57 protein-coding genes and 1 pseudogene (1 of these 58 cut by a window edge) are annotated in these 55,735 nt (G+C 72.5%); 37 read left to right on the forward strand and 21 right to left on the reverse strand.

Annotated features, from left to right (window positions below):
- The first annotated feature begins 122 nt into the window (after positions 1 to 122).
- From mshD to pstB, 8 genes and pseudogenes are all read left to right on the forward strand, one after another.
- Positions 123 to 1,139, forward strand: a complete 1,017-nt coding sequence (gene mshD, locus IF01_RS0134275) for a mycothiol synthase (protein WP_051743059.1) — start codon at positions 123 to 125, stop codon at positions 1,137 to 1,139.
- A gap of 343 nt (positions 1,140 to 1,482) precedes the next feature.
- Positions 1,483 to 3,636 (forward strand): annotated as a pseudogene (locus IF01_RS0134280) (RNA degradosome polyphosphate kinase); the annotation flags it as partial.
- 240 nt (positions 3,637 to 3,876) lie between these two features.
- Positions 3,877 to 4,962, forward strand: coding sequence for a CHAD domain-containing protein (locus IF01_RS0134285; RefSeq protein ID WP_051743060.1), 1,086 nt, complete (start codon positions 3,877 to 3,879; stop codon positions 4,960 to 4,962).
- A gap of 1 nt (position 4,963) precedes the next feature.
- The gene (locus IF01_RS0134290; RefSeq protein WP_233290559.1) at positions 4,964 to 5,458 is read left to right on the forward strand and encodes an NUDIX hydrolase; all 495 of its coding nucleotides are present in this window, start codon (positions 4,964 to 4,966) and stop codon (positions 5,456 to 5,458) included.
- A 243-nt stretch (positions 5,459 to 5,701) separates the two neighbouring features.
- Positions 5,702 to 6,835, forward strand: a complete 1,134-nt coding sequence (gene pstS, locus IF01_RS0134295) for a phosphate ABC transporter substrate-binding protein PstS (RefSeq protein WP_030397517.1) — start codon at positions 5,702 to 5,704, stop codon at positions 6,833 to 6,835.
- Between the two features lie 149 nt (positions 6,836 to 6,984).
- Complete coding sequence (gene pstC, locus IF01_RS0134300; RefSeq protein ID WP_030397518.1) at positions 6,985 to 7,962, forward strand: phosphate ABC transporter permease subunit PstC; 978 nt, start codon at positions 6,985 to 6,987, stop codon at positions 7,960 to 7,962.
- Positions 7,959 to 9,035 (forward strand): phosphate ABC transporter permease PstA, encoded by a 1,077-nt coding sequence (gene pstA, locus IF01_RS0134305; RefSeq protein ID WP_030397519.1) that lies wholly within the window; start codon positions 7,959 to 7,961, stop codon positions 9,033 to 9,035. Before pstC ends, pstA begins: the two co-directional genes overlap by 4 nt.
- Positions 9,036 to 9,079: 44 nt before the next feature.
- Positions 9,080 to 9,856: a phosphate ABC transporter ATP-binding protein PstB gene (gene pstB, locus IF01_RS0134310; protein WP_030397520.1), complete on the forward strand. Its 777-nt coding sequence runs from the start codon at positions 9,080 to 9,082 to the stop codon at positions 9,854 to 9,856.
- A gap of 174 nt (positions 9,857 to 10,030) precedes the next feature.
- Here the strand turns inward: pstB and IF01_RS0134315 are convergent, their stop codons facing one another.
- Both IF01_RS0134315 and IF01_RS0134320 read right to left on the reverse strand, forming a co-directional pair.
- Positions 10,031 to 11,029 carry an inorganic phosphate transporter gene (locus IF01_RS0134315; protein ID WP_030397521.1) on the reverse strand — a complete coding sequence of 333 codons (999 nt, stop codon included), beginning with the start codon at positions 11,027 to 11,029 and terminating at the stop codon, positions 10,031 to 10,033.
- Between the two features lie 5 nt (positions 11,030 to 11,034).
- Positions 11,035 to 11,655 (reverse strand): DUF47 domain-containing protein, encoded by a 621-nt coding sequence (locus IF01_RS0134320; RefSeq protein WP_030312623.1) that lies wholly within the window; start codon positions 11,653 to 11,655, stop codon positions 11,035 to 11,037.
- A 356-nt stretch (positions 11,656 to 12,011) separates the two neighbouring features.
- Here IF01_RS0134320 and IF01_RS0134325 point away from each other — a divergent pair, with 356 nt between their 5' ends.
- A complete protein-coding gene (locus IF01_RS0134325; RefSeq protein WP_030397522.1) occupies positions 12,012 to 12,404 on the forward strand; it encodes a metal-sensitive transcriptional regulator in 393 nt (130 codons plus the stop codon).
- Positions 12,405 to 12,448: 44 nt separating this feature from the next.
- Here IF01_RS0134325 and IF01_RS0134330 read toward each other — a convergent pair whose 3' ends face one another.
- Positions 12,449 to 12,676: a hypothetical protein gene (locus IF01_RS0134330; protein WP_375341014.1), complete on the reverse strand. Its 228-nt coding sequence runs from the start codon at positions 12,674 to 12,676 to the stop codon at positions 12,449 to 12,451.
- A gap of 169 nt (positions 12,677 to 12,845) precedes the next feature.
- A complete protein-coding gene (locus tag IF01_RS0134335; protein ID WP_055731183.1) occupies positions 12,846 to 13,757 on the reverse strand; it encodes an SCO4651 family lipoprotein in 912 nt (303 codons plus the stop codon).
- Positions 13,758 to 13,919: 162 nt separating this feature from the next.
- On the opposite strand from IF01_RS0134335, the gene IF01_RS0134340 reads away from it, so the two are divergent.
- Positions 13,920 to 14,114: a hypothetical protein gene (locus tag IF01_RS0134340; protein ID WP_030397525.1), complete on the forward strand. Its 195-nt coding sequence runs from the start codon at positions 13,920 to 13,922 to the stop codon at positions 14,112 to 14,114.
- Positions 14,115 to 14,129: 15 nt separating this feature from the next.
- Here the strand turns inward: IF01_RS0134340 and IF01_RS0134345 are convergent, their stop codons facing one another.
- Both IF01_RS0134345 and IF01_RS0134350 read right to left on the reverse strand, forming a co-directional pair.
- Positions 14,130 to 14,870 carry a phosphatase PAP2 family protein gene (locus IF01_RS0134345; protein WP_030397526.1) on the reverse strand — a complete coding sequence of 247 codons (741 nt, stop codon included), beginning with the start codon at positions 14,868 to 14,870 and terminating at the stop codon, positions 14,130 to 14,132.
- A gap of 196 nt (positions 14,871 to 15,066) precedes the next feature.
- Entirely contained in the window at positions 15,067 to 16,272 is a 1,206-nt protein-coding gene (locus IF01_RS0134350) for a C40 family peptidase (RefSeq protein WP_375341015.1), read from the reverse strand.
- A 239-nt stretch (positions 16,273 to 16,511) separates the two neighbouring features.
- Between IF01_RS0134350 and IF01_RS0134355 the strand changes: the two genes are divergently transcribed.
- The 6 genes from IF01_RS0134355 (at position 16,512) to IF01_RS0134380 (ending at position 24,336) form a co-directional block, all read left to right on the forward strand.
- On the forward strand, positions 16,512 to 16,862 hold the full coding sequence (locus tag IF01_RS0134355) for a DUF8827 family protein (RefSeq protein ID WP_045941228.1): 351 nt from the start codon (positions 16,512 to 16,514) through the stop codon (positions 16,860 to 16,862).
- Positions 16,863 to 17,142: 280 nt separating this feature from the next.
- The gene (locus tag IF01_RS0134360) at positions 17,143 to 17,964 is read left to right on the forward strand and encodes a DUF8175 domain-containg protein (RefSeq protein ID WP_030397528.1); all 822 of its coding nucleotides are present in this window, start codon (positions 17,143 to 17,145) and stop codon (positions 17,962 to 17,964) included.
- Between the two features lie 364 nt (positions 17,965 to 18,328).
- Positions 18,329 to 19,315, forward strand: a complete 987-nt coding sequence (locus IF01_RS0134365; protein WP_375341016.1) for a hypothetical protein — start codon at positions 18,329 to 18,331, stop codon at positions 19,313 to 19,315.
- 7 nt (positions 19,316 to 19,322) lie between these two features.
- Positions 19,323 to 20,897 carry an SCO6880 family protein gene (locus IF01_RS0134370; RefSeq protein WP_051756782.1) on the forward strand — a complete coding sequence of 525 codons (1,575 nt, stop codon included), beginning with the start codon at positions 19,323 to 19,325 and terminating at the stop codon, positions 20,895 to 20,897.
- 38 nt (positions 20,898 to 20,935) lie between these two features.
- Positions 20,936 to 22,285 carry an ATP-binding protein gene (locus IF01_RS0134375; protein ID WP_037782249.1) on the forward strand — a complete coding sequence of 450 codons (1,350 nt, stop codon included), beginning with the start codon at positions 20,936 to 20,938 and terminating at the stop codon, positions 22,283 to 22,285.
- A gap of 257 nt (positions 22,286 to 22,542) precedes the next feature.
- A complete protein-coding gene (locus IF01_RS0134380) occupies positions 22,543 to 24,336 on the forward strand; it encodes a bifunctional metallophosphatase/5'-nucleotidase (protein ID WP_051756784.1) in 1,794 nt (597 codons plus the stop codon).
- 108 nt (positions 24,337 to 24,444) lie between these two features.
- Here IF01_RS0134380 and IF01_RS0134385 read toward each other — a convergent pair whose 3' ends face one another.
- The 5 genes from IF01_RS0134385 to IF01_RS0134405 all read right to left on the reverse strand — a co-directional run bounded on the left by IF01_RS0134385 (position 24,445) and on the right by IF01_RS0134405 (position 30,000).
- On the reverse strand, positions 24,445 to 25,944 hold the full coding sequence (locus IF01_RS0134385; protein WP_375341017.1) for a sensor histidine kinase: 1,500 nt from the start codon (positions 25,942 to 25,944) through the stop codon (positions 24,445 to 24,447).
- Entirely contained in the window at positions 25,941 to 26,717 is a 777-nt protein-coding gene (locus IF01_RS0134390; protein WP_030397534.1) for a response regulator transcription factor, read from the reverse strand. Before IF01_RS0134390 ends, IF01_RS0134385 begins: the two co-directional genes overlap by 4 nt.
- A gap of 57 nt (positions 26,718 to 26,774) precedes the next feature.
- Entirely contained in the window at positions 26,775 to 27,965 is a 1,191-nt protein-coding gene (locus IF01_RS51225; protein WP_078880550.1) for a S1C family serine protease, read from the reverse strand.
- Positions 27,966 to 28,071: 106 nt separating this feature from the next.
- Complete coding sequence (locus IF01_RS0134400; RefSeq protein WP_030397536.1) at positions 28,072 to 29,118, reverse strand: LacI family DNA-binding transcriptional regulator; 1,047 nt, start codon at positions 29,116 to 29,118, stop codon at positions 28,072 to 28,074.
- A gap of 147 nt (positions 29,119 to 29,265) precedes the next feature.
- Positions 29,266 to 30,000, reverse strand: a complete 735-nt coding sequence (locus tag IF01_RS0134405; protein WP_037782252.1) for a winged helix-turn-helix domain-containing protein — start codon at positions 29,998 to 30,000, stop codon at positions 29,266 to 29,268.
- Positions 30,001 to 30,684: 684 nt separating this feature from the next.
- Here IF01_RS0134405 and IF01_RS0134410 point away from each other — a divergent pair.
- From IF01_RS0134410 to IF01_RS0134435, 7 genes are all read left to right on the forward strand, one after another.
- On the forward strand, positions 30,685 to 30,984 hold the full coding sequence (locus IF01_RS0134410; protein WP_051743093.1) for a MoaD/ThiS family protein: 300 nt from the start codon (positions 30,685 to 30,687) through the stop codon (positions 30,982 to 30,984).
- Positions 30,985 to 30,989: 5 nt separating this feature from the next.
- The gene (locus IF01_RS0134415) at positions 30,990 to 32,597 is read left to right on the forward strand and encodes a hypothetical protein (protein WP_063764376.1); all 1,608 of its coding nucleotides are present in this window, start codon (positions 30,990 to 30,992) and stop codon (positions 32,595 to 32,597) included.
- A gap of 203 nt (positions 32,598 to 32,800) precedes the next feature.
- Entirely contained in the window at positions 32,801 to 33,517 is a 717-nt protein-coding gene (locus tag IF01_RS0134420) for an LmeA family phospholipid-binding protein (RefSeq protein ID WP_030397540.1), read from the forward strand.
- Between the two features lie 236 nt (positions 33,518 to 33,753).
- The gene (locus IF01_RS51630; protein WP_350517234.1) at positions 33,754 to 33,834 is read left to right on the forward strand and encodes an Ms5788A family Cys-rich leader peptide; all 81 of its coding nucleotides are present in this window, start codon (positions 33,754 to 33,756) and stop codon (positions 33,832 to 33,834) included.
- A gap of 257 nt (positions 33,835 to 34,091) precedes the next feature.
- Positions 34,092 to 34,925, forward strand: a complete 834-nt coding sequence (locus IF01_RS0134425) for a sulfurtransferase (protein ID WP_030397541.1) — start codon at positions 34,092 to 34,094, stop codon at positions 34,923 to 34,925.
- A 40-nt stretch (positions 34,926 to 34,965) separates the two neighbouring features.
- On the forward strand, positions 34,966 to 35,256 hold the full coding sequence (locus tag IF01_RS0134430; RefSeq protein WP_030397542.1) for a DUF1416 domain-containing protein: 291 nt from the start codon (positions 34,966 to 34,968) through the stop codon (positions 35,254 to 35,256).
- Positions 35,257 to 35,325: 69 nt separating this feature from the next.
- The gene (locus IF01_RS0134435) at positions 35,326 to 35,604 is read left to right on the forward strand and encodes a DUF3099 domain-containing protein (protein WP_030397543.1); all 279 of its coding nucleotides are present in this window, start codon (positions 35,326 to 35,328) and stop codon (positions 35,602 to 35,604) included.
- Here IF01_RS0134435 and IF01_RS0134440 read toward each other — a convergent pair.
- Positions 35,598 to 35,966, reverse strand: a complete 369-nt coding sequence (locus tag IF01_RS0134440) for a DsrE family protein (RefSeq protein ID WP_030397544.1) — start codon at positions 35,964 to 35,966, stop codon at positions 35,598 to 35,600. The genes IF01_RS0134435 and IF01_RS0134440 overlap by 7 nt on opposite strands.
- 272 nt (positions 35,967 to 36,238) lie before the next feature.
- Here IF01_RS0134440 and IF01_RS0134450 point away from each other — a divergent pair, with 272 nt between their 5' ends.
- The 3 genes from IF01_RS0134450 (at position 36,239) to ygfZ (ending at position 38,391) form a co-directional block, all read left to right on the forward strand.
- Entirely contained in the window at positions 36,239 to 36,841 is a 603-nt protein-coding gene (locus IF01_RS0134450) for a heme-binding beta-barrel domain-containing protein (RefSeq protein ID WP_030397545.1), read from the forward strand.
- A gap of 103 nt (positions 36,842 to 36,944) precedes the next feature.
- Positions 36,945 to 37,409 carry a Fur family transcriptional regulator gene (locus IF01_RS0134455; RefSeq protein ID WP_030397546.1) on the forward strand — a complete coding sequence of 155 codons (465 nt, stop codon included), beginning with the start codon at positions 36,945 to 36,947 and terminating at the stop codon, positions 37,407 to 37,409.
- A 19-nt stretch (positions 37,410 to 37,428) separates the two neighbouring features.
- Entirely contained in the window at positions 37,429 to 38,391 is a 963-nt protein-coding gene (gene ygfZ / locus IF01_RS0134460; RefSeq protein WP_030397547.1) for a CAF17-like 4Fe-4S cluster assembly/insertion protein YgfZ, read from the forward strand.
- A gap of 33 nt (positions 38,392 to 38,424) precedes the next feature.
- Here ygfZ and dtd read toward each other — a convergent pair whose 3' ends face one another.
- Positions 38,425 to 38,865, reverse strand: a complete 441-nt coding sequence (dtd, locus tag IF01_RS0134465) for a D-aminoacyl-tRNA deacylase (protein WP_030397548.1) — start codon at positions 38,863 to 38,865, stop codon at positions 38,425 to 38,427.
- 525 nt (positions 38,866 to 39,390) lie between these two features.
- Between dtd and IF01_RS0134470 the strand changes: the two genes are divergently transcribed.
- From IF01_RS0134470 to IF01_RS0134480, 3 genes are all read left to right on the forward strand, one after another.
- A complete protein-coding gene (locus IF01_RS0134470; protein ID WP_051741685.1) occupies positions 39,391 to 39,972 on the forward strand; it encodes an RsiG family protein in 582 nt (193 codons plus the stop codon).
- Between the two features lie 75 nt (positions 39,973 to 40,047).
- Positions 40,048 to 41,004, forward strand: a complete 957-nt coding sequence (locus tag IF01_RS0134475; protein WP_030397550.1) for an asparaginase — start codon at positions 40,048 to 40,050, stop codon at positions 41,002 to 41,004.
- A gap of 175 nt (positions 41,005 to 41,179) precedes the next feature.
- The gene (locus IF01_RS0134480) at positions 41,180 to 41,395 is read left to right on the forward strand and encodes a dodecin (protein ID WP_030397551.1); all 216 of its coding nucleotides are present in this window, start codon (positions 41,180 to 41,182) and stop codon (positions 41,393 to 41,395) included.
- A gap of 13 nt (positions 41,396 to 41,408) precedes the next feature.
- Here IF01_RS0134480 and IF01_RS0134485 read toward each other — a convergent pair whose 3' ends face one another.
- The 3 genes from IF01_RS0134485 to IF01_RS0134495 are packed head-to-tail and all read right to left on the reverse strand — an operon-like array spanning position 41,409 to position 44,328.
- Positions 41,409 to 42,233, reverse strand: coding sequence for a heme ABC transporter ATP-binding protein (locus IF01_RS0134485; RefSeq protein ID WP_030397552.1), 825 nt, complete (start codon positions 42,231 to 42,233; stop codon positions 41,409 to 41,411).
- Positions 42,230 to 43,303, reverse strand: a complete 1,074-nt coding sequence (locus IF01_RS0134490; RefSeq protein WP_030397553.1) for a FecCD family ABC transporter permease — start codon at positions 43,301 to 43,303, stop codon at positions 42,230 to 42,232. Before IF01_RS0134490 ends, IF01_RS0134485 begins: the two co-directional genes overlap by 4 nt.
- Positions 43,300 to 44,328, reverse strand: coding sequence for a heme/hemin ABC transporter substrate-binding protein (locus tag IF01_RS0134495; RefSeq protein WP_043471265.1), 1,029 nt, complete (start codon positions 44,326 to 44,328; stop codon positions 43,300 to 43,302). Before IF01_RS0134495 ends, IF01_RS0134490 begins: the two co-directional genes overlap by 4 nt.
- A gap of 171 nt (positions 44,329 to 44,499) precedes the next feature.
- Between IF01_RS0134495 and IF01_RS0134500 the strand changes: the two genes are divergently transcribed.
- Positions 44,500 to 46,047 (forward strand): HtaA domain-containing protein, encoded by a 1,548-nt coding sequence (locus IF01_RS0134500; protein ID WP_244215719.1) that lies wholly within the window; start codon positions 44,500 to 44,502, stop codon positions 46,045 to 46,047.
- Between the two features lie 38 nt (positions 46,048 to 46,085).
- On the forward strand, positions 46,086 to 47,774 hold the full coding sequence (locus IF01_RS0134505; RefSeq protein ID WP_030397556.1) for an HtaA domain-containing protein: 1,689 nt from the start codon (positions 46,086 to 46,088) through the stop codon (positions 47,772 to 47,774).
- A gap of 70 nt (positions 47,775 to 47,844) precedes the next feature.
- Here IF01_RS0134505 and IF01_RS0134510 read toward each other — a convergent pair whose 3' ends face one another.
- Together IF01_RS0134510 and IF01_RS0134515 are read right to left on the reverse strand one after the other, a co-directional pair.
- Positions 47,845 to 48,036, reverse strand: a complete 192-nt coding sequence (locus IF01_RS0134510) for a DUF397 domain-containing protein (RefSeq protein ID WP_030397557.1) — start codon at positions 48,034 to 48,036, stop codon at positions 47,845 to 47,847.
- Complete coding sequence (locus IF01_RS0134515; RefSeq protein WP_030397558.1) at positions 48,029 to 48,880, reverse strand: helix-turn-helix domain-containing protein; 852 nt, start codon at positions 48,878 to 48,880, stop codon at positions 48,029 to 48,031. The genes IF01_RS0134510 and IF01_RS0134515 overlap by 8 nt, the downstream gene beginning before the upstream one ends.
- Before the next feature lie 251 nt (positions 48,881 to 49,131).
- Between IF01_RS0134515 and IF01_RS0134520 the strand changes: the two genes are divergently transcribed.
- The 4 genes from IF01_RS0134520 (at position 49,132) to IF01_RS0134535 (ending at position 51,075) form a co-directional block, all read left to right on the forward strand.
- On the forward strand, positions 49,132 to 49,497 hold the full coding sequence (locus IF01_RS0134520) for an ATP-binding protein (protein WP_051756789.1): 366 nt from the start codon (positions 49,132 to 49,134) through the stop codon (positions 49,495 to 49,497).
- The gene (locus IF01_RS0134525; protein WP_030397560.1) at positions 49,494 to 49,727 is read left to right on the forward strand and encodes a hypothetical protein; all 234 of its coding nucleotides are present in this window, start codon (positions 49,494 to 49,496) and stop codon (positions 49,725 to 49,727) included. The genes IF01_RS0134520 and IF01_RS0134525 overlap by 4 nt, the downstream gene beginning before the upstream one ends.
- The gene (locus IF01_RS48675) at positions 49,724 to 49,900 is read left to right on the forward strand and encodes a hypothetical protein (protein ID WP_157855431.1); all 177 of its coding nucleotides are present in this window, start codon (positions 49,724 to 49,726) and stop codon (positions 49,898 to 49,900) included. Before IF01_RS0134525 ends, IF01_RS48675 begins: the two co-directional genes overlap by 4 nt.
- 239 nt (positions 49,901 to 50,139) lie before the next feature.
- Entirely contained in the window at positions 50,140 to 51,075 is a 936-nt protein-coding gene (locus tag IF01_RS0134535) for a TolB family protein (protein ID WP_157855432.1), read from the forward strand.
- Between the two features lie 39 nt (positions 51,076 to 51,114).
- Here IF01_RS0134535 and IF01_RS0134540 read toward each other — a convergent pair whose 3' ends face one another.
- The 3 genes from IF01_RS0134540 to IF01_RS0134550 form a co-directional block, all read right to left on the reverse strand.
- Positions 51,115 to 51,702 carry a hypothetical protein gene (locus IF01_RS0134540; RefSeq protein ID WP_030397562.1) on the reverse strand — a complete coding sequence of 196 codons (588 nt, stop codon included), beginning with the start codon at positions 51,700 to 51,702 and terminating at the stop codon, positions 51,115 to 51,117.
- Positions 51,703 to 51,832: 130 nt separating this feature from the next.
- Positions 51,833 to 52,507, reverse strand: coding sequence for a biliverdin-producing heme oxygenase (locus tag IF01_RS0134545; RefSeq protein ID WP_030397563.1), 675 nt, complete (start codon positions 52,505 to 52,507; stop codon positions 51,833 to 51,835).
- A 222-nt stretch (positions 52,508 to 52,729) separates the two neighbouring features.
- Positions 52,730 to 53,221, reverse strand: a complete 492-nt coding sequence (locus tag IF01_RS0134550) for an inorganic diphosphatase (protein ID WP_030397564.1) — start codon at positions 53,219 to 53,221, stop codon at positions 52,730 to 52,732.
- 77 nt (positions 53,222 to 53,298) lie between these two features.
- On the opposite strand from IF01_RS0134550, the gene dacB reads away from it, so the two are divergent.
- Positions 53,299 to 55,005: a D-alanyl-D-alanine carboxypeptidase/D-alanyl-D-alanine endopeptidase gene (dacB, locus tag IF01_RS0134555; protein WP_167349792.1), complete on the forward strand. Its 1,707-nt coding sequence runs from the start codon at positions 53,299 to 53,301 to the stop codon at positions 55,003 to 55,005.
- Between the two features lie 83 nt (positions 55,006 to 55,088).
- On the forward strand, positions 55,089 to 55,735 hold the 5' portion of the coding sequence (locus IF01_RS0134560; protein ID WP_030397566.1) for an Rv3626c family coenzyme F420 biosynthesis-associated protein. It continues 532 nt past the right edge of the window; 647 of the gene's 1,179 nt are visible here — the first part of the coding sequence; its start codon is at positions 55,089 to 55,091; the stop codon falls past the right edge of the window.

The following is a 55,735-nucleotide window of genomic DNA, read 5'->3' on the forward strand; positions in this document are numbered from 1 at the left end:
CGATGGTACTGCAGGGGGGACCCTGTGGGAGAGTAGGACGCCGCCGAACAATCATTGTGAAGAACCCCCGTCGGGAAACCGACGGGGGTTCTTTGCGTTGACCGTTGACGTATCGTCAGGGCATGGACGATCGAACGGCAACAACGGGCGACGCGACCACGGTCCTCGCCTCCGACGTACTGCGGCCGGCCCAGCGGGACGCGGCCCTGCGGGTCTTGGCGGAGGCCCAGGCCGTGGACGGCCGGGCGGCCGTGTCCGAGCAGGGACGGCTCCGCCTGCGCTCCCCGGAGACGGCCCGGCCCGGGGTGACCCACTTCCTCGCGCTCACCGGTCGGGACGCGGACGCGGCGGGCATCGTCGGGTACGGCCAGCTGGAGGTGCCGGACAACGGCGGGGCGAACCCGGCCGCCGAGCTCCTGGTCGCTCCGACCGACCGGGGCCGGGGCTTCGCCCGTCCGCTGGTGGACGCGGTGCTGGCCGAGGCCGGGAAGGCCGGCCGGGACCATGTCGACTTCTGGGTGCACGGCGGCCACCCGGCGGCCCGGCACCTGGCCGACGCGTACGGTGCCGAGCTGGTCCGCGAACTGCGGCAGATGCGCCGGACCGGGCCGCAGACCGAGGAGGCCCCGCTCCCGGCCGGCATCGAGCTGCGGACCTTCCGCCCCGGCGAGGACGACGCCGAGTGGCTCCGGCTGAACGCGCTCGCCTTCGCCCACCACCCGGAGCAGGGCTCCTGGACCGAGCGGGACCTCGCCGACCGGCTGGCCGAGCCCTGGTTCGACCCGGCCGGCTTCTTCCTCGCCACCCGGGACGGCAGGCCGGTCGGCTTCCACTGGACCAAGGTGCACCCGGCCACCGTCACCGAGCCCGAGCTCGGCGAGGTGTACGTGGTCGGCGTCGATCCGGCGGAGCAGGGCAGCGGCCTGGGCCGGGCGCTGACCGCGGCGGGCCTGCGTCATCTGACGGGTCGCGCCGCCGGTGAGCGGGGGCTCGACACCGTGCTGCTGTACGTCGACGCGGACAATCCGGCGGCGGTGCGGGTGTACGAACGGCTCGGGTTCACCGTCCACGAAATCGACCTGATGTACCGCGCCGGGGTCGGGCCGGTCGGGGCCGTTCCGCCGACCCTTTCCGCGTAACGGAGAGTGACGGTCGGAAAAGCGCGCCCCGGCGCCGCCTAGCGGAGAGAACGAGGCCGCGGCAACGGTTGTGCACCCGGTGCCGCGGCACCGACCGCCTCAGCTTTCCTCCTGGCCATGCGGTGTTTACCGTGGATTCAATTAATGCCGCGAAGATCACAGGATGAAGTCCGTAGTGTCTCGCTCGTGCAGCATCGGTCAACACGTGGCCGGTGCTGTGGCGGCCGCGCCGGGTGGGTGGGCGTGGGCGACGGGCGAGGGCGACGGCTCGAAGAGCATTTCGTGTCCGGACGCCGTCCTGCTGGAGGAGCTGGAGCCCATGAGCATCCCCCGCCCCGTCCCTGCCCCGCCCTCCCCACCCGCGCGGATGTCCAGCGCCCTGGGGATACCGCCGGAGCCGACCGTCACCGACGAGCAGGACGCCGAGGAACTGCCCCAGGGCCGCTTCCTCGACCGTGAGCGCAGCTGGCTCGCGTTCAACGAGCGGGTCCTGGAACTGGCCGAGGACCCGGGGATCCCGCTGCTGGAGCGCACCAAGTTCCTGGCGATCTTCGCGAGCAACCTCGACGAGTTCTTCATGGTCCGGGTGGCCGGCCTCAAGCGCAGGATCGCCACCGGCGTGGCCCAGCGCAGTGCCTCCGGCCTCCAGCCGCGCGAGGTGCTGGACCTCATCTGGACCCGGTCTCGCGAGCTGATGGCCCGCCATGCCGCCGCGTTCCAGCAGGAGGTGCTGCCGGACCTCGCGGCCCAGGGCATCGAGGTGGTCCGCTGGTCGGAGCTGGCCGAGAAGGAGCAGGCGAGGCTGCACTCGCTGTTCCGGCAGAAGATCTTCCCGGTCCTCACCCCGCTGGCGGTGGACCCGGCGCACCCCTTCCCCTACATATCGGGGCTCTCCCTCAACCTGGCCGTCGTCGTGCGCAACCCGGTGTCCGGGCACAAGCACTTCGCCCGGGTGAAGGTGCCGCAGTCGCTCGCGCGCTTCCTGGAGGCCTCCCCGCAGCGGTACGTGCCGCTGGAGGACGTCATGGGGGCGCATCTGGAGGAGCTCTTCCCGGGGATGGAGGTGCTCGCCCACCACGCCTTCCGGGTCACTCGCAACGAGGACCTGGAGGTGGAGGAGGACGACACCGAGAACATCCTCAAGGCCCTGGAGAAGGAGCTGATGCGGCGGCGCTTCGGCCCGCCGGTGCGGCTGGAGGTCGAGGAGTCGATCGACCCCTACATCCTGGACCTGCTGGTGCGGGAGCTGAACATCACCGAGGCGGAGGTCTTCCCGCTGCCCGGCCCGCTGGACCTGACCGGGCTGTTCGGCATCGCCGGGCTGGACCGGCCGGAGCTGAACTACCCGAAGTTCGTGGCGGGCACCGCGCGCGGCCTGACCGATGTCGAGTCGGCCTCGCAGCCGGACATCTTCGCCGCGATGCGCGAGCGGGACGTGCTGCTGCACCACCCGTTCGACAGCTTCTCCACCTCGGTGCAGGCCTTCCTGGAGCAGGCCGCCGCCGACCCGGACGTGCTGGCGATCAAGCAGACGCTGTACCGGACCTCCGGGGACTCGCCGATCGTCGACGCGCTGATCGACGCGGCGGAGTCCGGCAAGCAGGTGCTGGTCCTGGTCGAGATCAAGGCGCGCTTCGACGAGCAGGCCAACATCAAGTGGGCCCGCAAGCTGGAGGAGGCCGGCTGCCACGTGGTCTACGGCCTGGTCGGGCTGAAGACGCACTGCAAGCTGTCGCTGGTGGTCCGGCAGGAGGGTGACACCCTGCGCCGTTACTCGCACGTCGGCACCGGCAACTACCACCCGAAGACCGCCCGGCTCTACGAGGACCTCGGTCTGCTGACCTCGGACCCGCAGGTCGGCGCGGACCTCTCGGACCTCTTCAACCGGCTCTCGGGCTATTCGCGCCGCGAGTCCTACCGCCGGCTGCTGACCGCGCCGCGGGGGCTGCGGGACGGTCTGGTGGGGCGGATCCACAACGAGATCGCCAACCACCGGGCCGGGCGTCCGGCGCACGTGAAGCTCAAGGTCAACTCGATCGTCGACGAGGCCGTGATCGACGCGCTGTACCGGGCCTCGCAGGCCGGGGTGCCGGTGGACGTGTGGGTGCGCGGCATCTGCGCGATCCGGCCCGGCGTGCCGGGGCTGAGCGAGAACATCCGGGTGCGCAGCATCCTGGGGCGGTTCCTGGAGCACTCGCGGGTCTTCGTGTTCGGCAACAACGGCGATCCGGAGGTGTGGATCGGCAGCGCCGACATGATGCACCGCAATCTGGACCGCCGGATCGAGGCGCTGCTGCGGATCACCGACCCGGCGCACCGGGCCGAGCTGTCCGGGCTGCTCGACCTCGGGATGTCGGACGAGACGGAGTCCTGGCACCTCGGGGCGGACGGGTCCTGGACCCGGCACGCCCAGGACGCCGAGGGCAAACAGCTGCGGCACGTCCAGGACCTCCTCATCGACTCGCGTCAGCGCCGTCGGGCCGTCGCGGCCAGATGAGTGCCGGTCGCCGCCACGACCCCGCTGACGCCGGATGCGACGACGTGAGCCGCGACACCGCGCGGCGTGCCCGTACCGGACCGAACGGTGCGGGCCACGCCGCCGGGGGACACGACGGCACGAGATTCGACGACGCGACCGCGCGACCCACCGACGCGAGCCGCTGAGCGGCAGGGACCCGCTGAGCGGTCGGCCACCAGCCCCGGGGACGGCCCCGGGGGAACGGGGATCTACCTAGCCATGACCGAAGCGCCGATGACGGCCCAGGCGGCCTCCACCGCGACCGCCGGGGACATCCTCTCCAGCCATCTCACCGGCCTGGCGGGCGCGTTCCTGCGCGCCCTGCCGCTGGCGGTGGGCGAGGTCGGCGCGAGACCGGGTGCGGCGGCGGTCCCGGCCGCGGGCACGGGGGACCTGCTGCGGGCGGTGCGGCGGATCGGCGGGCTGCTGCACACCTTCGGCGCGTCCTTCGAGCCGGGCTGGGTGCAGGAGTCCCGCACCGAGCTGTCCTGGCTGCTGAACCTGCTGGCGCTGGAGCCGGGTCTGGTGCGGCGGGCGGCCCGGCTGCTGGGCGCGTTGGACGGGCTGAGCGGCAGCGAGGCGGAGGGGCCCGGCATGCTGGCCGGCCACGCGGGGGCGCCGAAGGCGCGGGCGCTGCTGGACCGGCAGCTGACCCTGGCCCGGACCAGGGCGCACTCGACGGTGCTGCAGGAGCTGCGGTCGGCGCGGCTGCACGCGCTGGCGGACCGGATGACGCTGCTGGTGGCGGACGCGCCGCTGGCGAAGCCGGCCGAGGGCCGGGCCGGGGCGGTGCTGATGCCGCAGGCGGCGGCGGCGTTCGGGGCGCTGGCGGCGAGCACCCAGCTGCTGCCGTTGCAGCGGGCGGCGACGCCGTACGGCGGGGACGGGCTGCGTCGGCTGGGCTCGGTGCCCAGTGCGCGGGGGGCGCTGGACGCGGACGCGGCGCTGGCGGCGGACGACGCGCCGTGGCACCGGACCCGGGTGCTGGTGAAGCGGGCCCGGTACGCGCTGGAGGTGTGCGGGCGGCCGTCGGCGGTGCTGGACGACCTGGACCAGGTGCTGCTGCGGCACCAGGAGGCCTCGGAGGCGGCGGTGACGGCGGCGACCGCGGCGCGCACGCCGCGGATCACTCCGGCGACGGCGTACGTGCTGGGCGTGGTGCACGCCGATCAGCGGCTGGACGTGGAGGCGGCGCGGTACGCCTTCGGCCGGCGCTGGCCGGAGCTGCCGCCGGGTGCGGAGGCGTGGTTGGAGCTGCCGCCGGCCGAGGGCTGGGGGTCGGCTCCGGAATCGCGGACGGCCTGAGGTGGGCGGGCGGCCGGTCCCGGCGGACCGGTGGCCGGTCGGCCGCGGGCCGGTGGTGCTGGCGGCGGGGGCGGTGCTCTGGCTGCCGGGGCGGCCGAAGCGGAGCGGGCGGCTGGGCCGGCCGCGGCTGGCGGTGATCCACCGGCCGAAGTACGACGACTGGAGCCTGCCGAAGGGGAAGCTGGACCCCGGCGAGAGCGTGGTCGAGGCGGCGCTGCGCGAGGTGCGGGAGGAGACCGGGTTCTCCTGCGTGCTGGGGGCGGAGCTGCCGACCCAGCACTATCTGGCGCAGGGCCGGCCGAAGGAGGTCCGGTACTGGGCGGCGGTGCCGACGGAGGGGGCGTTCCGGCCGAACCGGGAGGTGGACCTGCTGGAGTGGCTGCCGGCCGGGAAGGCGCGGGCGCGGCTGACCCATGAGCGGGACCGGCGGTTGGTGGACGCGCTGCTGGCGCTGCTGGGCGCGAAGCCGGTGCGGGTGCGGGGCCGGGAGTCGTGAAGGAAGGGTGGAAGTGATCTTCCCGCGCCCTTGCCGTGACGCAACCGTTACTACCTGACGTAGTTTCCTGTCATCCGTCCGAGGTTCACTCTGCGTTCACTTACGACCGGCTGACGCGTCACCTGCCCGGCTTACTTTCGGTATCACCGGCGGGCCGAAGGGGCCCCGGACCTCAGCAAAACCCGTGCTGCGTCGTGCTTGCCACGACCCGCGCGTCGGGCAATGCCACAGAAAGGGACACCTGTGAAGCTCCAGCGGAACGGCCGCTCCAAGGCCCTCGCGATCGGTGCCATGGCGCTCGTCAGCTCGCTGTCGCTCGCCGCCTGCGGCTCGGACGATAACAACACCACCGCCACCGGCTCCAACGGCTCCTCGAGCGCCGCCCCGGCGATCGACTGCGGCCCGAAGCAGGCCCCCCTGGTGTCTGCCGGCTCCACCGCCCAGGGCAACGCGATCGACATCCTGAAGAACAACTTCGGCGCGGCCTGCAAGGACACCACCATCAACTACGGTGGCGGCGGCTCGGGTGCCGGTGTCCAGCAGTTCAACCAGGGCAAGATCCAGTTCGCCGGTTCCGACTCGGCGCTGAAGCCGGCCGAGGTCGACGCCAGCAAGGCCGTCTGCACCGGTGGCCAGGGCATCAACCTGCCGGTCGTCGCGGGCCTGATCTCGATCGTCTACAACGTCGAGGGTGTCGACAACCTCGTCCTGGACGGCCCGACGATCGCGAAGATCTTCGACTCGCAGATCACCAAGTGGAACGACGCGGCCATCGTCGCGCTGAACCCGGGCGCCAAGCTGCCGGACGCCGACATCCAGGCGTTCCACCGCACCGACGACTCGGGCACCACCGAGAACCTGACCAAGTACTTCGCCAAGACCTCGGCCGGTGCCTGGTCCTACCCGGCCAGCAAGGCGTGGGCGGGCAAGGGCGGCCAGGGCGCCAGCGGCTCGGCCGGTGTCTCGGCCCAGGTGAAGCAGGTCAAGAACTCGGTCAGCTACGCCGAGCTGTCGTTCGCCCAGACGAACAACCTGAAGAGCGCCTCGATCAACACCGGTGCCGCCAAGCCGGTCGAGGCCACCGCGGTCAACGCCGCCAACACCTTCGCCAAGGCGCAGATCGCCGGCACCGGCAGCGACCTGGCGCTGACCCTCGACTACGCGACCAAGGAGGAGGGTTCCTACCCGCTGGTCCTGGTCACCTACGAGATCGTCTGCGACAAGGGCAACAAGGCCGACACGCTGGACGCCCTGAAGGCCTTCCTGACCTACTCCATCAGCGACGCGGGCCAGAAGGCGATCGGCGACGCGGGCTACGTGCCGCTGCCGAAGGAGCTGACCGGCAAGGTCACCGCCGCGGTCAAGGCCCTCGCCTGATCCAGTAGCACCCTCCGCTGGGGCGGCCCCGTGAACGAGGGGGGCCGGGGCCGTCCCCAGCGGAACGTACCGACGAACGCACCACGTCCGGGGCACCGCCGCCATGGTGCCGCCCCCTCGGGGCCGCACCACCAGACCGGAGTAGACCAATGACTTCAAACACCCCTGCCGCCCCGCCCGGCGGGGAGCGCCGCCGGCGCGACAGCCGGGTCGGCGACAAGATCTTCATGAACCTGTCCCGCGGGTCGGGCATCCTGCTGCTGGTGGTCATGGCCGCCATCGCGGGCTTCCTGACCTGGCGCTCGGGCATCGCCCTGAGCAAGAACGAGGGCAACTTCTTCACCACCTTCGAGTGGACGCCGGACGCCCCGAAGCCGGTCTTCGGCATCGCCGTCCTGGTGTTCGGCACCATCGTCAGCGCGACGATCGCGATGGTGATCGCGGTGCCGGTGGCGATCGGGATCGCGCTGTTCATCTCCCACTACGCGCCGCGCCGGATCGCCCAGCCGTTCGCCTACCTGGTGGACCTGCTGGCGGCCGTGCCCAGCATCATCTACGGCCTGTGGGGCGCGCTCTTCCTGGTGCCGCACCTGGAGGGCCTGACCAGCTGGATGGACGACTACCTCGGCTGGACGTACATCTTCGACCAGTCCCGGGCGACCACCCCGCGGAACCTGTTCACCGTCGGCATCCTGCTGGCGATCATGGTCCTCCCGATCATCACCGCGGTCAGCCGTGAGATCTTCCGGCAGGTGCCGCGGATGCACGAGGAGGCCGCGCTCGCGCTCGGCGCGACCCGCTGGGAGATGATCCGCACCGCGGTGCTGCCCTTCGGCCGCCCCGGCATCATCTCGGCCTCGATGCTCGGCCTCGGCCGCGCGCTCGGCGAGACCATCGCGGTCGCCATCGTGCTCTCCTCCAGCAGCGTCCTCTCGCTGCACGTGCTCGACCCGGGCGGCGGCACCTTCGCGCAGAACATCGCGCTGAAGTTCAGCGAGGCCCAGCCCTTCGGCCGGGACGCGCTGATGGCTTCCGGTCTCGTCCTGTTCGTCATCACCTTGCTGGTGAACGGTGCCGCGCGGCTGATCGTCGCCCGCCGCAAGGAGTACTCGGGGGCCAACGCATGAGTGCCGCTACGACGTCGGTCCCGGCGGACGCCCGCCCGTTGGGCCGGCCGCTGACCGCCAACCGGCTGCCCAAGTGGGCCCCGGCCGCCGTGGCAGCCGGCTCCATCGCCCTCGGCTGCGGCATCGGCGCGGTCGGCGGCCTGGAGAGCAAGCTCCAGTGGGGCCTGATCTCCGCGATCCTCTTCGTGGTCATCAGCTACGTGCTCTCGGCGCAGGTCGAGGGCCGCCGCCAGGCCAAGGACCGGCTCGCCACCTCGGTGGTCTGGGTCGCCTTCATCCTGGCCGTGATCCCGCTGCTGGCCCTGACCTTCTACACCGTCCAGCAGGGCGCCAAGGTGGTGGACGGGAACTTCCTGTCCCACTCGATGCGCGGCGTGCGGGCCTCCGGCCCCGGCGGTGGTATCTACCACGCGCTGATCGGCACCCTGCAGCAGGTCCTCCTCGCCAGCCTGATGGCCGCGCCCATCGGCCTGCTGACCGCCGTCTACCTGGTCGAGTACGGCCGGGGCAAGCTGGCCAAGGCGGTCACCTTCTTCGTCGACGTCATGACGGGTGTCCCGTCGATCGTCGCCGGTCTGTTCATCCTGTCGGTCTGGAACCTCGCCCTCGGCTTCAACTACTCCGGCTTCTCGGGCAGCCTCGCGCTGGCCATCCTGATGCTGCCGGTCGTGGTCCGTTCCACCGAGGAGATGCTCAAGCTCGTCCCGAACGAGCTGCGCGAGGCGTCGTACGCGCTCGGCGTGCCGAAGTGGAAGACGATTCTTCGGATCGTCATCCCCACCGCCATCGGCGGCATCACCACCGGTGTGATGCTCGCGGTCGCCCGAATCACGGGTGAGACCGCACCGGTGATGCTGCTGGTCTTCGGCGCGGACTACATCAACAACAACCCGTTCGACGGGCCGCAGCAGTCACTGCCGATGTACATCTGGATGCAGTACTCCCAGGTGAACAACCAGTACGGCTACGCCCGTGCCTGGGGAGCCGCGCTCGTGCTGATCGCCTTCGTGATGGGGCTCAACCTCATCGCCCGGGGCATCGCCCGCTGGCGTTCGCCCAAGGCCGGGCACTGACCGACTGACGTACGACGACGAAGACTGAGAGAAGACGAACGATCATGGCCAAGCGCATCGACGTCAGCGGACTGTCCGCCTACTACGGCTCCACCAAGGCCATCGAGGACATCTCGATGGCGATCGAACCCCGCTCGGTGACGGCCTTCATCGGCCCCTCCGGCTGCGGCAAGTCCACCTTCCTGCGGACCCTCAACCGGATGCACGAGGTGATCCCGGGCGCCCGTGTCGAGGGCAAGGTGCTCCTGGACGACGAGAACCTGTACGGCACCAGCGTCGACCCGGTCGCCGTCCGCCGTTCGGTCGGCATGGTCTTCCAGCGCCCGAACCCGTTCCCGACCATGTCGATCTACGACAACGTGATCGCCGGCCTCAAGCTCTCGGGTGTCCGCAAGAAGTCCGTGCTGGACGACAAGGTCGAGAAGTCCCTCCAGGGCGCCAACCTCTGGAACGAGGTCAAGGACCGGCTGAACAAGCCGGGCGCCGGCCTCTCCGGCGGTCAGCAGCAGCGCCTCTGCATCGCCCGCGCCATCGCGGTCGAGCCCCAGGTCCTGCTGATGGACGAGCCGTGCTCGGCCCTCGACCCGATCTCGACCCTCGCCATCGAGGACCTGATCGGCGAGCTGAAGACCCAGTTCACCATCGTCATCGTGACCCACAACATGCAGCAGGCGGCCCGCGTCAGCGATCGCACCGCCTTCTTCAACCTGGCCGGTGTCGGCCAGCCGGGCAAGCTGATCGAGCTCGACGACACCCAGCGGATCTTCTCCAACCCGTCCGTGCAGGCGACCGAGGACTACATCTCCGGCCGCTTCGGCTAAACCGCCGGACCGCGCGGGCAGCGCGTCACAGGCTGCTTCGCGGTGCTGCATGGCGGTGCCGCCGCGAAGCATGAAAAGGGCCCGCCCCCCGGTATCGGGGGGCGGGCCCTGTCGCGTCCGTGCCGTGGCCGCGCCGGTGTCCGCCGACGTCCGTGGCCGGACGGGCGGTGCCGGTCAGCCCCAGAACAGGTGGACGAACCAGTACACCAGCGCCGCGACCAGGGCGGCCGCCGGCATGGTGATGAACCAGCCGAGCACGATGTTCTTGGCGACGCCCCAGCGCACCGCGCGGATCCGCTTGGTGGCACCCGCACCCATGATCGCCGAGGTGATCACGTGGGTGGTGGAGATCGGCGCCTTGAAGACGAACGAGGTGATGTACATGACGGTCGAGGCGGTGGCCTCGGCGGCGAAGCCCTGCGGCGGGTCGAGCTCGATGATCTTCCGGCCGAGGGTCCGCATGATCCGCCAGCCGCCGGCGTAGGTGCCGAGCGAGAGCATGGTCGCGCAGGAGATCTTCACCCACACCGGGATCGGGTCGTCCGGGCTCTCGTGGCCCGAGATCACCAGGGCCATCACCACGATGCCCATGGTCTTCTGGGCGTCCTGCAGACCGTGAGCGAGCGCCATCGCGGCGGCCGAGGCGGTCTGCGCGACCCGGAAGTTGCGCTTGGCCCGGTGCGGGTTGGCCCGGCGGAACAGCCAGAGGATCGCCAGCATCACCAGGAAGCCGCCGACCAGGCCGACCACCGGGGAGACGATCATCGGGATGATGATCTTGTCGATGACGCCGCTCCAGATCACCTCGGTGCCGCCTGCCAGGGCCGCGCCGACCATGCCGCCGAACAGCGCGTGCGAGGAGGAGGAGGGCAGGCCGAAGTACCAGGTGACCAGGTTCCAGGCGATCGCTCCGACCAGCGCGGCGAACAGGATCGCCATCCCCTGGTTGCCGGTCGGGGTCTCGATGATGCCCTGGGAGACGGTGTGCGCCACCCCGCTGCCCAGGAAGGCGCCGGCCAGGTTCATCACCGCGGCCATCGCCAGCGCCGCCCTGGGCGTCAGGGCCCGGGTGGAGACCGAGGTCGCGATCGCGTTGGCCGAGTCGTGGAAGCCGTTGGTGTAGGTGAAGAAGAACGCAACGCCGACGACGGCGATGAGTGCTGCCATGTCCACGGGGGTCAGGACTCCTTGACCGCGATGGTCTCCACCGTGTTGGCGACGTGCTCGAAGGCGTCCGCGGCCTGTTCGAGGACGTCCACGACCTGCTTGAGCTTGAGCACCTCGATCGCCTCGTACTGGCCGGAGAAGAGGTGGGCGAGCAGCTTGCGGTGGATCTGGTCGGCCTGGTTCTCCAGCCGGTTGACCTCGATCCAGTACTCGGTCAGGTTGGACATGCTCCGCAGGTTCGGCATCGCCTCGGCGGTCAGCTCGGCGGCGCGGGCCAGGACCTCGATCTGCTGCTCGATGCCCTTCGGCAGGGTCTGGATGTCATAGAGGACGACCAGGTCGACGGCCTCCTCCATGAAGTCCATGATGTCGTCCAGCGACGAGGCGAGGTTGTAGATGTCCTCGCGGTCGAAGGGCGTGATGAAGGACGAGTTCAGCTGGTGGAAGATCGCATGGGTGGTGTCGTCTCCGGCGTGCTCGGCGGCGCGCATGCGCTCGACGATCTCCGCGCGGGCCGACACGTCTGATCCCAGCAGTTCCAGCAGGAGCTTCGAGCCCACGACCAGGTTCTCCGCGGCGGCGGCGAACATGTCGTAGAAACTCGTCTCCTTCGGGGTCAGGCTAAAACGCACGGAAATCTCCGATGTGCGGGGTAGGGGACTGAACGATGCTAGGTGCAACCGCGCGTGGGAGCGCAAACGGGGTGGCCGAAAAGGAGCCGGAACCTCCCCTTCCGTTCGGCTGCCGCAGCGGTGGGTCCGATGCACCACAGGTACGGGCGTAAGCCCCCAGTCTGACGGAACCTCGCCCGGATTGCCCCTGCCGTGCGGCCGGAACGACGGGGTGTTCCCCGGACGGGGGAACCCGGGGACCGACCGGTCGCCGGCCCGCTCCGGGCCCGCGGCGCCGGAGGAACACCACGACGGGCCCGGGTGTTGGACACTGGAGGCCGACGCAGCCACCCAGGCACCCAGACGAAGGCGGGCCGATGACCACCACGCAAGCGCGTACCGGGCCGGAGCAGGCGCCCGGGGCGGAACCGCACGGCGAGCACGCGGTCTCCCCGGACGCCGTCGAGGCCGCCCCCGCCGGTCACGGCCCGCACGGGTACAGCGCCCAGAAGGACGCGCACCTCAAGCGGCTGCGCCGGATCGAGGGCCAGATCCGCGGACTCCAGCGGATGGTCGACGAGGACGTCTACTGCATCGACGTGCTCACCCAGGTCTCGGCCAGCACCAAGGCCCTGCAGTCCTTCGCGCTCTCCCTGCTCGAGGAGCACCTGCGGCACTGCGTCGCGGCCGCCGCCGAGGAGGGCGGGGCCGAGCTGGACGCCAAGGTCGCCGAGGCCACCGCGGCGATCGCCCGGTTGCTGCGCAGCTGAGCGCGGCGCCGCCGACGGCGGGGCCGGCCTGGGTACCGCGGGGCCTACGGGTCCCGCGGGTCCGGCAGCTCCCGCTGGTCCGGCAGCTCGCGCTCGGCTTCGGTGGCCGGACCGCCGTCGGGCCGGTCGAGCAGCACCTCGTCGATCCGCTCGGTCGGCAGCCGGTCACCGCTGCTGGCCGTGGCGGCGATCATCAGCTCACCGGCCAGCTCGATCTCGTCGAGGGCCGCGTCGTCGTGGCCGCCGCTGCGGTCGCCCGTGGACGCCATCACCTGCACCACCCCTTCAGCGCCTCGCCAGCCCGGGCGGCAGCCACCCGACGTCCAGCCTAGGCACTTCGGAGCCCGTCCACATGGCACGGACGGGCCATCTCGGCGCCGCCGAAACGGGTGGGCTCCGGGACTCCCGGGCCCACCCGGACCGGCGGCCTCCCACGCCGAGCTACTTCGGGTTCTCGCCGGGCTTCATGGTGAAGATGTCCGCGGCGGCGGGCTCGGCGGCCTCCACCGGCTTGCCGAAGTCCGTCAGTGTGGTGGTCGAGACCACCTTCACCTGGTCCTTCGCCTCCTTGGACCCGGCCACCCCGGCGAAGGTGAAGACCTCGACCACCTTGTGCAGCCGGCCCTGGTCGTCCAGCCAGGCGTCGTAGGGGATGTCCTTCACGGTGAAGGTCTGCGCCCCCATCCGCAGGCCGTCCCCGCCCCGTCCGCCGGTGGCGTCGGCCGCCTTGGCGAGGTCCAGGGTGCCGCGGAAGTGCTTCAGGGCCACCCCGTCGACCGTCTCGGTGCCCACCGCCTCGGCTTTCTGCGCCCCGCGCAGCGCGCCCGCGGCGGAGGCCGGGTCGGTGGCGCCGCCGCTGACCAGGTTGCCGTCCGGCAGCTGGCGGACGTCCAGCTTGACCCACTTGCCCTCCGGCACCTTGGCGCCGCTGTTCTGGAGGTAGACGGTGCCGGGCAGCAGCACCTCGACGATCTTGCCGGTGGTCGCGGCGCCGGGCGGCACCTGCACCTCCAGCCGGCCGATCCGCTTCACGTAGTCGTAGCCGCCGGTGCCGGTGAAGACCGCCTTCTTGTCGGCGGACTCGGTCACCAGCTCGGTGGCGGCGTGCGCCGACCCGGCCCGGCCGGTGATGTCGGCGGTGCCGCGGACCGCCGTCAGCGGGTCGGCGGAGAGCTGGTCCGGGGTGCTGCTCGCCTGCTGGTCGGCCGAGGCGCCCCCGGCACCGTCCGGCGAGCAGCCGGCCAGTCCGGCCGCGCCGGTGAGGACGGCGGCGAGCAGCACGGCCCCCGCCGCCGGCCGCGGCCGCCGCTCCGCCCGGCCGACCGTTCGGACGTCGTGCTGCTGGTCGGTCATCTTCATCCTCGCGAAACCCCCTCGGGCCCGACTGCCCCGCCGGCCACCGGGGGGTGGGCAGAGCTCTTTCCGGGCAAACGAGTTGGGGCGCAAGGGGTTACGCGGGACCCGGCGCGTTCCGGACGTCGCGCGCCGGTGGTCCGGCGCGTTACCGTGAACCACGTGCACAGTGAGCTGCCGGACGTTCCCGGCACCGTCCGGATGCCCGAGCACCGCGTCGCGATCAGCGAACGCGGTTCCTTCTGCTTCGCGACCTGCAGCTGCGGCTGGTTCTCCCCGGCCCGGCGCTCGCGCGACCTCGCCCGCCGCGAGGCCGACGACCACCTGATCGGCAACGACACCGCCCCGCGGGGGTAGGGCGGATCGTTCGGATCACGCGGCCAGGTCGGACTCGGGTCGCGGTTCCTCGGTGCGCACCGTCCCGCGGGTCCCGCCGCCGCGCCGCCCCCGTCCGCCGCGCCCGGGGCCCCGGCCGCCGCCGCCGGCCTCGCCGCGCCGTCCGGCGCGGATCAGCGGGGCGAGCGGGGTGCGGGCCAGGGCGTGGCAGAGCGGGACGAGCACGGCCATCGCGATCGGCGCCAGCAGCAGCACCACGGCGACGGCCAGCGCGAAGCCGCCGATCACATCGGTGGGGTAGTGGACGCCCATGTACATCCGGCAGAAGCCCTGCAGCAGGGCCAGGCCGCCGGCGATCCAGCCGAGCCGGCGGTTCACCAGGAAGAGCGCCACCGCGATGCCCATCGACATCGTGGAGTGGTCGCTGACGAAGGAGTAGGTGCCGGCCTTGCCCTCGACCAGCACCTCCAGGTCGGGGTGGTCCACGAAGGGCCGGGGGCGGTCCACGATCGCCGCGATCGGCAGGTTGGTGAGCTCGGCGATGGCGACCGACAGCGGGGCCCAGAGCAGCCCGGCGACCGCCACCGGGGCGTCCGGACGCCGCCGGGCCTGCAGCCAGCCCACCAGGCCCAGCAGCGCGAGGCCGATCAGGATGCCGTACTCGCCGATCCAGGACACCAGGTGGTCCAGCCGGGCCGGGGCGTGTTTGGCCAGGCCGTTGACGGCGTAGAGCAGGCCGAGGTCGGGGTTGGTCGTGTCGGCAAGCGGCGTCGACACGCCGCACCTCCTTCTGGTCCGCTGCACCTGGATCGTTCCGGCCGGGGCCCGTCCGCCGTCGCCCAGGTCAGGGCGGCTGACGGAAGGCCAACGGACACAACGTCATAACCGACGGACAGCGTTCCACGGAAACGCGCGGTTATGGAAACTTGACTCAGCGTCCACGCCGCGCGCACACCGGCCGGGCGGTCGGGGATCAGTTCTTTGCGGGGGTTTGACCGGAACCGGCCGGTCCGGTGGCGGCGACCGCGGTGGGCCGGGCGGCCGGGGCCGCCTGTGCCGCCTGGGCCGCCGGGGAGGTCGGGCCGGTCGGGGACGTCGGGGCGGAAGGGGCCGAGGCGGGGGCCGGAGCCGGGTCGCCGGGGCGGCTCGGAGCGATCACCCCGCCGTCGGCGTTGCGGTTCGGCAGTGCCTGGGCGGCGTCCGAGGTCACCCGGGTGGCCCCGATGTACTCCTTGGTGTCGATCTTGTCGTAGCGGATCACCGCACCGGTGTGCGGGGCGTTGATCATGTACCCGCCGCCGACGTAGATGCCCACGTGGTGGATGGAGCGCGGGTCGGTCAGATCGGTCGCCCAGAACACCAGGTCGCCCGGACGCAGCTGGTCCCGGGACGGGTGCGGGCCGGCGTACCACTGGTCGTTGGCGACCCGGGGCAGGACGATGCCCACGCTCTCGAACGCGGCCTTGGTGAGCCCGGAGCAGTCGAACCGCCCGTTCTGCCAGGCCAGCCCGTCGCCGCCCCACAGGTACGGGGTGCCGAGCTTGCCCTGGGCGAAGTAGATCGCCCCGGCGGACTGCGCGGAGACCTCCACCGACGCGACCGGGGCGGCGAAGCTGCGGGAGGTGGCCAGGATGTTCCGCACGTACCCCTGGGTCTCCCGGTACGGCGGCACGCCCTGGTACTTCGTCACCGCGCCCGGCCCGGCGTTGTAGGCGGCCAGCATGTTCGACTGGCGGTCGCCCGGGACCTTGGCGACGAAGGAGGCCAGCGCGCAGTCGAAGGTGGCGGCCGAGGCGATCGCGTCCAGCGGCTCCCAGGGGTCCTTCCGGCCGTCGTTGTTGCCGTCCGTGCCGTACGCCGCCCAGGTGCCCGGCATGAACTGCGCCAATCCCTCCGCCCCGACCCCGGAACGGGCCCGTGGGTCGAAACCGCTTTCCTGGTACAACTGCGCCGCGAGCAACGGGGGGGAGAGATCGGGGCAGAGCCGCCCCCACTGTTCGATCGGCCCTTGGTACGCGGCCGGAACGGTTCCCGGGGAGAGCCCGGCGGCATTGCCCTGGCGCTGCGGAGTCCCGCTCGCCGCATACGTCCCGAACGTCACCAGCCCGATGAAGCCGACCGCGACAACTCCTGCGGCAGCGGCGGCCGTAGCGCCCTTCCGGAGTACCATCAGCACCATCCCGACGAATCGTCAGTCGAAGTGTCCCGGAAGGCGTTGCTCACCGCAATCATCAGAGATACAAAGAGTGAGCGCTATCCTTCGTACGGTGGACATCCTCGCGTACGTGTCCGATGCCTCACGACCAATCCGCGAGAAGCAGCCAAGTCGACATCAGATCTGGCCAAGAATAGGTACCGACCCTTCGCGCGGGCGGGGTCTGGGCCCTTGAATTTGCCTGATCGGGCGGTGAGATGGAAATGAACCAGAGCAGCGTGCACAGCATCGCGATCGGCCACCTGGCCGAGGACCCTCCAAAGAAGCCGAATATCGACACCATCATCGGCGGGATCGCCCCGGACTGGGGTCCGTTCGCGAGTCTCGGCTCGGAGGCCCGGGTGATGGTCGAGGTCGTCATGGCCGTGGCGATCCTGGCCTGCCTCGGCCTCGCTGTCTGGGGTGCGGCCAAGCAGCGGATCGGTGCCACCGCGATGCGCGACAGCTTCGGCGCCGAACAGGGCAAGGGACTGATCATCGCCGGTCTGACCGGCGTGTTCATCATTGGATCACTTGGCACTCTGTTCACCATTGTGTACGGCATGGCGATCTGACGATCGGGCAGCGCGGGCCGGACAGGCGGAGCGGACAGCCGAGGCGGAGCCGACGGCGCCCACGGGGCGGACCGTCGTGACGCGCCGGCGGACGGCGCGGCATCCTTGCCGGTCGACCTGTCCGATCGTCTGACCGTCCGACTGCCGGACCGTCCGACCGGGCATCCGTGCATGCCCGGCGCCACGCCGGGAATCCATCCACCACCCCTTCCCTCCCGCCCGCCCGCGGCCGGAGGGGCCCCCGGAGCCGCCCCCGGCTCCCCGCACCAGGAGGGCCGCCGTGCCGTTGTCCGACGACCAGCCGCACACCCGTACGCGGCTGCCGGTCGGCGAACAGCCCTCGTCGCAGATGAGTGCCCGTCAGGCACGCCCGCTGCGCACCCTGCTGACCGTCCTGCTGGTCGTCACCCTGCTGGTCCTGGCGATCTCCATCGCCAACCGGGGCAAGCCCGACCCCGGCACCGCCGCCGGACGCTCCGCCGACCGGGCCGCCGGGGCCACCGCCACCTCCGGCGCGGGCCCCGCGCCCAGCGGGGACCAGCCGGTGACCGCCACCGTCAACGGCATCGCCGCCGGCTTCCCGCACACCGACCAGGGCGCCCAGTCCGCCGCCGCCAACTACGCCGTGGCCATCGGCTCCGCCGACATGTTCCGCGCGGACAGCCGCCACACCATCGTCACCACCATCGCCGACCCGGCCGCGGCCCAGGCCCTGCAGGGCCGGCTGGACCAGGGGTTCGGCGCCGAGACCGTGGCTCGCTACGGACTGGACGCCCAGGGCCGCGCGCCCAAGGGCCTCACCTTCGTCAGCCGTACCGTCCCGGTCGGCGCCAGGGCGGTCGGCTACACCGACACCGAGACCAAGGTCGAGGTCTGGTGCACCGGCCTGAACGGTCTGGCCGGCGAGCGCTCGGTGCAGCCGGTGGTGGCGAGCTGGTTCACGCTCACCCTCGATCTGCGCTGGACGGGTGGCGACTGGAAGCTCACGGACTACGCAAGCCGGCAGGGGCCCGCGCCCATGCCGGGCGACGAACAGGCCGCCACCGCCGAGGAGATCACCGGCGCCGTCCAGCAGCTCGGGGGTTTCCGCTATGCCCGTTGACCTGACTGCCGATCAGTCGGCCGGCCGCCGAGCGGGGCGCGGGGGGGCCGCCGCCGGCGGTGCCGTCCGGCCCGCCGTCCGCCGCGCGGGGACGCTGGCGGGAGCGCTGGCGACCGTGCAGCTCGCGGCCCTGCTCGCGGCTCAGCGCGTCTTCGCCGAGCCGTCCCCGACGGGGAGCCCGTCGCCGTCCCCGTCAGGCACACCCAACGCGAACTGCCCCGATCTGCCCATCTCCGGCAACGGGATTCTGTGCGTCGACAAGCCGGGTGGTGGGGCGTCCCTGCCCGGGAGCGGGACGGTCGGGACCGTCACGGACCCGTTGGGGGCGCTGGCGAAGGGGTGTGCGCAGGCGGCGGTGTGGGTGGTGCGGAAGTTGTCGGGGGCGATCGACGGGACGACGGAGGTGGACTTCACCAACGCGTCGTTCCTGCAGCAGTACGCGGTGGTGTTCGCCGCGTCGACGGTCGTCACGCTGGTGCTGTGGCTGCTCGCGGTGACCAAGCGGGCGGTGCGCGGGGCGCCGTTGACGACGGCGATCTCGGAGGCGATCGGGTTCCTCTGGCTGACGGTGGTGGCGTCGGCGTTCACGCCGTTGATCCTGTACACGGTGGTGAGCGCGACCGACGGGCTGACCAAGGCGATCGCGGTGGGGACGAAGTCGGACACCGGGACGTATCTGGGCGGGTTCGCGGACACCCTGGAGAAGGGTGACATCGGCGGCGGGCCGTTGATTCTGATCATCACCTCGCTGGTGGCCGTGCTGGCCGCGGCGGTGCTCTGGATCGAGCTGCTGATCCGGGCGGCGATGCTGTACGTGGGCGCGCTGCTGGGGACGGCGGTGTACGCGGGGCTGGTGGACAAGCAGCTGTGGAAGCACGTGCGCCGCTGGGCGGGGGTGATGCTGGCGGTGGACCTGGCGAAGCCGATCATCGTGATCATCCTCGGGCTGGCGGGTGCGGTGTCGGCCGGGGCGGGGGCGAGCGACGACTTCGCCCGGGTGCTGTCGGGGCTGGCGATCCTCTTCCTGTCGATCTTCGCGAGCGCCGCCGTCTACCGCTTCGTGCCGGGCTTCGGCGACGAGATCATGAACATGCGTCATGCCCGGGCGAGCGCGGTGTCCGCCGGGTCGGCGATGATCAACGGGACCGCGAACTTCATGCGGCAGGGCATCAGCACGCACGGCGACCGCGGCGCCCCGGGCGGCGGGGGCGGTGGGGGTGCCGGCGGCGGTTCGGTCGCCCCGGGCATCGCCGCCCACGCGTCCCGGGCGCCCTCGCCGCCGCCGCAGGCCGGGCCGCCGGCCCAGGCCTCGGGTCCGACCCGCGACAGCAATCCAGCGAAGGGAGGGTGACGGGTAAGTGAGCAGCGAACCGCTCGGCCAGTACGGGGCCCAGTACGCCCAGCCGTACGTGCACCAGCGCCGCACCTACCTGATCGGCAAGGCCCGCCCGAACGCGCCGATCGGCCGGAACCGGGAGTCCGGCGAGATCGTGCTGATCATCTTCGGCGCGTTCCTCGGCATGCTCTGGGGTCTGCTGATGCCGGTCCTGCCGCTGCGCATCGCGGGTCTGGTGGGTCTGCCGGCGCTGGCGATCGCGGCCGTGTACGTGCCGTACCGCCGTCGGACGTTCTACAAGTGGGTGGAGATCAACCGCACCTACCGGCGGACGGTCCGCAGCGGGCGGGCGGTGTGGAAGTCGGACGCGGTCGACGCCGGGACCCGGCTGGACGGCCGTGAGGTGGAGATCGGCCCGCCGCCCGGGGTCGGGCGGCTGCGCTGGCTGTCGGCGCCGTTCGGGCCGGACGAGGTCGCGGTGCTGATGCACCTGGAGCGGCGCACGGTGACGGCGGCGATCGAGATCGAGGGCCCGGGTGTCGGGCTGCGCGACTCGGAGGACCAGGAGGCGCTGGTCGACCGGTTCGGGACGCTGCTGAAGCACGTCGCGAACGGGGACGGCTTCGTGACCCGGCTGCAGATCCTGGCCCGGACCCTGCCGGCCGACCCGGACGCGCACGCCAAGGACGTGGAGCGGCGCGGCGACCCGGGTGCGCCGCACTGGCTGAAGGACTCGTACGACCAGTTGCAGTCGATGGTGTCGACCTCGTCCGAGCAGCACCGGGCGTACCTGGTGGCGTGCATGCACTACACCCGGGACCTCGCCGCCGAGGCGCACGCGATGGGGCGGACGGCCACCGGCCGGCGCGCCCGCGACGACGAGGGCCTCGCCTCGGTGATGGCCCGCGAGCTGACCGACATCTGCGCCCGGCTGGCGGAGGCGGACATCCGGGTGCGGCAGCCGCTGGGCCAGGCCCGGCTCTCCTCGCTGCTGCACTCGATGTACGACCCGGACCACCCGATCGACCACATCCAGGCGATGTCGAGGCGCAATGCCTGGCCGGCCGAGCTGGACGCCACGCATCAGCAGTTCCTCCAGGCGAAGACCCGGGAGTCGGCGACCCGGGAGCCGTGGTGCCACGCCACCGCGTGGATCAAGGAGTGGCCGCTGACCCCGGTCGGCGTCAACTTCTTGGCGCCGCTGCTGGTGCACACCCCGGACGTGATCCGGACGGTGGCGGTGACGATGGACCTGGAACCGACAGATGTCGCCATCGAGCGGATGCTCACCGAGAAGACCAACGACGAGGCGGAGGCCAGCCGCGCCGCCAAGATGAACCGCACGGTCGACCCGCGCGACCTGGCCCACACCGGCCGGGTGGACCAGCGGGGCGACGACCTGGCGTCCGGCGCGGCCGGCGTCAACCTGGTCGGGTACATCACGGTCTCCTCGCGCAACCCGGACGCGCTGGCCCGGGACAAGCGGACGATCCGGGCGTCGGCCGGCAAGAGCTATCTGAAGCTGGAGTGGTGCGACCGCGAGCACCACCGCGCGTTCGTCAACACCCTGCCGTTCGCCACCGGTATCCGCCGCTGAGCGGATCCCGGCCGAGCGACTGATCTGGAGGCCCCCGTATGGCGATCGGCAACCTCACCGACGCGTTCACCAGCCTGGCGTTCGGCAAGGTGGAGACCACCCGGCTGCCGGTGCGCACCTCGACCGGCCAGGCGCAGGCGGTGTACCTGCCGACCGCCGCGCCCGGGCTGGGCGACTCCGGGGTGATCATCGGGCGCGAGGTGTACAGCGGCAAGGGGTATGTGTACGACCCGTTCCAGCTGTACGGACAGCAGCTGCCCGCCCCGCACTGGCTGGTGCTGGGGGAGTCCGGCAACGGCAAGTCGGCGCTGGAGAAGACCTATGTGCTGCGCCAGCTGCGGTTCCGGGACCGGCAGGTGGTGGTCCTGGACGCGCAGGGCGAGGACGGGGTCGGCGAGTGGAACCTGATCGCGAACGCGCTGGGCATAAAGTCGATCCGGCTGGACCCGATGGCGGCCAGGGACGGCGGGGTGAAGCTCAACCCGCTGGACCCGGCGATCACCCAGACCGGGCAGCTGTCGCTGCTGCGGACCATCGTCGAGGTGGCGATGGGGCGCGGTCTGGAGGAGCGGGCCGGGTTCGCGCTGAAGGCCGCGCACGGGCACGTGGTGGCGACGGTCCGGGACCGCCAGCCGGTGCTGGACGACATCATCGACACCCTGCGCAGCCCCGACCTGTCCTCGGTGGAGTCGCTTGGGGTGGCCGTGGACGAGGTGCAGTCCTGGGGCCTGGACGTGGCGCTGGTGCTGGACCGGCTGGTCGACGGTGACCTGCGGGGCATGTTCGACGGTTCGACCACCGACGGCATCGACCTGGACGCGCCGCTGATCGTCTTCGACCTGTCGCACATCGACCGCAACTCGATCGCGATGCCGATCCTGATGGCGATCGTCGGCGTCTGGCTGGAGCACACGTGGATCAGGCCGGACCGCAAGAAGCGGATCTTCCTGGTCGAGGAGGCGTGGCACATCATCAACAGCCCCTTCGTGGCGCAGCTGTTCCAGCGGCTGCTGAAGTTCGGCCGCCGGCTCGGCCTGTCCTTCGTCGCCGTGGTGCACCACCTGTCGGACGTGGTGGACGGGGCGGCGGCCAAGGAGGCCTCGGCGATCCTCAAGATGGCCTCCACCCGGACGATCTACATGCAGAAGGCCGAGGAGGCGCGGGCCACCGGGCGGGTGCTGGGCCTGCCCCGCTGGGCGGTGGAGATCATCCCCACACTTTCGCCGGGCATCGCGGTCTGGGACGTCAACGGCAACGTCCAGGTGGTGAAGCACATCATCACCGAGGCGGAGCGCCCACTGGTCTACACCGACCGGGCGATGACCGAGGACGCGGTGGCCGAACGGGTGCGCGCCGACCACCAGTTGGCGGCCGAGCCGGGGATCTGAGCCCGGCTCCGGCGGGCCCGGGGCGTGTTCCCGGGCCCCGGAGCCGCGCCGCGGGGCGCCGGTGCGGGGGCGGTCCGGCGCGCGGTGCGGCGGGCAGAGTCCGTCGACGATTCGTCAGTAGGTAACCCTGTCGTTACGTCCAGGGGCCTGACAGCTACGCGCGTTGACTCTAGGCTGCACTCGCGCAACGACACTCGTCTCGCGCGCCCGGGCCTGTCCACAGCTGGGCGCTCTCACAGGTGCAGGGGACCCCCTACATGCTCTCCGTCAGAACCCGACGGTCTGCGTTGGCCGTCGTCGCCGCCGCCGGCCTCGTCGGCACGGTGGCCATGCCGTCCGCGGCCCAGGCCGCGACCGCCAAGAAGCCCAAGACCGTCAACCTCCAGTTGCTGGCGATCAACGACCTGCACGGCAACCTGGAGCCCCCGGCCGGGTCCTCCGGCACCATCCGGGAGATCGACCCGGCCACCGGCCAGCCGGTCAGCACCCCGGCCGGCGGCATCGAGTACCTGGCCACCGCGCTGCGCCAGGCCCGGATCCCCGCCGACGACTCGATCACCGTCGCCGCCGGCGACCTGGTCGGCGCCTCGCCGCTGACCTCCGCGCTGTTCCACGACGAGCCCACCATCGAGGCGCTGGACAAGCTCGGCCTGGACGTCACCTCGGTCGGCAACCACGAGTTCGACGAGGGCTCCGCCGAGCTGCTCCGGCTCCAGGACGGCGGCTGCCACCCGACCGACGGCTGCTACGAGGAGGGGCGCACGTTCAAGGGCGCCAACTTCAACTACCTCTCGGCCAACGTCACCAACGAGAAGACCGGCAAGCCGCTGCTGGCCCCGTACTGGGTGACCAAGTCGCAGGGCGTGAAGGTCGGCTTCATCGGCGTCACCCTGGAGGGCACGCCGAACATCGTCACCGCCGAGGGTGTCAAGGGCCTCAAGTTCGCCAACGAGGTCAGCACGATCAACAAGTACGCCGCCGAGCTGAAGGCCAAGGGCGTCAACTCGATCGTCGCGCTGATCCACGAGGGCGGCCTGCCGGCCAGCAGCACCTACAACTACGACTGCGGTGCGGCCGGCGAGGGCATCTCCGGCCCGATCGTCGACATCGCCAAGCGGATCGACCCGGCGGTCGGCGCCATCGTCACCGGCCACACCCACAACGCGTACGCCTGCACCATCCCCGACCCGCAGGGCGTGCCGCGTTCGGTGACCAGCGCGGCCTCCTTCGGCCGGCTGTACACCGAGATCGACCTGAAGCTCGACAAGACCACCGGCGCGATCGTCCGGCCGTCGGTCAAGGCCGAGAACCACATCGTGCGCCGGACCGTCGAGAAGGCTCCGGACATGACGGAGCTGATCTCGCACTACTCCAAGCTCGCCGCCCCGATCGCCAACCGTCCGCTGGGCTACATCGCCTCGGACATCAACGGCCGTGGCAACAACGACCCGGAGAAGCCGCTCGGCGACGTCATCGCCGACGCCCAGCAGGCCGGTCTCGCGGCCGCCGACAAGGGCGGCGCGCAGGTCGCCTTCATGAACCCGGGCGGCATCCGCTCCGACCTCGTCTACAAGCAGAGCGGCGCCGAGGGCGACGGTGTGGTGACCTACGGCGAGGCGTTCACCGTCCAGCCGTTCACCAACATGATGCAGGTCAAGACGCTGACCGGGGCCCAGCTGATCCAGCTGCTGCAGCAGCAGGTGAGCGGCTCCAACGACGCCTCGCCGAAGATCCTGCAGCCGTCCAAGGGCCTCAGCTACACCCTGGACATGCGCAACAAGGGCGCCGACCGGGTCGTCGTCGACTCGATCCGCCTGAACGGCGCGCCGATCGACGCGGCCGCCAAGTACCGGGTCGCGGCCAATGAGTTCCTGGCCGGCGGCGGCGACGGCTTCCCGGCCTTCGCGGCCGGCACCGACAAGCTCGTCGGCGCCTCCGACCTGGACGTCTTCGCCGCGTACCTCGGTGCCAACAGCTCGGCCGCCGCGCCGCTGAAGGCGCCGGCGCAGGACCGCATCAAGGTCATCGGCCCGGGCAGCGTCCTCGACTGAGTCGAGGGTCGCCGGCCGTGAGCCGGCCGGGGCGGGGCGCTGTCGGGGCGCCCCGCCCTTTTTTCGTGCCCGCGCCCGGGGCCTGCTCTGCTTCTGGGCCACGCGACCTCAGTCGGGGGAGGGGCCGCCGGGGAGCCGGACGGTGGCCAGCGCGCCCGGCCCGCCGTCCTGGGCCGGGCCGAGCGACACCTCGCCGCCGGCCTCCCGGACGCTCTGCGCGACGATCGACAGGCCGAGGCCGGAGCCCGGGAGCTGGCGCGAGGACGGGGAGCGCCAGAACCGGTCGAAGACGTACGGCAGTTCGTCCTGCGGGATGCCGGGACCGTGGTCGCGGACGGTCAGCACACCCTCGTCGAGCCGGACGGCGATGGTGCCGCCGGGTGGGCTGTACTTGACCGCGTTGTCCAGCAGATTGATCACCGCCCGCTCCAGGCCGGCGGCGTCGGCGTGGACGTACCAGGGCGCGGTGGAGGTCTCGAAGACCAGCCCCGGGCCGCGCAGCTTGGCGCGCTCGATCGCCCGTTCGGCGATCTCGTGCACGGCCACCACGGAGAGGGTGCGGACCGGCTTGGGGGAGTCCGGGCGGGAGAGCTGGAGCAGGTCGCCGATCAGCACGGTGAGCTCCTGCATCTGGGCCTTCATGTTGCCGAGCAGCTTGGTGCGGGTGGCGGGCGGGAGCGGCCGGCCGGTGTCGTCGCTGCGGATCAGCAGATCGACGTTGGTGCGCAGCGAGGTGAGCGGGGTGCGGAGCTCGTGGCCCGCGTCGGCGATCAGCCGGGTCTGCCGTTCGCGGGAGTTGGCGAGCGCGGTGCTCATGGAGTTGAACGAGGTGGAGAGCCGGGCGATCTCGTCGTCACCCTGGACCGCGATGGTGGTGCCGACCTCCTCGGTGCGGGCGATGTGCTCGACGGCGTCGGTGAGCTGGTCTACCGGCTTGAGCGCGGAGCGGGCGACCAGTCGCCCGGCGACGGCGGCGAGGACGATCCCGCCGAGGGCGACCCCGCCGAGGAGGAAGGCGAGCTGGCGCAGGGATTCCTCGACGGACTTGGTCGGGGCGGCGACCATGACCAGCGCTGGCTGGCCGGTGTCGAGCGCGGCCCCGGTGATTCTGATCATGGCGGGATCGCCGTTGGTGTAGTGCCCGTTTCGGATCAGGACCTGATCCGGGGCCAGACGCAGTGCCCGGACGTCACCGGGGTCCAGGACCATCGCGCGGGCGGCCGTCAGCGGAAGGCAGACCAGGGACGGTTGACCGACAACGACGAACTGGGTGTCGCGGGGCGCGGAGAGATTGGCGGGCGGGAGCTGGGGCGAGGCCTGGACGTTCTTCAGGGCTGCCTGCGGCGTGCTGGCGCAGTCCTTGAGGTTGAGGCGTGGCAGCGGTCCGCGCACGTCCTCCAGGTCACTGCGGACCACGCCGTACATCCGCTCCTCGACGATGAACCAGCAGGCCAGCGCCGAGGCCGCGATCGCCACCGCAACCGCCGCCGTGGTGAGGAAGGTGAGTCGGCTGCGCAGGGAACGCGCGCGGTACCAGGTGCTGAGCCGGCCGCGGCGGCGCGGGATGCGCGGCGGGGCGAGCGGCGGCGGGGGGACGGTGGGGCTCACGCCGCGGTGCCGGCGGCCGGGCGGAGCGCGTAGCCGACCCCGCGGACGGTCTGGATGACCCGGGGCAGGCCGCCCTGCTCGGTCTTGCGGCGCAGGTACATCACGTACACGTCCAGCGAGTTGGAGGAGGGCTCGAAGTCGAAGCCCCAGACCGCCTTGAGGATCTGCTCCCGGGTGAGCACCTGGCGGGGGTGGGCGAGGAACATCTCCAGCAGCATGAACTCGGTGCGGGTCAGTTCGACCGGCTGGCCGGACCGGGTGACCTCGCGGGTGGCGGTGTTCATCCGCAGGTCCGCGAAGGCCAGGACGTCGGTCTCCTCCTCGACGGCGGCCGCCCGGGCGGCGGCCTCGGTGGCGAGTGCGTTGCGCCGCAGCAGGGCGCGCACCCGGGCGAGCAGCTCGTCGAGTTCGAAGGGCTTGGCGAGGTAGTCGTCGGCGCCGACGTCGAGGCCGGTGACCCGGTCGCCGACGGCGTCGCGGGCGGTGAGCATCAGCACCGGCACGGTGTCGCCGCGCGAGCGCATCCGGCGGACGGCGGTGAGGCCGTCCATCCGGGGCATCATGATGTCGAGCAGGACGAGGTCCGGCCGGTTGCGTTCGACGGACTCGAGGGCCTCGTAGCCGTCGGTGGCGGTGGCGACCTCGTAGCCCTCGAAGACGAGGCTGCTCTCCAGGGCGTCCCGGAGGGCGGGTTCGTCGTCGACCACGAGGAGCCGGGCGGTGTTCTGCTGCCCGGGCTCGGCGGGGGTGCGGTCGTCGGCGGACGGGGTCATCGGCGGTTGCCCTTTCTGGTGGCGGGAGGCCCTGCTCGGGTCAATTGTCGGACGTGCTCAGACGTTCTGGCCGGACTGCAGCTTGGGCAGCACCTGCTTGATGTCGTCGATCGGGATGGCGAAGCCGAGGCCGACGCTGCCGGCCGAGCCGCCGCCGGCGGTGGCGCTCGATCCGCTCGGCGAGTACATGGCCGAGTTGATGCCGATGACCTGCCCCGAGGCGTTGATCAGCGGGCCGCCGGAGTTGCCCGGGTTGAGCGCGGCGTCGGTCTGGAAGGCCTGGTAGGTGGTGGTGCTGCCGCTGCTCTGCGGGGCGCTGCCGCGCAGTCCGGGCAGGTTGGGGAGGCCGAAGCCGCCGTTGCCGCTGGTGGTGCCCTCGTCGAGCTGGACGGTGACCTCGCGGTGCTCGGCGCTGATGATGCCGGAGGTGACGGTGCCGGTGAGGCCCTCGGGGTTGCCGATGGCGACGACCGGGTCGCCGACCGCGACGGCGGAGGAGTCGCCGAGCACGGCGGGGGTGAGCTGCTTGGCGCCGCTCGCGGTGATCACGGCGGCGTCCAGGCTCTTGTCGGTGCCGGTGAGGGCGGCGGTGGCGGTGGAGCCGTCGTGGAAGGTGACGGTGATCCGGCCGCCGTCGGCCGCGCCGGAGACCACGTGGTAGTTGGTGAGGATCTGGCCGCCGGCGGTGAGGACCACGCCGGTGCCGGTGGCGGTGCCGTTCGCGGTCTGCACCGTGATCTGGACGACGCTGGGCGAGACGGCGGCCGCGACGGCGGCGACGTCGGCGCTGCCGTCGGAACGGGCGGCGACCGGGCTGGCGACGGTGCCGGTGCGGCTCACCGAGCTGTGGCCCTGGGCGGCGACGACGCCGCCGGTGACCCCGCCGAGGACGGCGGCGACTGCGGCGACGGCGGTGACCAGGGCGAGCCGCCCGCGCAGCAGGCCGCGCCGGGCCCGGTGGCCGGGGCCGCCGGACGGTGCCGGGTCGGCCGCCTCGGGCGGGAACGGCGGGAGCGGGGTGCCGGCGGCGGGGTGGGCGGCGACGCCGTACCCGGTGCTGCCGTACCCGGTGGCCGCAGCGGCCCCGGTGTTTCCGTACTCGCTGTTCTCGTGTCCGGTGCGCTCGTACGTGCTGCCGCCGAGGACGGTGCCCGGGACGACCCGGTCCTCGCGGGGCCCGGCCGGGGGCTCGGACGGTCCGTCGTACGGGCCGTCGGTGCGGTGCTGCCACTGCTGGTGATCGCTCATGGCGACCAAGCTCCGCCCGGTGGATGAGAATCCGGTGAGAGTGCGCTCAGAAGGGTCCGAGAAGCCCGTTGACTTCTCATAAAGCCTGGTCAGGCCGGGGCTCGCGCTACGAGCCGGCGCTGTCCGGGGTGCAGCCGCAGGAACGCCGTACGACCAGGCGCGACGGGAATTTGCGGACCCGCTCGGTGTCCGATCCGGGCACCATCAGCGAGTCGTCCAGGACGAGGTCCACCGCGGCCCGGGCCATCGCGTCGCGGTCGGAGGCGACGGTGGTCAGCGGCGGGTCGGCGAGGGCGGCCTCCGGCACGTCGTCGAAGCCGGCCACGGCGAGGTCCTCCGGCACCCGCAGGCCCACCTCGCGGGCGGCCCGCAGGACACCGATGGCCTGGTCGTCGGTGGAGCAGAAGATCGCCGGGGGGCGGTTCTCGGAGCGCAGCACGCCGAGCGCGACGTCGTAGGCGCCGTAGCGGTGGAAGGGCGCGTCGATCAGGTGCGGTTCGGTCGGCAGGCCGTGCGCGTCCATGGCGCGCTGCCAGCCCTCGACGTGGTCGATGACCGGGTCGCCGGGGGCGGGGGACTCGACCGGGCCGCCGAAGCAGGCCACGTACGGGTGCCCGTGCACCTCCAGCAGGTGGCGGACGACGGCCTCGGCGCCGCCCACGTCGTCGGTGACCACCGCGACGTCGTCGATCGCCTCGGGGCGGCGGTGCAGCAGCACGACCTTGGCCCCCTCCATGGCCGCGAACTCCTCGGCGGCCCGCTGGGAGGGGCCCTGGCTGACCAGGATCAGGCCGGAGACCCGCATGCCGAGGAAGGCTCGGACGTAGTGGACCTCGCGGTCGTCGACGTAGTCGGAGTTGCCGATCAGCACCAGCTTGCCGCGTTCGGAGGCGGCCCGTTCCACGGCGTGCGCCATCTCGGCGAAGAACGGCTGGCGGGCGTCCGGGACGACCATGCCGATGAGGTTGGTGCGGCGGGAGGCCATCGCCTGCGCGACGCTGTTCGGCCGGTAGCCGAGCTGCTCGATCGCGGCGAGCACCTTCTCCCGGGTGGCGGGCGCGACCGGCCGCGGCCCGTTGTTGATCACGTAGCTGACGACCGCGGTCGAGGTACCAGCCAGTCGGGCTACATCGTCGCGCGTCACTTTGGCCACGGGGGGAGTCTACGCGTGTGGCGTGCGGCCGGGCAGTGGGGATCGCCCCCGGTCGGGGCCGTTCCCGGAGCGGCTCCCGGACGGGGTGGGGCGAATCCGGACAGGCCGGGCCGGGCGGTACGGGGTGGGCCCGCCCGGCCCGCCGGGTCAGGCCTCCAGGACCGTCGCGGGGCGCCGGACGGCCTGGTCGGGGCGCTCGCCCTTGTCGGGCTTCTCCGGGACGACGAAGCGGTAGCCGACGTTGCGGACGGTGCCGATCAGGCACTCGTTCTCGACGCCGAGCTTGGCCCGCAGCCGCCGCACGTGCACGTCGACGGTCCGGGTGCCGCCGAAGTAGTCGTAGCCCCAGACCTCCTGCAGCAGCTGCGCCCGGGTGAAGACCCGGCCGGGGTGCTGGGCGAGGTACTTGAGCAGCTCGAACTCCTTGAAGGTGAGGTCGAGCACCCGGCCCTTGAGCTTGGCCGAGTAGGTGGCCTCGTCGACCGAGAGGTCGCCGTTGCGGATCTCCATCGGGCTGTCGTCGGTGGTCACCTGGAGCCGGCCGAGGGCGAGTCGCAGCCGGGCCTCGACCTCGGCCGGGCCGGAGGTGTCGAGCAGGACGTCGTCGATGCCCCACTCCGCGGTGACGGCGGCCAGGCCGCCCTCGGTCACCACCAGGATCAGCGGGCAGCCGATGCCGGTGGAGCGCAGCAGCTGGCAGAGGCTGCGGATCTGCGGCAGGTCGCGCCTGCCGTCCACCAGGATGACGTCGGCGCTGGGGGTGTCGACCAGGGCGGCACCCTCGGCGGGCGCCACCCGGACGCTGTGCAGCAGCAGGCCGAGTGCGGGCAGTACCTCCGCGGAGGGCTGCAGCGCGTTGGTGAGGAGGAGCAGAGAACTCATACCCGGTAGTCCCCTTTCCGGGTCGTCGCGGTCGCGTTCCGGCTGCCGCCACAGCCGGATGGCGCACGTGCTGGTGAGGGGGAGGAGGGGGACGCCCGGTGGGACCCGTCGGGCCCGTCGGCGCGGACGGCCGAACGGGGCGCGCGCCGGGGGTCCCGCAACCCGCGATGCACCGTTTCTGCCCTGTTCATCCCGCGAACCTTCCGGTCCTGGCCCGTCCCGGGCGGCGGCCCGGAGCCGGGGTTGTCCGACGCCCCTGCCGGGTCCGGCACGTCGTTGTGCCGTGCGTGGCGGGGGCGGTTCCCGCGGACCGCCGGGGGTGGGCCGACGATTCGCAAGAACGTCCGTACTGGCGTCCTGAAAGCACAAAAGGACCCGGGGGCGACTCTGCCCGGATCCCTCAGGGGTCGAGGATAGCCGACCGGTCCCCGGGCCGGGAGGGCTCCGACCCGGCGGTTCGGCCCTTTTCGGGCGCGCGCCGGGTGAGCCCCGCCACAGCTTCGCGACGGCGCCGCCGGGTACCGGGCCAGGGCGATTGCCGCTCGTGCGGACGAACACGCCATCATGGGACGCACATCGACGGCACCGTGCGAGTACACCTTTCGGGCGACGCGCGGCCGCCTCCGGTGGTGGACCCGGCCCGGGGTACCCGGGAACGGGCGAGGACGACGAGAAGGGGTTGCCATGGGCGCGACCACCGGGCACGACCCGGCGGCCGCCGTTCGGGTGAGCGGAACCATCCGCTACTGGGCGGCGGCGAAGTCGGAGGCCGGGCTGGCCGAGGAGCCGTACCTGGCGGCGACCCTGGCCGAGGCGCTGGCGGAGGCCAAGGCGCGGCATGCCGACCGGCCGAAGCTGGTCCTGCTGCTCGGCCACTGCTCCTACCTGGTGGACGGCTCGCCGGTGGGCGGCCGTGACCACTCGACGGTGGCGCTCAGCGAGGGCGGCAGCGTCGAGGTTCTCCCGCCGTTCGCGGGCGGGTGAGCGGCGTGACCGGGACGAACGGGGCCCCCGAGGGCCCGCCGCGGCAGCACCCTCAGCAGCCGCAGTACCCCTACGGGCAGCCGCAGCAGCAGTCGGCGCAGCCTCCGCAGCAGCAGCCGCAGGAGCAGCCGGGGGCGCAGGGGTACCACCCCCAGCAGCCGCCGTATCCGTACGCCCCCCAGCAGGGGTACGCGCCGGATCCTTATGCGCAGCAGGGGCTCGCGGCGCAGCCGCACGCCCCCGGCGCGGGTGTACCGCCGTACGGCGGGCCGTCGGCGCAGCAGCCGGGGTACCCGCAGCAGCAGCCGTACGGACAGCAGGCCGCCTACGGGCAGTCGCCGTACGGGGCGGGGCCGGGCGTCGGTCCGGCCGTGGACGACGCCGCGACGGCGCTGCTCCCGCCGGTGCCGCCGATGGACGACGCGGAGGCGACGGCGCTGCTCCCGCCCGTGCGGGTGTCCGGCGCGGTGCCGCCGGGCGCCCAGGGCCGGCCGGCGGAGCCGTTCCCCGGCCACGACCGGCCCAGGGCCCGGCACGGCCGGCCGCAGGGCCAGGCTCCCGCCGGGACCCCGTACGGCCAGGCCCCGGTGCAGGCTCCGCCGCAGGCGCCGATCCAGGCTCCGCCGCAGGCCCACGCCCCGGTGCCCGTGCCGGACCAGGGGCAGGCCCTCGACCAGCCGACCATGACCCTGAAGCGTCCGGAGCCGCCGGCCCCGGTGCTGAACGACCCGGCCGCCGCCCGCGCGGCCAGGGCGGCCCGCGCCGCGCAGAACGCGCACGCGGGGCCCGGCGGCCACGGCGCCCCCGCGGCTCCGGCCGCGCCGTTCACCGCTCCGCCGTCGGCGCCGGTGCCGGTCCCGGCTCCGGCTCCCGTCCACGCCCCGGCCCCGGCGGCGCCCGCCGTCCGGACCGGTTCGCCGATCAACGACCCCGGCCTCCAGCCCGCGCTGATCACCGCCGGTGCCGCCGCCCTGCTGGCCGGTGGTGCGGCGCTCGGCCAGGTCGGGCTGGCGCTGGTGCTCGTGCTGCTCCAGGGTCTGACGGCGGCCGGCTGGTTCCGGCTGAACGGCATGTGGCCGGCCCGGCAGGGCATCGCGCTGGCCGCGCTGTCCGGCGTGGTGGCCGACGTGGCGGTGCTGCTGGCCGACGAGGACGGCGGCACGGCGGCCGTGGTCGGCACGCTCGGCGGGTTCTTCCTGCTGGTCCTGGTGCTGCAGACGTTCCGCCCGGCCGATCCCAAGGAGCGGTTCTACGCGCTGACCGTGCTCGGTTCGGCCACCGTGGTGACGGTGCTCTGCACGGCGCTGCTGCTGTCGGACTGGGTGCCGGCGGCGGTCGGGGCGGTCGCGCTGGCGACGCTGCTGGCGGCCGCGCCGCTGCCCGGGCCCAAGTGGCTGGGCCCGTTGCTGGGGCTGCTCGCGGCGGTCGGGCTGGGCCTCGCGGTCGGCGCCCCGCCGGCGCTGGGCGCGGCGGCCGGTCTCGGCGCGCTGATCGGCCGCCGGGTGGCGGGGTACGACTTCCCGTCCCGGTTCGTGCACATGACGGCGGGCGTGGCGCTGCCGCTCGCGGTCGCGTCGCCGCTGGTGTGGATCGCCACGACCCTGCTCGGCTGACCGCCGCCGCCGAGGCGGCCTTCCCCACGACGTCCCGCCCCGGAACCATGCTCCGGGGCGGGACGTCGTACGGTCGTGCGGAGCGGCCGTACCGGAGTTCCCGGATCCGCCGCCGCGAGGACCGACCGCGGCGAACGACACGTGGCGACAGCGAACGACAGCGAACGACAGCGAACAGCGACCGGCGACGACGGGGGAGAGCGATGCGCGGCTGGCTGAAGGCGACGATCGGCCTGGTGGTGCTCTCGGGGGTACTGGTGGGCGCCGACCGGATAGCCGTGGGGGTCGCCGAGGACGAGGCGGCCGACCAGATCCTGAAGAGCGGCCGGATGAGCCAGAAGCCGCACGTGTCGATCGAGGGCTTCCCGTTCCTGACCCAGGTCGTCTCGCAGAAGCTGGACGATGTGCGGATCTCCGCGGACGGGCTGACCGTCGGCGAGGGCAAGGACAAGGTCGCGCTGCACTCCTTCTCGGCCAGACTTTCCGGTGTCGAGGTGAGCGACAACATGAGCAGCGCCACCGTGGCCACCGGTTCCGGCTCCGGTCTGATCGACTACGCGGACCTGTCGCGGCTGCTGCCGCCGGCCTCGGAGCTGGTGCCGAACGCGGGCCGGCTCTCGCTCGGCGGCGGCACCAGGCTGAGCCTCTCCTACGGCGGGCCCGGCAAGGTCAAGGCCTCGCTCGGGCCGCTCCCGGTCGGTGAGGCCTCGGTGCACAACAAGGGGAACACCGTGACGGTGGACGGCTTCCGGATCAGCGCGATGGCCTCGCTGCTCGCCGGGGTGTCCGACCAGGCCATCGCCCCGATCAGCTTCACCCTCGCCGCGCTGCCCGCCGGGCTGAACCTCGCCTCGGTGACTCCGCAGGAGGACGGCTTCCGGCTGGCCTTCGAGGGCAAGGACGTCAAGCTCATCGGCTGACCGCCGGCCGGCCCGACCCCGCCGTCCACCGTTCCGCTCCGCGAGACGCGCTGTCCAGCGCCGGCCGCGGAGCGGTGCTGTTCCCACCCCAGGACCGGCCCCCGGGGCCGTGTCGGCCGGGCCGTGGCCGGTTCCCGATGCCCATGGAAGGGTCAAATCCCAGCATTCGAGCGATCTGGTCTCGGTATTCGATACGCTGATGACAGCGGGCCTCGGGTGTCCCTAGCATCGTCGGCATGAAGCGACAGACGGACCTCACGAAGCGGCGGGCGGTAGACCTGTGCCGCGTGGCCGCCTGTCTGTGTCGAATGCGCTGACTCGGCGTCCTGGCAGGGCAGTTGCCGCCCGCCGCCGATTTCTCCGGTGACCTGTGCCAGCCCCTGGGGCCGGGCGCGGCCGCCCTGCTCCGCACCTCTCGCCCGCTCGTACCGCACGCCGCCGTATGTCCCACTATTCGGACAGGAATTCGGACCGGCCTCCGACGGGCGACCGCACCCCCGCTGCGTCGCAGCACCCGAAGCAGCCACCAGCAGCACCACCTTCCGCAAACCGCCCCCGGATGGAGAACAACACCATGAGCCGCAGCGACGTCCTGGTCGACGCCGACTGGGTCCAGGCCCGCCTGGACGACCCGAAGGTTGTCATCGTCGAGGTCGACGAGGACACCTCCGCCTACGACAAGAACCACATCCGCAACGCCGTCCGGATCGACTGGAAGTCCGACCTCCAGGACCCGGTCCGCCGCGACTTCATCGACCAGGCCGGCTTCGAGGCGCTGCTCAGCGCCAAGGGCATCGCCAACGACGACACCGTCGTGCTCTACGGCGGCAACAACAACTGGTTCGCCTCCTACGCCTACTGGTACTTCAAGCTGTACGGCCACGGTGACGTCCGCCTGCTCGACGGCGGCCGCAAGAAGTGGGAGCTCGACTCCCGCGACCTGGTCGCCGAGGTGCCGCAGCGCGCCGCGACCGAGTACACGGCGCAGGCCGTCGACTCCTCGATCCGCGCCTTCCGCGACGACGTGATCGCCGCCATCGGCACCCTCAACCTGGTCGACGTCCGCTCGCCCGACGAGTTCTCCGGCAAGCTGCTCGCCCCGGCCCACCTCCCGCAGGAGCAGTCGCAGCGCCCCGGCCACGTGCCCTCCGCGCGCAACATCCCGTGGGCGAAGAACGCCAACGACGACGGCACCTTCAAGAGCGACGACGAGCTCAAGGCCCTCTACGAGGCCGAGGGCATCGACCTGGCGAAGGACACCATCGCCTACTGCCGCATCGGCGAGCGCTCCGCGCTCACCTGGTTCGTCCTGCACGAGCTGCTCGGCCAGGAGAACGTGAAGAACTACGACGGTTCCTGGACCGAGTACGGCAGCCTCGTCGGCGTGCCGATCGAGCTCGGCAACTGAGCCGCCTGCTCCACCCGTAAGGCTGAAGGGAAGACAAGACATGTGCGGTGCGAAGGCCGGTGGGCCTGACCTGGCAGGAGTTGACGTGGCGAACGAGACGATCATCCAGGGTTCCGTGACCCGCGACGGCGAGCCGGTCAACGGCTACGTCCGACTGCTCGACGAGGGCGGCGAGTTCACGGCTGAGGTGCCCACCTCGGCGACCGGCCAGTTCCGGTTCTTCGCCCGCCCGGGCAAGTGGACCCTGCGGGCGCTCATCCCGGGCCAGACCGTGGACCGCCAGGTGGTCGCCTCCCAGGGCAACCTGACCGAGGTCGCGATCGCGGTCTGACCGTCCACGACGGATCGGCGTCACCGAGGGCCCCTGCCGTGCGGGGGCCCTCGGGCATACCGTGGACGTGTGCAGGCACGTCGGCGACACCGCTACTACTTCGCCATGATGGGCGTCTGCCTCGGGCTGTTCGTGCTGGCCTGGGGCGTCGTGCGGTTCTGGTCCGTCCCGGCCGCGATCGCCATGTGCGTGGTCGCGATGGTGATCCCGCCCGCCGCCGCGGTCTTCGCCAACAAGCGGGACCCCGAGGACGACTGGTGGAACGACCCTCGCTGGGAGGACCCGAAGTGGGACGAGCCCGGCCACGACCGGGACCGCCCGGACCGCCCCGACCGCCGGGATCAGTAGACGAGCGCCTGCACGCCGTCGGCCATGATCTCGCTGACGAAGACCTGCGCGCCCGCGATCCGGACGCCCTCGACGGTGTCCTTCTGCTCGATCCCGCGCCGCACCGCACACTGGGTGCAGAGGGTGACCGTGCCGGCCGCCAGGACCGACTCCAGCAGGTCCGGCAGCGGGGCCGCGTGCGGCAGCTCGAACTCGGCCGCGCGCCCGGGCAGCGCGAACCAGGACGACTCCCCGGTCAGCCAGAGCGAGACCTCGACCCCGCTGGCGACGGCGACCGCCGCCACCGTGAACGCCTGCGAGCACCGCTCCGGCGCGTCCGCTCCGGCGGTGACCTTGATGACGAGCTTCTTCTGAGACGACATGCGGACACAGTAGATCGCCGTCGTGGTGGGGCTCACCGAGACCCGTCGGCACCGTCCGGATAGAGTGAGCGGCAGCAAAATCCACACACTGTCGCCGCCCTGGGAGCCCCCCGTGTCCGGTCTGGAAATCTTCTTCGACGGTCTGCTGGCCCTCATGGCCGTGCTGATCACCTGGTTCGCCGTCTTCTCGGTGATGAAGCTGTACCAGGGCCAGCGCTGAGCGACTGCCGTACGGTTGAAGTGATCCCGCACCGACGACAGCGACCAGGAACATGATCGAGATCCCCTCTGACCTCCACAAGGACGTCGTCCCGCTGGCCTTCCTCCTCGGCACCTGGGAGGGCGCGGGCGTCTACGCCCCCCTGCCGGGCTCGGAGGGCCAGGACACCGAGAAGTGCAACTTCGGCCAGGAGATCGTCATCCGTCACGACGGACGGCCCTTCCTGGAGTTCCGCTCCCGCACCTGGGTGCTGGACAGCGAGGGCGAGAAGGTCCGTCCGCTGGAGAACGAGCACGCCTTCTGGCGCGTGACCAGCAACCAGCACGGCGCCAGCGGTGCCCGCGGGATCGAGATCTCCTCCGTCCGCGACGACGGCACGGTGGAGATCTGGTACGGCGAGCTGGCCGACGGCAAGCCGCAGATCGACGTCTCCACCGACGCGGTGGCCCGGATCGAGGGCTCCCCGGAGTACTCGGGCGGCAAGCGGCTCTACGGCTTCGTCAACGAGGAACTGCTCTGGGTCGGCGAGAAGGCCGCCCCGAACGTCCCGCTGCGCCCGTACATGTCCGCCCAGCTGAAGAAGGTGCTCTCGCCGGCCCAGCTGATCAAGGACATCAACGACCTGCCGGACGACGGCATCGCGTTCTTCAAGTAGGAAGCACGCGGCGTCCGCCGAGGCGCACAGGTGTAGGGACCGGCCCGTCGGCCGGTCCCTACACTTGCTTCAGGACCCCCGACGTTTGGCAGGGAACAGGACCGTGGCGGACACCGGCACCACCGACTGGCAGCTCTCCGGAGACTGGAAGGCCGACCTGCGCGAGCGCGGCTACCGGCTCACCCCGCAGCGCCAGCTCGTGCTGGAGGCGGTCGACGCGCTCGACCACGCCACCCCGGACGAGATCCTCGGCCACGTCCGGCAGACCGCCAGCGGCGTCAACATCTCCACCGTCTACCGGACCCTGGAGCTGCTGGAGGAGCTCGGCCTGGTCTCGCACGCCCACCTCGGCCACGGCGCCCCGACCTACCACCTGGCCGGCCGCCACCACCATCTGCACCTGGTCTGCCGGGACTGCGAGAAGGTCACCGAGACCGGCACCGAGATCGCCCAGCCGCTGATCGACAGCCTGCGTGCGCAGCACGGTTTCGACACCGACCTCAAGCATTTCGCCATCTTCGGCCGCTGCGCCGACTGCTCCGCGAAGCGCGCCGCCGAGCGGTCGTAAGCTTGCCGGTATGACCGGTCTGAAGAGCCCGCTGCTTGCGCTGCCCGGAGCCGTCCCCGCCGAGGGCGCCGACGAGGGCGTCGCCGCCCACTACGGCGACATCTTCCGCGAGCAACGGAGCCTCGCCCAGGGGTCCGGCTTCGTCGACCTCTCGCACCGCGGGGTGCTCACCGTCACCGGCGACGACCGGCTGAGCTGGCTGCACCTGCTGCTCACCCAGCACGTCAGCGCACTGCCGTCGGGGCAGGCCACCGAGGCGCTGGTGCTCTCCCCGAACGGGCACGTCGAGCACGCCCTCTACCTGGTCGACGACGGCACCACCACCTGGGCGCACGTCGAGCCGGGCACCCAGCAGGCGCTGATCGGCTACCTGGAGAGCATGAAGTTCTTCTACCGGGTCGAGGTGGCCGACGCGACCGCCGACTTCGCGGTGGTCCACCTGCCGGCCGGCTCGACCGTCTCCGCCGAGGGCGCGGCCGCCGTCCGCGAGCTGACCTACGGGCGGGACCTCTTCCTGCCGCGCGCCGAACTCGCCGCGCTGACCTCGGGCTACGGCCCGGCGGCCGGCGTCTGGGCCTACGAGGCGCTGCGGATCGAGGGCCACCGGCCGCGGCTCGGCTTCGAGACCGACCACCGGACCATCCCGCACGAGGTGGACTGGCTGACCACCGCCGTCCACCTGCAGAAGGGCTGCTACCGGGGACAGGAGACGGTGGCCCGGGTGCACAACCTGGGGCGGCCGCCGCGCCGGCTGGTCTTCCTGCACCTGGACGGCACCGAGGAGGTGCTGCCCCCGCACGGGACGGAGGTGCGGCTCGCCTCGGACCCGCAGGGGCGCTCGCTCGGCTTCGTGACCTCCTCGGCGCGCCACCACGAGCTCGGGCCGGTCGCGCTGGCCGTCGTGAAGCGGAACGTGCCGGTGGACGCGGTGCTGCTGGCCGGCACGGTGCCGGGCACGCAGGACGTGATCGTCCCGCAGTAGCGGAGGTCCGGCGCGGCGGATCCCGAAGCGGGGTCAGACCTCGACCAGGACGGTGAACGGGCCGTCGTTCACCAGCGCCACCTTCATGTCGGCGCCGAAGCGGCCGGTCTCGACCTCGGCGCCGAGCGCGCGCAGCTGGGCGACCACCTCGTCCACCAGCGGCTCGGCGACCGGGCCGGGCGCGGCGGCGTTCCAGGTGGGGCGGCGGCCCTTGCGGGCGTCGCCGTAGAGCGTGAACTGGCTGATGACCAGCAGTGGCGCCGCGATGTCCGAGCAGGACCGCTCGACGCCGTCCCCGTCGGCGGGCAGCAGCCGTAGGGTCCAGAGCTTGCGGGCGAGCTGGGCCGCCTTGGCGGGGGTGTCGTCGTGGGTGACGCCGACCAGGGCGCAGAGCCCCGGCCCCTCGATCGCGCCGACGGTCTCGCCGGCCACCGTCACCCGGGCCTCGCTCACTCGCTGCACCACTGCTCGCATGCGGTCATTCTGCCGGAGGCGGTGGGGGCGCGAGCAGGCCCCCCAGGGGCGCCTGTCGGCCTGGCGTGCGCCGGGTAGCGTGCGCCTGCGCGCTCCTTGGCGCCGCTCCTGCTGCGAAAAGCTTCGGTCGTATCAGCCACCCCTCTTCGCCAGGGGGCCGTTCGGGTGCACGGGCGGTGCGGCGGCGGCGGGCGGGGTGGCACGCTGGGGGACCGTACAAGGGCGGAGCCGGCCGTCCGCCGCGTCATGCGGGGGAGGCCGGGCACGTCCGTGGTCCGGGGCGCCGAAGGTCCGCCGCGCCGGGCCCGGTTCGGCCGGGCGGTCGAGCCGGTAGGTCAGGCGTTCTGGTCGTGTCGCCCTGGTGGGTGGCCACGGCCGGGGGAGGGAACCATCGCGGGCGTCCGGGCGTGCCTCCGGACGGGAACACGCGCCGACGGCGCGCGCGGCGGTGACGGGCCGGACCGGCGGCAGGCGACGGGGTGCCGCGAGCGGGCGGGATCGGGACGACGGCAGGTGGGTTGGTTGATGGACGCGATCGGCACGGCACAGGACCGGTACGAGCGGGCGCCGGAGGACCCCGGTTCCGAACCGGACCTCGGGGGGCTGGGCCTGGACCAGTTGCGGATCCTGCGCCGGGAGACCCTGGAGCAGGAGGAGGACCTCTCCTACCTGCGGCGGCTGCTGCACGGCCGGATGGACATCCTGCTGGCCGAGCTGGACCGCCGGCCCGACGGCGGCGCGGCCCGTCCGGCGGACCCGGCGGAGCCGGCCGGCGCGCTGCTGGAGCGGCTGCCCGCCATCCTCACGGACGCGGCGCCGACCGTCCGCCGCTCGGCCCGGCACGTCACCCTGGGGCCGCCGCGGGGGCAGCAGTCCCAGCTGGAGGCGGACACCCTGATGGGGGACGTGCAGCTGGCCGACCTGTCCGCGCACCCGGCGACGGAGCTGCTGGCGGCGCTGGAACGGCTGCGCGCGCACGAGCGCGAGGTGTCCGGGCGACGGAAGCGGCTGATGCGGACGGCGGACGGATGCAGTGCCGAAATCACCCGCAGGTACCGTGATGGGGAAGCACGGGTCGACGACCTGCTCGCAGGCGGCCCGCTCTGATCGGACGAGGCACCCGGGGTGGGGACGGGCCCGGCTCGCCCCCGGCTCACCCTCACCTCCGGAAGGCTCTTCGCCATGTCCAATCCTGCCCTGCCCGTGCTCGCCGAGGTCGTCCGTTCGGGCTTCGTCGAGGGCCGGCACCACGGCTCGCTGGTCCTGCTCGCCGCCGACGGCTCGGTCGAGTTCGCCCTCGGCGCGCCGGACGCCCCGGTGTTCCCCCGCTCCTGCGCCAAGCCCTTCCAGGCGGTGGCCACCCTGCGGGCCGGGCTGGCGCTGGAGGGCGAGCAGCTGGCGCTGGCGGCGTCCAGCCACTCCGCAGAATCGTTCCACCTCGCCGGTGTGCGGCGGATACTCGCCGACGCCGGCCTCGACGAGAGTGCGCTGCGCACCCCGGCCGACCTTCCGCTGGACGAGATGGAGGCCGAACTCCACCTGCGCTGGGGCGGTGACCACGAGCCCGTGCTGATGGACTGCTCCGGCAAGCACGCCGGCTGGCTGGCCGCCTGCGTGGCCAACGACTGGCCCACCGACAGCTACCTCGACCCGGCGCACCCGATCCAGCGGCTGGCCCGGGAGGCGCTGGAGGAGGCCGTCGGCGAGACCTCCGCGCACGCCGGGGTGGACGGCTGCGGCGCGCCGCTGCTGGCCGTCAGCCTGACCGGCCTGGCCCGCGGCTACCGCTCCCTGGTGCTGGCCGAGCCCGGCACCCCGCAGCGCCGGGTCGCCGACGCGATGCGGGCGCACCCCGAGTACGTGGCCGGCACCCGCCGCGCCGACACCCGGCTGATGCGGGCGGTGCCGGGCGCGCTCGCCAAGATGGGCGCCGAGGCCGTCCAGGTGGTCGCGCTGCCGGACGGCCGGGCGCTCGCCTTCAAGATCGAGGACGGTGCGGAGCGGGCCCGCGGCCCGGTCCTCGCCGCCGCCCTGCGCCGGCTCGGGGTCACCACCGAGGACGGCACGATCGACCGGATCGCCGCCGCGCCGCTGCTGGGCGGCGGCATCCCGGTCGGCGAGGTCCGCGCGGCGTTCTGAGCTGTCGCCCGCTCGCAGGGGAGGGTCTCGGGGCGGGTGGACGAGTGGGTCCCGGGGCGGGTGCGCCGCTCCGGGACCCTGCGGCCCCGCTCCGTCCGGCGGTTGCCGGAGTGCGGACGGGCGGGGCCCGGTGCACGGTGGATCGGGGGCCGTCGCACAGCTGAGGGAGTCCGCCATGAGCGAGCACGTGTACCGGGTGACCGAGATCGTCGGGTCCTCGACCGAGAGCATCGACGCCGCGATCCGCAACGGCGTGGAACGGGCCTCCCGGACCCTGCGCAACCTCGACTGGTTCGAGGTGACGCAGGTCCGGGGCCATCTCGCGGACGGGGGGATCCAGCACTTCCAGGTCGGCCTGAAGATCGGCTTCCGGCTGGACGACGAGGGCTGAGGGCGGCGCGCGTCTACCCGCGCTCGGGCAGCACCAGCGGCACACCCGTCCGCGGGTGCGGCAGCACCTCGACCGGGTGCCCGTACACCTCGCTGAGCAGCGGCGCCCGCAGCACCTCCGCCACCGGCCCGTCGGCGACGGTGGCGCCGTCGGCCAGCAGCACCACGCGGTCCGCGTAGGCCGCCGCCAGCGACAGGTCGTGCAGGACGACGACCACGCCGTCCCCGGCGGCGGCCCGGGTCCGGGCGAGCCGCAGCACGAGTTCCTGGTGCCGCAGGTCGAGCGCGGCGGTGGGTTCGTCCAGCAGCAGCAGGGCAGCGCGCTGGGCGAGCACCCGGGCCAGCGCGACCCGGGCCCGTTCGCCGCCGGAGAGGGCGGTGAACGGTCGTCCGGTGAACGCGGCGGACTCGGTGACGGCCATCGCCTCGGCCACCACCCGTTCGTCCTCCTCGGCGGCGGTGGTGCCAGCCCAGGGGGCGCGGCCCATCCGGACCACCTCGTCGGCCGGGAACGGGAAGGACAGCGCGGCCGCCTGCGGGAGCAGCGCGCGCCGCCGGGCCAGGTCGAGGGGCCGGTAGTCGGCCAGCGGGCGGCCGTCCAGGCGGACTTCGCCCGCGCTCGGGACGAGGTCGCCGGCCAGGACGGAGAGCAGGGTGGACTTGCCGGCGCCGTTCGGTCCGAGCAGGGCCACCACTTCGCCGGCCGTGACCCGGACGTCCGCGCCGGCCAGCAGTTCGCGGCCGCCGAGGCTCAGCCGGACGTCCTTCGCGGTGAGCAGTTCGCTGCCCGGCGCGGGGCGTTCGGGCGCCTCGGAGCGGTTGCGCAGTCCGAGCCTCATGCCCAGCCTCCCTGCTTGGTCCGGGTGCGGCGCAGCAGCCAGAAGAAGAACGGGCTGCCGATCAGCGCGGTGAGTACGCCGAGCGGGAGTTCGGCCGGTTCGGCCAGGGTGCGGGCGGCGAGGTCGGCGGCGACCAGGACGAGCGCGCCGGCGAGCGCGGAGGCGGGCAGCAGGAAGCGGTGGCCGGGGCCGGCGAGCATCCGCAGCAGGTGCGGGACGACCAGGCCGACGAAGCCGATGATGCCGCTGACCGCGACCGCGGCGGCGGTGAGCAGGGCGACGACGGTGATCAGCACCAGCCGCATCCGCTCGACGTCCACGCCGAGGTGCCGGGCGGGCCGTTCGCCGAGCGCCAGCAGGTCCAGCGAGCGGGCGTAGCGGGGTGCGACGGCGAGGCCGACGAGCGCGAACGGGAGCACGCCGAGGACCTTGCCCCAGGTGGCCTGGGAGAGCGAGCCGAGCTGCCAGAAGGTGACCTGGCTGATCGCGGCGGTGTCGGCGGTGAACAGGAACAGGCCGATCAGGGCGCCGCAGAAGGCGTTCACCGCGACGCCGGTGAGGATCAGGGTGACCACTTCGGAGCGGCCGCCGGAGCGGGACATCGCGTACACCGCGAAGACCGTCAGCAGGCCGGTGACGAAGGCGGAGGCGGTGACCGTCCAGGTGCCGAGCGCGTCCAGGCCGAGCACGATGCAGCCGACGGCGCCGACCGCGCCGCCGGAGGAGACGCCGATGACGGCCGGTTCGGCGAGCGGGTTGCCGAACACGCCCTGCATCAGGGCGCCCGCGCAGCCGAGCGAGCCGCCGACCAGCAGGGCCAGCACGACCCGGGGCAGCCGGACGTTCCAGAGCACCGACTCGGGGACGCGGTCGAGTTCGTGGCCGCCGAGGCCGAGCCGGTGGCCGAAGGAGGCGAGGATGTCGCCGAGCGGGATCCGGTAGGCGCCGATGCCGGCCGCGAGCACGGCGCAGACCACCAGGGCGACGGCGAGGCCGGCGGTGAGCAGGGTGGTCCGGCCGGGCCGTCGCACGGTCGTGGCGGCGCTGCCGCCGGTCGCGGTGGCGGTCACTTGGCGGCCTTGGGGTAGAGCTGTTCGGCGATCTCGTTGATCACCTGGGGGGTGCGCGGGCCGTAGCTGAGCAGTTGGCCGTCCTCGATCGAGACGATCCGGCGGTCCAGGCCGGCCGGGGTCTGGGCGACGCCGGGCAGCTTGAGCAGGCCGTCGACGCCGCCGACGGAGTCGAGTCCCTTGCTCATCACCAGGATCGCGTCGGGGGCGGCCTTGACCAGGGCCTCGCTGGTGAGCGGGGTGAAGTCGCCGGTGAGGCCGGCGGCGGTGCCGGCGTCCTCGCCGCCGACCGCCGTGATCAGCGAGCCGGCGCCGGAGGCCGGGCCGCCGAGCAGGTAGACCGAGGCGCTGCCGCGCAGGTAGAGGAAGGCGACCTTGGGGTGGCGGTCGACGGCGGGCAGGGCGGCCCTGGCGGCGGTGATCCGCTGCTCGGTGCGCTCCTTCAACTGCTTGCCGGCGTCCGGGACCCCGAGCGCGGCGGCGACGGTGTCGATGCGCGGGCCGACGTCCTCCAGCCGCTTGGCGTCGTCGAGCACGAGCAGGGGGACGCCCGCCGCGCGGATCTGGGCGATCGCCTCGGCCGGGCCGGTGGAGCGGTCGGCGAGGACGACGGTCGGGTGCAGCGAGAGCACGCCCTCGGCGGAGACGTCGTGCGCCTGGGTGATCACGGGCAGGGCGGTGGCCTGCTGGAAGGTCGTGGAGACGTCCCGGGCGACGACCTCGGGGCCGAGGCCGAGGCTGAAGACGATCTCGGCCAGGCTGCCGTTGAGCGGGATGATCCGCTCGGCGCTGGCGACGGTGACGGCCCGGCCGTCGGCCGAGGTCGCGGTGGCCGGGAGCGCGGGGACCGGCGCTTCGGGCAGCGGTTCGACCGTGTCCGGGGCGCGTGAGGTGCCTGCCCCGGCGGCCGCGCCGGCGCCGCCGGAGGCCGAGCCGCAGGCGGTCAGGGCGAGCAGCAGGCCGAGGAGCAGCAGCAGGATCGCGGGCCCGCGGGCGGCCCTGGTTCGGGGGGTACTGCTGCTCAAGGTCGTTCCCTTCAATGGGAGTTGACGCCGCCGGGAGTGGGGGTGCGGGGGCGGTCGACGGGGCTCTTGACTCATATATTAGGTTAGCCTTACCTAAAGTTCGCAAGGGGGTCTGGGCTGCGCCGACCCCGATTCCGGCCTGCCTTCCCGTCCCGCCGAGGAGTGATCCGCGTGCCTCTGCCCCATCGGCTCCGCCGCATGGCCGCCGCCCTGGTGACCGCCCTGGCGGCCCTGCTGACCGTTCTGGTCCTCCCCGGCCAGGCGGTGGCGGCCGAGGGCAAGGTGTCCGGCGGGCGGCTGGACTGGGGGATCAAGCAGTCCTTCCTGACCTACGTCACCGGCCCCATCGCCCAGGGCACTTGGGCGCTCACCGGGGGAGCCGCCACGGTGTCGGGCAGCGGCTTCCGGTTCCACTCGGCCACCGGCTCGTACGACCCGGCGAACGGCGCGCTGACGGCCGCGTTCTCGGGCGGGGTCCGGTTCACCGGGCACCAGGAGAACGGCGCGAACGCGCTCGACCTGAGCATCGGCCGGCTCACCTTCCGGGCCGCCGCGGGCGGCGCGGCCGGGCTGTACGCGGACGTCAGCAGCAAGTCCCGGGAGACCGGGCAGGTCAGCAACGCGAGCCAGGCCAAGCTGGCCGAGCTCTCGCTGGCCGGTGTCGACCTGCGCGGCGCGGCCGGGACCCTGACCCTCAGCAACGTCCCGGCGACCCTGACCGACGCGGGGGCCAAGGCCTTCGGCGGCTTCTACACCGCCGGGACGGCCCTCGACCCGGTCAGCCTCTCGGTCAACCTCCCGGCGGCGCAGGCCACCCCGACGCCGACGGCTCCCGCCTCGCCGACCGCCGCGGCACCGACCACGACGGCCCCGGCGACGCCCGTGCCCACGCCGAGCGCGACCGCTCCGACCGCTCCGACTGTTCCGACCGGCCCGGCCGCCACCCCGCAGGCCGCCCCCGCCACCGAGTTCGCCAACGGCGCGCTCGACTGGGGTGTGCGCCGGACCTTCCGCGACTACGTCACCGGCACCATCGCGCAGGGCCGCTGGGAGCTCTCCGGCGGCGCGGCCGACGGCGGCGCGTTCTACCGCTGGACGCCCGCCAAGGGCAGCCACGACGCGGCCACCGGCGCGCTCACCGCCGCCTTCACCGGCAGCGTCCGCTTCACCGGGCTGAAGACCGGCGACAGTTACGGCCTGGACCTCACCCTGGCCAACACCGCCGTCACCGTGGCCGAGGGCAAGGGCGTGCTGCGCGCCGACGTCTCCGGCCGCACCCCGGACGGTGCCGCCCAGCAGCTCACCGGCGTCGAACTGGGCACCTTCGACCCGGCCGGGCTGACCGCCGAGGGCGGCCTGCTGAAGGCCGTCGAACTCCCGCTCACGCTCACCGAGGCGGGCGGCAAGGCCTTCGGCGGCCTCTACCCGGCGGGCACCGCGATGGACCCGCTGAGCTTCGCCGTCGCGCTCGACCCGGCGGCCGCGCTCCCGCCGCTGCCGGACCTCGGCAGCGCCCCGGCGGTTGCGCCGACCCCGTCGGCCACCACCGCTCCCCCGAGCACGCCCGCCGCGGCGCCGGTCGCCGCGGACGCCGGTGACTCGGGCGGCGTCCCGACGGCGGCCCTGGTCGGCGGCGGTCTGCTCGTCGTCGCAGTGGCCGCGGCCGCCGGTCTGTTCGTCCTCCGCCGCCGTCGTACCACCCCCGCCGACGCGGCCTGAACCCCTTCCACTTCCCCGCTCACCGAACGGAGACCCCCATGTCCCGCAACCGCACCCGGATGGCCGCCCTGGCCGCCGTCACCGCCGGCCTCGGCCTGACCGCCTTCGGCGCCCCGGTCCTGGCCTTCGGCGCCGGCGCGCCGAGCAGTGTCACCTACGACACCGGCTCGCTGGACTGGGGGGTCAAGGCCAGCTTCCGGAGCTACGTCACCGGGCCGGTCGGCCAGGGCGCGGTGGAGCTGAGCGGCGGCGCGACCACCAACGCCGACGGCAGCTTCCACTTCGGGCTGGCGAGCGCGAGCTACGACATGGGCAGCCACGCGCTGACCTCCGCCTTCACCGGTGGTGTGCGGTTCACCGCCCACCACGGCGCGCTGGACGTGGGTCTGAGCGACCTGAAGATCACCACCGCCGGGACGGTCGGCACGCTCACCGCCGACACCGCGTCCAAGGAGGTCGTGGGCGCGCCGGACGTCACACGGCGCGACGACGTCCCGCTGGTGACCTTCACGGTCGGCCGGGACACCACCAACGGCGTGCCGACGGCGGCGAAGCTGACCGAGGAGGGCGCCAAGGCCTTCGCCGGCTTCTACGCGGCCGGGTCGGACGTGGACCCGCTGTCGCTGCTGCTCAAGCAGAGCCCGGCCACGCCGTCCCCGACCGCCACGCCGACGCAGACCCCCACGGCCACCGCCACGCCGACCGCGACCGGCAGCCCGACGGCGACCGCCTCGCCGACCGCCACGGCGTCGCCCACCGCTACGGCTTCGCCGACGGCCACGTCCTCGCCCACGGCCACCTCGTCCCCGACGGCGACCTCCTCGCCGACCGCCACGGGTTCGCCGAGCGCGACCAACTCGCCCTCCGCGACCGGCAGCCCGTCCACGGCACCGACCGCGGGCACCGGTGAGCTCGCCGTGGTGAACGGCACCCTGGACTGGCAGGTCAAGGAGAGCTTCCGCAAGTACCTGCAGAGCCCGGTGGCCAACGGCAAGGTCGAGTTCGCGGGCGGCGCGGCCGACTACCGGTTCAACGGGGCCAAGGGCGCGTACAACACCAAGACCCACGCGCTGTCGGTGGGCTTCGCCGGGTCGGTGCGCTTCCTCGGGCACCCGGGTGAGGGCGGTGGTTACCAGCTGGACACCACCTTCTCGAAGCTGGGCCTGAGCATCAACAAGGACGGCGCGTTCCTGACGGCCGATGTCAACGCCAAGTCCCTGGACGGGAAGACGAGCACGCTGTCCGGTGCCCGGATCGCCGAGCTGGACCTCTCCAAGGCGAGCCTGGCCCCGGTCAACGGCGTGGTCACGCTCAACGCCGTCCCGGCCAAGCTGACGGCGGAGGGTGTGCCGGCCTTCGCCAACTACAAGGCGGGCGAGGCGCTCGACCCGGTGACTGTGTCGCTGGCCTTCGACAAGAACGCCCAGCTGCCGAGCGGCGGCACGGCCGGTGGCACGGGCACGACCACCGGCGGTGCGGCCGGTGGTACCGGTAGCGGTGCCGGTACTGGCACGGGTACCGGTTCGGGCACGGGCGGCACGGTCGGTGGCGCTTCGCTCACCACCACCGGCAGCGGCTCGTCGTCGCTCGGTGGTGGCGGCGTGCTGGCCTCGACCGGTTCCGACACCCCGGTGGTCCCGCTGGTGGCGACCGCCGCCGGCCTGCTGCTGATGGGTGGTGGCGCCACCGCCCTGGCCCGCCGCCGCCGCGCGACCCTCGGCGCCTGACAGCTGGCTTGAACAACTGTGGCCCCTCGCTCGATCCGAGCGAGGGGCCACAGCGCTTTGCAGGAGTCGGCTATGCGGGGTGGTTGAGTCCGTCGCTCTTGACGGTGCTGAGGAGGTCGGCGAAGGCGGCCGGGGTGGCGTGAAGGATGACGTCGCCGTCGTCGGATTCCCGGAGTTCGACCAGTTCATCCGATACCCGTACTTCGATGCACTCGTTGGACGCGCCGCTGAAGCTGGACTTCTGCCATATGGACTTACTCATGTTGGCCCCTGATGGATCGAATGAAAGTGCGCGACTCGTCGTCGGACAGCGCAAGAGCGCTCAGGCGAGCAAAGGTTGCTCGGTGGCTGGCCAGGTCCGCTGGAGCGTCGAAAAACAGAACGCCCTGGGCTGTGTCCATCTGAAGCGTTGCGAGCTCCGGGACCGGCCCTTCGGCGAACATGATGTTCTCCCCTGCACCTGGGAAGGTGTCCATATCGAACGGGACCACTCTCACTGAGCTGGTCCCGGCCTCGGAGTCCTTGACCAGGCTGTCGAGCTGCTCGGCAAGGACCTTCCGACCGCCGAACTGCATTCTCAGAGCCGCTTCGTGGATGAAGGACACGTGTGGCGTTCCGCTGGATCGGAGAGCTTGCTGGCGTTGAGCTCGGAACGCCGTCCTGGTGTCGATGTCGCGCTGAGGCAGTGGGGGCGAGATGCGACCGAAGACTGCAGAAGCGTAGGCACCAGTTTGCTGAAGACCCGGAACGTATGTGGTGGCCCAGGTGTAGATCTTCAAGGCATGGGCTTCCATCTCCGCAACCTCGAGGAAATCCGTCGACAGCTTCCCCTGGTACCGCTCCCACCAGCCCTTCGAGCGTGGCACGGTGAAGTCGATCAGAGCTTCGACGAGCGGCTCGTTGGCGCACTTGCATGCCGCTGCGATCGTGCGCAGTCGGTCTGCGTTGACACTGGTCTTTCCGTTCTCCATCTGTGTCACCTGGGCTGCGCTTACGCCCAGTGAGTGGGCGAGTTCGCTGCCTCGGAGTCCTGCCTGCTCGCGCATTCTTCGCAGTTCGGTACCCAAGCGGCGCTGGCGAAGCGTGGGGTTCAGACGGCCCGGCATGGCGTCCTCTCGATGTCCTGTGCTCACAGTGTGCCGTGAAGCTCGAGGGTGAGGCCATCTGTCCCCCGGGAGGGGGAATCTCCCAGAGAACTACCTAAAATTAAGTCGATGTGCCGTATGGTCTACCTCACAAGGATCGGACGGATCGTCAGCAAGTGTCCGTCTATGAGGCTTTGGGTGGACTGTGCCAGTTCTGCCCATTGATGCCTCTTCTCTCCCTCCTCCCCCTGCCTCTCCCTCGGAGGTCTGTCATGCGTGCCATCGACCCGCCCGACTGCTCCCTCGCCCGTGCCGAACTCCGGGCCGCCCTCCTCTCGGCCGGCTGGCCGCCGGACGTCATCGACGACGCCGAACTCGCTTTTCACGAGCTGTACATCAACGCCTGGCAGCACGCGGGCTGCCAGGCGCCCGCCGTCCTCGTCTGCCTCCGGCCCGCCGTGCTCCGGGTCTCCGTGTGCGACGACTGCCCGGACCTGCCCTCCCCCTCCCTCCCCGCCGACCTCTACTCGCTCTCCGGACGCGGGCTCCACCTCGTGCGCGCCCTCACCCACCGCTTCGGCGTCGACCCCGCCAAGACCGGCAAGGTCGCCTGGTTCGAGCTGGACGCCGCCGCGTGAACACCCCCCTCGAACCGCACGACCCCTACCTCCGCACCTACACCGAGCCCGAAGTGACCTCCCTCCTCCGTGAACTCCACGAGCGGGGCGCGCCCTTCGGTATCCGCTGGGGCTCCGCCGCCGTCAACGGCGCCACCGTCGACGGCCGCCTCCTCGTCGACTTCGGCGACACCTCCGTCGCCACCCTCCTCAACCTCCTCGCGCTCCTCCGCGAAGCGGCCCGGGAATGACCACCTTCCTCGTCGGCGCGGCCTTCGCCGCCCTCCTCGCCCTCGCCATCGCCACCGTGATCACCGGCGTCGTCACCGCGCTCAGGATCGGCCCGCCCCCACCACCGATCCTCTGCCGCGGGTGCCGGGCGCCGCACGCCCCCACGGACGGCGCCCCCGACAAGGCCGGATGAACGCCTCGGAGCGGGAGGTCGACCGTTCTGACCTCCTGCTCCGTCCCATTTGTGCAGATCGCGTGACGCTGTTTCACGTCCGTGACGGTTGGCGCACAGATCAGCGAAGGACGGCTGACAGGCTTCTCTCATCGCACAGAGCAGCGAGGGGCCGAACAAGCGGACGACAGTCCGCCGGGGTGGCGGACGAAGCTCTGGCGCAGCACCGGATCATCACGTCGTTCCAGGGGGAACAGATCATGAGCAAGGCCCTTTCGTTCCGCAAGTCCTCGTCCCGCGCCGCGAAGTTCGCCGCCGTCGCCGCCCTGACGCTCGGCCTGGTGGCCACCGTCAGCCCGGCCGCCCAGGCCGCCTCGCTCGGTGCCGCGGGTGCGAAGGGGCTGAAGCACAACGTGCTGACCGTCAGCAACGGCACCCGGTACGTGCAGATCGACGGCAAGACGGTCGACTTCCGCACCGTCGTGCGGGACCTCACCTGGTCCCCGGACGGCAACAAGGCCGTCTTCATCGACGGTTCGGGCAACCTCGTCGTCTCCGACGCGGACGGCAGCAACCGGGTCACCGTGGCCAAGAACCCCGGCGGACAGAACTGGAACCACCCGACCTGGCACGCGGTCGCGGCCGTCCCGGAGGCGGAGTCGCCCGCCAGGAACAGCATCGTCTTCGTCGCCAGGAAGAACGGTGTCTCCCAGCTGAAGACCGTTCCCGCTGCGGCTGTCCAGGGCCAGCCGACCGATCTGAGTGTCTGGAGCGGCGAGGACAACCCGCTGCCGCAGACCGGCAACATCTGGCCGAACGCGAGCAGCAAGACCGGCACCAGCGTTTTCGCCAACGTCGACAACGGCACCGTCTACATCCGCGACGAGGTCCTGCGTTCGCAGACCGACGTGCTGACCAAGGGCTCCCAGCCCGCAGTCTCGCCCGACGGCGAGGACGTCGTCTTCGTCCGCTCCGTGCAGGGCCACGACCACCTGTTCGTGCAGGGCCGGGGCGACAAGACCGCCAAGGACCTCACTCCGAAGGCCACCACCGACTACACCCAGCCGACCTTCTCGCCGGACGGCCGGACCATCGCCGCCCGCACGCCCAAGGGCATCGTCACCCTCCCGGCGAGCGGTGCCGCCAAGCCCACCGTGGTCACCAGCCGGGTCGGCCTGCCGGCCTACCGCGGCTGACAGCGAGGCGCACGAGCACCGTTGGACCGCCCGGCCGGGTCAGTTACCGGCCAGGCGGTCCAACTCCGTTCTCAGGTCGGCGAGGTGCTCGTCCGCATTGTCGTGGGGCAGGAACTCCACCACGTCGATGAAGCGGAACAGCACCCGGGTCTCGGTGATCCCGTACTCGTAGTCGGCGAAGCCCACCACGGCGCCCGTCGTGCCGCGCACCGTGCCCCGGACGACGTGTCCGGTCATCTCGTCGGGCTGCTCGGCCGACTGCCTGCGCCGCGCGTTGGGCCGGGCCAGGTACGGGCAGACCATCGAGGCGTAGAGCATGCACGCGCGGTGGCCGGGCCCCTCCATGGTCGGGGAGAGATTGCGGTACGGGCGCCCCGCCGCCAGCGCCTCGGCGATCGCGGTGCTCTCCGTCTCACCGACCACCCGCCACACCGGCCCCTTGGGCATCAGCAGGTTGCAGACCGAACAGAGCCGCCCGCGCGCGCAGTCCGCGCTGCGGCCGTAGTCCGTCAGCGCGAACTGGGGTTGCTCGCCCTCCCACGGCGTGATCGCCGGAACGGGGTAGCCGCGCACATCGCGGGGCCTGGCATCGATGGACGGCGGTATCGGGACGTTGTCAAAGCGCACGCCCCATCAGTACCAGTAACGGGCGCCGCCGCACAGCGCCGGAGCCCCCGAGGGAACCCGCCGAAACGCCTCGGAGCAGGAAGTCGGTCCGGCCGACTTCCTGCTCCGAGGCGTTCGGATGCCCAGCTGCTCAGGCGCTCAGCGGGTACCGGGTGTCCAGGTCCTGGAAGAGCGCGCCGTTCAGCTGGAAGGCGCGCTTGCACTCCTCGACCACCCGGCGGAGCTCGATCTCGTCCAGCGCCAGTCCGGCGGCGTCCAGCTTGGCCCGGTAGTCGCGCTTGAACGCGGCCGGGTTCTCCACCTGCTCGAAGACGTAGAACCGCACGCCGTCGCCCTTGCGCTCGAAGCCCCAGGTCTTCTCGGCGATGCCGCGGATGATCTGACCGCCCGACAGGTCGCCGAGGTAGCGGGTGTAGTGGTGCGCTATCCAGCCGGCCGGCCACTCGCGGGCCAGCTCCTCCAGCCGGGCGACGTACGCGGCGGTGGCCGGCAGCGGGACGAGGCCCTCGCGCCAGTCCGGCCCCCGCAGGTGGGCGAGGTCGCGCTCGATGGCGGCGGTGCGCAGGATCGTGGTGTCCACGAACGGCCCGGCCACCGGGTGCTCCGCGAGCTCCTCGGCCCGCTCCTCCAGGGCGCGGTAGACGAACCAGAGCTGGCCGGTGAGGTCGGCGTAGGCCTCGATCCCGAGGTGCCCGCCGAGCAGGCGGCTCATGAACGAGGACTGTTCGGCGGCCTCGTGCTCGGCGCTGCTCGCGGTGCGCAGCACGGTGGAGAACGGGACTACGGGCTGCTCGGGAGTGGGCATGCGGGCCTCCAGTGGTCGAGTACGTCCCCGATTGCTTTGGTTAGCCTAACCTAAGGCCGCGTTATACCGACAGGGTGTCGGGAACCCATCCTCGCCCGGCCCCGGGAACGGCGAAGGCCGGGGCCCGCGGAATCACTCCGCGAACCCCGGCCTTCGACTGCCTCGCCTACCTCGAAGCGCCCGGGCGGACGGACCGCCGGACGCACGAGACGGGCGGACGGCTCAGTGGCCGCCCTGCTCCGCCAGGCGCTTGATCGACGCGGTGACCTCGGCCTCGGCCTCGGCGCGGCCGACCCAGTTGGCGCCCTCGACGGACTTGCCGGGCTCCAGGTCCTTGTAGACCTCGAAGAAGTGCTGGATCTCCAGACGGTCGAACTCCGACACGTGGTGGATGTCCTGCAGGTGCTCCCAGCGCGGGTCCGTCGCCGGGACGCAGAGCAGCTTGTCGTCGCCGCCGGCCTCGTCCGTCATCTTGAACATGCCGATGACACGGCACTTGATCAGGCAACCGGGGAAGGTCGGCTCGTCCAGGATGACCAGGGCGTCCAGCGGGTCACCGTCGTCCGCCAGGGTGCCCTCGACGTAGCCGTAGTCGGCCGGGTAGCGGGTCGAGGTGAAGAGCATCCGGTCGAGCCGAAGGCGACCGGTCTCGTGGTCGACCTCGTACTTGTTACGAGAGCCCTTAGGGATTTCGATAAGGACGTCGAACTCCAACGGTTCCTCCAAGGTAGGGACTGACAGAATCCAAGTGTCTCCTACGGGAGTGAGTGCTCAGGAAAGGGGCCGGGTCGGTGCGAGCAGGGGCTGTGTCGGGGCGCCGGCGCGGGGGGACGGCCGCTGGGCTGTTCGGGGCGTCGTTGCTGGTCGCCGCGACGGTGCTGGGGGCGGGAGGCGCGTCCGCGCTGCCGTCCGCGCCGCCGTCCGGATCGGCCTCGCCGGGCGGACCGGGGGCCGGCGGCACCCGGGGCGACCAGGACGAGAGCAACGGCCGGAGGGACGACAAGGAGAACCGGGGGGACAAGGGCGACCGGGGCGACAAGGGGGACAAGGGGGACCGCGGCGAGGAGTCCGGTCGGCCCGGGAGCCCGGCCAGTACCTCCGGCCGCCCCACCACCACCCCGCCGTCCACCGCCGCCTCCACCCCGCCCGCCTCCGCGTCCGCATCTGCCTCCACCTCCGCCCCCGCGTCCGCCAAGCCCTCCGCCGTCGCCCGCCCCGCCCCGGCCGGTGCCGTGCTGACCGCCGCCGAGGCCGGTCCGGGTGCCGGACTGCCCACCGCGCAAGGCCTCCAGCAGGCGCTCGCCACCGTGCTCACCGACCAGAACCTCGGCACCGTCGGCCTCGCCGTCGCGGACGCCGCCGACGGCCAACTCCTCTACGGCAAGGGGGAGAACACCGCCGCCACCCCCGCCTCCACCACCAAGCTGGCCACCTCGGTCGCGGCCCTCTCGCTGATCCCGGGGGACACCCGGCTGGCCACCCGGGTCGTCAAGAACGCGGCGACCGGCGGGATCACCCTCGTGGGTGGTGGTGACCCGACGCTGACCGCGCTCCCCGCCGACCAGGTGCAGGTCGCAGGCGTCCCCGCCGACCCGGACACCGCCCCCGCCTCGCTGGACGCACTGGCCCGGCAGACCGCCGCCGCCCTCAAGGCCGCCGGCACCACCACCGTCGCGCTCGACTACGACGTCTCGCTCTACTCCGGCCCGCTGCTGCACAAGAACCACGACGGCGAGAACATCGCCGCGGTGACGCCGCTGATGGTGGACGAGGGCAAGACCGACCCGAAGAGCCTCGCCGACGCCCCCGCCCGGGTCACCGACCCGGCCGGCGCGGCCGCCGAGTCCTTCGCCAATCTGCTCAAGGCCCAGGGCGTCACCGTCCAGGGCAAGGCGAAGGCCGCCACCGCCCCGGCCGCCGCCGACGCCCCCGTGCTCGGCCGGGTGGACTCGCCCACCATGGCCCGGCTGGTCGAGCGGATGCTGACCACCTCCGACAACACCCTCGCCGAGGCGATCGCCCGCCAGGCCGCGATCGCGGCCCACCAGCCGGCCGCCTTCGATGGCGCCGCCACCGCCGTCACCCAGGAGCTCACCCGGCTCGGCGTGCCGATGACCGGCGTGGTGCTCAACGACGGCAGCGGTCTGCACCCCGGCAACGCGATCCCGCCGGCGGTCCTGGTCAAGCTGCTCGCCCTGGCCGCCTCGGCGCAGCACCCGACGCTGCGTCCGGTGCTGACGGGCCTGCCGATCGCCGGTTTCACCGGCACCCTCGGCAAGCGCTTCGGCGCCGGCTCCGGGGCGGCCGACGCGGCCGGTCTGGTCCGCGCCAAGACCGGCAGCCTCAGCGGCGTCAACACCCTGGCGGGCACCGTGGTGGACGCCGAGGGGAGGCTGCTCGCCTTCGCCCTGATGACCCGGACCGGCGCCCCCGTCGACACCGCCCGCGCCGCGATGGACCGGGTGGTGGCCAGGCTGGCGGCCTGCGGCTGCCACTGAGCGGCCACGGGTCGGCCACCGGGCCGCCATTGACCGCCCGTTCCGGCTCCCCCAGGCGCACGGGAGCACGTACGGTAAAGGGCATGACGAGCGCGAGCGGCGGGGCCGACATGGTCGACTGGAATCTCGCGGTCGCGACCGCGACCAGGCTGGTGCGGCCGGGGCCGGAGGTGAGCCGGGCCGAGGCGGCCGCGGTGGTCGCCGAACTGCGCCGGCACGCCCTGGCGGCGGAGGAGCACGTCCGGGAGTTCACCGGCATGCGGTCCAGCAGCCTGGCCGAGGCCGCCGCGACCCCGGTGCTGATCGTGGACCGCCCCGGCTGGGTGCGGGCCAATGTGGCGGGCTTCCGCACCATCGTCCAGCCGCTGGTGGAGAAGCTCCAGGCGCGCCGGACGGGCGGTTCGGCCTCCGCCGTGCTCGGCACGGTGGGGGAGAAGGCCACCGGTATCGAGGTCGGCGCGCTGCTGGCCTTCCTCTCGACCAAGGTGCTCGGCCAGTACGAGACCTTCGCCCCGGCCGAGCCCTCGCTGGAGGCGCCGGACAGCCCGGCCGCGCTGTTCGACAAGCCCCGGCTGGGCCCCGAGGGCCCCGGTCCGGGCCGGCTGCTGCTGGTGGCGCCCAACATCGTCCACGTCGAGCGGGAGCTGGACGTCGACCCGGCCGACTTCCGGCTCTGGGTCTGCCTGCACGAGGAGACCCACCGCACCCAGTTCACCGCGGTGCCCTGGCT

It is taken from the genome of Kitasatospora purpeofusca (assembly GCF_000718025.1).
Taxonomy (GTDB): domain Bacteria; phylum Actinomycetota; class Actinomycetes; order Streptomycetales; family Streptomycetaceae; genus Kitasatospora; species Kitasatospora purpeofusca.

Bases quoted from the DNA above. Each gene is read 5' to 3' on its own strand.
- mshD (WP_051743059.1), top strand. From the start codon at position 123: ATGGACGATCGAACGGCAACAACGGGCGACGCGACCACGGTCCTCGCC.
- IF01_RS0134285 (WP_051743060.1), top strand. From the start codon at position 3,877: ATGACCGAAGCGCCGATGACGGCCCAGGCGGCCTCCACCGCGACCGCC.
- pstC (WP_030397518.1), top strand. From the start codon at position 6,985: ATGACTTCAAACACCCCTGCCGCCCCGCCCGGCGGGGAGCGCCGCCGG.
- pstA (WP_030397519.1), top strand. From the start codon at position 7,959: ATGAGTGCCGCTACGACGTCGGTCCCGGCGGACGCCCGCCCGTTGGGC.
- pstB (WP_030397520.1), top strand. From the start codon at position 9,080: ATGGCCAAGCGCATCGACGTCAGCGGACTGTCCGCCTACTACGGCTCC.
- IF01_RS0134325 (WP_030397522.1), top strand. From the start codon at position 12,012: ATGACCACCACGCAAGCGCGTACCGGGCCGGAGCAGGCGCCCGGGGCG.
- IF01_RS0134335 (WP_055731183.1), bottom strand. From the start codon at position 13,757: ATGACCGACCAGCAGCACGACGTCCGAACGGTCGGCCGGGCGGAGCGG.
- IF01_RS0134350 (WP_375341015.1), bottom strand. From the start codon at position 16,272: ATGGTGCTGATGGTACTCCGGAAGGGCGCTACGGCCGCCGCTGCCGCA.
- IF01_RS0134355 (WP_045941228.1), top strand. From the start codon at position 16,512: ATGAACCAGAGCAGCGTGCACAGCATCGCGATCGGCCACCTGGCCGAG.
- IF01_RS0134375 (WP_037782249.1), top strand. From the start codon at position 20,936: ATGGCGATCGGCAACCTCACCGACGCGTTCACCAGCCTGGCGTTCGGC.
- IF01_RS0134380 (WP_051756784.1), top strand. From the start codon at position 22,543: ATGCTCTCCGTCAGAACCCGACGGTCTGCGTTGGCCGTCGTCGCCGCC.
- IF01_RS0134390 (WP_030397534.1), bottom strand. From the start codon at position 26,717: ATGACCCCGTCCGCCGACGACCGCACCCCCGCCGAGCCCGGGCAGCAG.
- IF01_RS51225 (WP_078880550.1), bottom strand. From the start codon at position 27,965: ATGAGCGATCACCAGCAGTGGCAGCACCGCACCGACGGCCCGTACGAC.
- IF01_RS0134405 (WP_037782252.1), bottom strand. From the start codon at position 30,000: ATGAGTTCTCTGCTCCTCCTCACCAACGCGCTGCAGCCCTCCGCGGAG.
- IF01_RS0134410 (WP_051743093.1), top strand. From the start codon at position 30,685: ATGGGCGCGACCACCGGGCACGACCCGGCGGCCGCCGTTCGGGTGAGC.
- IF01_RS0134420 (WP_030397540.1), top strand. From the start codon at position 32,801: ATGCGCGGCTGGCTGAAGGCGACGATCGGCCTGGTGGTGCTCTCGGGG.
- IF01_RS51630 (WP_350517234.1), top strand. From the start codon at position 33,754: ATGAAGCGACAGACGGACCTCACGAAGCGGCGGGCGGTAGACCTGTGC.
- IF01_RS0134425 (WP_030397541.1), top strand. From the start codon at position 34,092: ATGAGCCGCAGCGACGTCCTGGTCGACGCCGACTGGGTCCAGGCCCGC.
- IF01_RS0134430 (WP_030397542.1), top strand. From the start codon at position 34,966: ATGTGCGGTGCGAAGGCCGGTGGGCCTGACCTGGCAGGAGTTGACGTG.
- IF01_RS0134440 (WP_030397544.1), bottom strand. From the start codon at position 35,966: ATGTCGTCTCAGAAGAAGCTCGTCATCAAGGTCACCGCCGGAGCGGAC.
- IF01_RS0134450 (WP_030397545.1), top strand. From the start codon at position 36,239: ATGATCGAGATCCCCTCTGACCTCCACAAGGACGTCGTCCCGCTGGCC.
- dtd (WP_030397548.1), bottom strand. From the start codon at position 38,865: ATGCGAGCAGTGGTGCAGCGAGTGAGCGAGGCCCGGGTGACGGTGGCC.
- IF01_RS0134470 (WP_051741685.1), top strand. From the start codon at position 39,391: ATGGACGCGATCGGCACGGCACAGGACCGGTACGAGCGGGCGCCGGAG.
- IF01_RS0134475 (WP_030397550.1), top strand. From the start codon at position 40,048: ATGTCCAATCCTGCCCTGCCCGTGCTCGCCGAGGTCGTCCGTTCGGGC.
- IF01_RS0134480 (WP_030397551.1), top strand. From the start codon at position 41,180: ATGAGCGAGCACGTGTACCGGGTGACCGAGATCGTCGGGTCCTCGACC.
- IF01_RS0134485 (WP_030397552.1), bottom strand. From the start codon at position 42,233: ATGAGGCTCGGACTGCGCAACCGCTCCGAGGCGCCCGAACGCCCCGCG.
- IF01_RS0134505 (WP_030397556.1), top strand. From the start codon at position 46,086: ATGTCCCGCAACCGCACCCGGATGGCCGCCCTGGCCGCCGTCACCGCC.
- IF01_RS0134510 (WP_030397557.1), bottom strand. From the start codon at position 48,036: ATGAGTAAGTCCATATGGCAGAAGTCCAGCTTCAGCGGCGCGTCCAAC.
- IF01_RS0134515 (WP_030397558.1), bottom strand. From the start codon at position 48,880: ATGCCGGGCCGTCTGAACCCCACGCTTCGCCAGCGCCGCTTGGGTACC.
- IF01_RS0134520 (WP_051756789.1), top strand. From the start codon at position 49,132: ATGCGTGCCATCGACCCGCCCGACTGCTCCCTCGCCCGTGCCGAACTC.
- IF01_RS48675 (WP_157855431.1), top strand. From the start codon at position 49,724: ATGACCACCTTCCTCGTCGGCGCGGCCTTCGCCGCCCTCCTCGCCCTC.
- IF01_RS0134535 (WP_157855432.1), top strand. From the start codon at position 50,140: ATGAGCAAGGCCCTTTCGTTCCGCAAGTCCTCGTCCCGCGCCGCGAAG.
- IF01_RS0134545 (WP_030397563.1), bottom strand. From the start codon at position 52,507: ATGCCCACTCCCGAGCAGCCCGTAGTCCCGTTCTCCACCGTGCTGCGC.